This window comes from Nocardia brasiliensis (assembly GCF_042691675.1).
Taxonomy (GTDB): Bacteria; Actinomycetota; Actinomycetes; order Mycobacteriales; family Mycobacteriaceae; genus Nocardia; species Nocardia brasiliensis_D.
Window position 1 is genome coordinate 5,008,764 of record NZ_CP170507.1, and the last position, 56,551, is coordinate 5,065,314.

Annotated in this window: 53 protein-coding genes and 2 pseudogenes (1 of these 55 running past the window's edge); 24 read left to right on the plus strand and 31 right to left on the minus strand. The window is 65.7% G+C overall.

Annotated features, from left to right (window positions below; translation table 11 throughout):
- Positions 1–126 precede the first annotated feature (126 nt).
- The 3 genes from ACFK0J_RS22915 to ACFK0J_RS22925 all read left to right on the plus strand — a co-directional run bounded on the left by ACFK0J_RS22915 (position 127) and on the right by ACFK0J_RS22925 (position 3,291).
- Complete coding sequence (locus tag ACFK0J_RS22915) at positions 127–1,212, plus strand: FAD-dependent oxidoreductase (protein ID WP_378730502.1); 1,086 nt, start codon at positions 127–129, stop codon at positions 1,210–1,212.
- 109 nt (positions 1,213–1,321) lie between these two features.
- Positions 1,322–1,840 (plus strand): GNAT family N-acetyltransferase, encoded by a 519-nt coding sequence (locus ACFK0J_RS22920; protein ID WP_378730505.1) that lies wholly within the window; start codon positions 1,322–1,324, stop codon positions 1,838–1,840.
- Between the two features lie 245 nt (positions 1,841–2,085).
- The gene (locus ACFK0J_RS22925) at positions 2,086–3,291 is read left to right on the plus strand and encodes a glycoside hydrolase family 76 protein (RefSeq protein WP_378730507.1); all 1,206 of its coding nucleotides are present in this window, start codon (positions 2,086–2,088) and stop codon (positions 3,289–3,291) included.
- 70 nt (positions 3,292–3,361) lie between these two features.
- Here ACFK0J_RS22925 and ACFK0J_RS22930 read toward each other — a convergent pair whose 3' ends face one another.
- Positions 3,362–4,111 (minus strand): P-loop NTPase, encoded by a 750-nt coding sequence (locus ACFK0J_RS22930; RefSeq protein ID WP_378730509.1) that lies wholly within the window; start codon positions 4,109–4,111, stop codon positions 3,362–3,364.
- 93 nt (positions 4,112–4,204) lie between these two features.
- Positions 4,205–4,783, minus strand: a complete 579-nt coding sequence (locus tag ACFK0J_RS22935; protein ID WP_378730511.1) for a dihydrofolate reductase family protein — start codon at positions 4,781–4,783, stop codon at positions 4,205–4,207.
- Positions 4,784–5,144: 361 nt separating this feature from the next.
- Here ACFK0J_RS22935 and rph point away from each other — a divergent pair, with 361 nt between their 5' ends.
- On the plus strand, positions 5,145–7,769 hold the full coding sequence (rph, locus tag ACFK0J_RS22940; protein WP_378730514.1) for a rifamycin-inactivating phosphotransferase: 2,625 nt from the start codon (positions 5,145–5,147) through the stop codon (positions 7,767–7,769).
- Positions 7,770–7,776: 7 nt separating this feature from the next.
- Here rph and ACFK0J_RS22945 read toward each other — a convergent pair whose 3' ends face one another.
- The 3 genes and pseudogenes from ACFK0J_RS22945 to ACFK0J_RS22955 form a co-directional block, all read right to left on the minus strand.
- On the minus strand, positions 7,777–8,724 hold the full coding sequence (locus tag ACFK0J_RS22945) for a collagen binding domain-containing protein (RefSeq protein ID WP_378742961.1): 948 nt from the start codon (positions 8,722–8,724) through the stop codon (positions 7,777–7,779).
- A gap of 15 nt (positions 8,725–8,739) precedes the next feature.
- Positions 8,740–11,034 (minus strand): annotated as a pseudogene (locus ACFK0J_RS22950) (MMPL family transporter); the annotation flags it as partial.
- 1,191 nt (positions 11,035–12,225) lie between these two features.
- A pseudogene (locus ACFK0J_RS22955) lies at positions 12,226–12,726 on the minus strand (Clp protease N-terminal domain-containing protein); the annotation flags it as partial.
- Between the two features lie 598 nt (positions 12,727–13,324).
- Here ACFK0J_RS22955 and ACFK0J_RS22960 point away from each other — a divergent pair.
- The gene (locus ACFK0J_RS22960; protein ID WP_378730517.1) at positions 13,325–13,759 is read left to right on the plus strand and encodes a DUF4189 domain-containing protein; all 435 of its coding nucleotides are present in this window, start codon (positions 13,325–13,327) and stop codon (positions 13,757–13,759) included.
- 69 nt (positions 13,760–13,828) lie between these two features.
- On the opposite strand, the gene ACFK0J_RS22965 is transcribed toward ACFK0J_RS22960, so the two are convergent.
- Together ACFK0J_RS22965 and acpM are read right to left on the minus strand one after the other, a co-directional pair.
- Positions 13,829–14,272 (minus strand): SRPBCC domain-containing protein, encoded by a 444-nt coding sequence (locus ACFK0J_RS22965; protein ID WP_378730520.1) that lies wholly within the window; start codon positions 14,270–14,272, stop codon positions 13,829–13,831.
- A gap of 48 nt (positions 14,273–14,320) precedes the next feature.
- Positions 14,321–14,626, minus strand: a complete 306-nt coding sequence (gene acpM, locus ACFK0J_RS22970; RefSeq protein ID WP_378730523.1) for a meromycolate extension acyl carrier protein AcpM — start codon at positions 14,624–14,626, stop codon at positions 14,321–14,323.
- Between the two features lie 134 nt (positions 14,627–14,760).
- On the opposite strand from acpM, the gene ACFK0J_RS22975 reads away from it, so the two are divergent.
- Both ACFK0J_RS22975 and ACFK0J_RS22980 read left to right on the plus strand, forming a co-directional pair.
- Positions 14,761–15,723, plus strand: coding sequence for a MerR family transcriptional regulator (locus ACFK0J_RS22975; RefSeq protein WP_378730526.1), 963 nt, complete (start codon positions 14,761–14,763; stop codon positions 15,721–15,723).
- Positions 15,724–15,848: 125 nt separating this feature from the next.
- Positions 15,849–16,403 (plus strand): EF-hand domain-containing protein, encoded by a 555-nt coding sequence (locus ACFK0J_RS22980; RefSeq protein WP_378730528.1) that lies wholly within the window; start codon positions 15,849–15,851, stop codon positions 16,401–16,403.
- Between the two features lie 13 nt (positions 16,404–16,416).
- Here the strand turns inward: ACFK0J_RS22980 and ACFK0J_RS22985 are convergent, their stop codons facing one another.
- The 3 genes from ACFK0J_RS22985 to ACFK0J_RS22995 form a co-directional block, all read right to left on the minus strand.
- Positions 16,417–17,148 (minus strand): DUF2071 domain-containing protein, encoded by a 732-nt coding sequence (locus ACFK0J_RS22985; RefSeq protein ID WP_378730531.1) that lies wholly within the window; start codon positions 17,146–17,148, stop codon positions 16,417–16,419.
- A 121-nt stretch (positions 17,149–17,269) separates the two neighbouring features.
- On the minus strand, positions 17,270–19,261 hold the full coding sequence (gene ligA / locus ACFK0J_RS22990; protein WP_378730533.1) for an NAD-dependent DNA ligase LigA: 1,992 nt from the start codon (positions 19,259–19,261) through the stop codon (positions 17,270–17,272).
- 43 nt (positions 19,262–19,304) lie between these two features.
- Positions 19,305–19,736: a nitroreductase family deazaflavin-dependent oxidoreductase gene (locus tag ACFK0J_RS22995; protein ID WP_378730535.1), complete on the minus strand. Its 432-nt coding sequence runs from the start codon at positions 19,734–19,736 to the stop codon at positions 19,305–19,307.
- 133 nt (positions 19,737–19,869) lie between these two features.
- Between ACFK0J_RS22995 and ACFK0J_RS23000 the strand changes: the two genes are divergently transcribed.
- A complete protein-coding gene (locus ACFK0J_RS23000; protein ID WP_378730537.1) occupies positions 19,870–20,697 on the plus strand; it encodes a hydrolase in 828 nt (275 codons plus the stop codon).
- Between the two features lie 41 nt (positions 20,698–20,738).
- On the opposite strand, the gene ACFK0J_RS23005 is transcribed toward ACFK0J_RS23000, so the two are convergent.
- Complete coding sequence (locus tag ACFK0J_RS23005; protein WP_378730539.1) at positions 20,739–21,179, minus strand: VOC family protein; 441 nt, start codon at positions 21,177–21,179, stop codon at positions 20,739–20,741.
- 179 nt (positions 21,180–21,358) lie between these two features.
- Between ACFK0J_RS23005 and ACFK0J_RS23010 the strand changes: the two genes are divergently transcribed.
- Positions 21,359–22,105 (plus strand): aminoglycoside phosphotransferase family protein, encoded by a 747-nt coding sequence (locus ACFK0J_RS23010; protein ID WP_378742963.1) that lies wholly within the window; start codon positions 21,359–21,361, stop codon positions 22,103–22,105.
- Positions 22,106–22,205: 100 nt separating this feature from the next.
- Here the strand turns inward: ACFK0J_RS23010 and ACFK0J_RS23015 are convergent, their stop codons facing one another.
- Entirely contained in the window at positions 22,206–22,787 is a 582-nt protein-coding gene (locus ACFK0J_RS23015; RefSeq protein WP_378730541.1) for a hypothetical protein, read from the minus strand.
- Positions 22,788–23,587: 800 nt separating this feature from the next.
- Between ACFK0J_RS23015 and ACFK0J_RS23020 the strand changes: the two genes are divergently transcribed.
- Positions 23,588–24,232: a hypothetical protein gene (locus tag ACFK0J_RS23020; protein ID WP_378730542.1), complete on the plus strand. Its 645-nt coding sequence runs from the start codon at positions 23,588–23,590 to the stop codon at positions 24,230–24,232.
- Positions 24,233–24,259: 27 nt separating this feature from the next.
- On the opposite strand, the gene ACFK0J_RS23025 is transcribed toward ACFK0J_RS23020, so the two are convergent.
- Positions 24,260–24,571 (minus strand): hypothetical protein, encoded by a 312-nt coding sequence (locus tag ACFK0J_RS23025; protein ID WP_378730544.1) that lies wholly within the window; start codon positions 24,569–24,571, stop codon positions 24,260–24,262.
- Positions 24,572–25,071: 500 nt separating this feature from the next.
- On the opposite strand from ACFK0J_RS23025, the gene ACFK0J_RS23030 reads away from it, so the two are divergent.
- Entirely contained in the window at positions 25,072–25,299 is a 228-nt protein-coding gene (locus ACFK0J_RS23030; RefSeq protein ID WP_378730545.1) for a hypothetical protein, read from the plus strand.
- Between the two features lie 8 nt (positions 25,300–25,307).
- Here the strand turns inward: ACFK0J_RS23030 and ACFK0J_RS23035 are convergent, their stop codons facing one another.
- A complete protein-coding gene (locus ACFK0J_RS23035; RefSeq protein ID WP_378730547.1) occupies positions 25,308–26,105 on the minus strand; it encodes an SAM-dependent methyltransferase in 798 nt (265 codons plus the stop codon).
- 401 nt (positions 26,106–26,506) lie between these two features.
- Entirely contained in the window at positions 26,507–26,890 is a 384-nt protein-coding gene (locus ACFK0J_RS23040; protein ID WP_378730549.1) for a PPOX class F420-dependent oxidoreductase, read from the minus strand.
- A 343-nt stretch (positions 26,891–27,233) separates the two neighbouring features.
- On the opposite strand from ACFK0J_RS23040, the gene ACFK0J_RS23045 reads away from it, so the two are divergent.
- Complete coding sequence (locus ACFK0J_RS23045; protein ID WP_378730551.1) at positions 27,234–27,857, plus strand: glycine-rich protein; 624 nt, start codon at positions 27,234–27,236, stop codon at positions 27,855–27,857.
- Between the two features lie 104 nt (positions 27,858–27,961).
- Here ACFK0J_RS23045 and ACFK0J_RS23050 read toward each other — a convergent pair whose 3' ends face one another.
- The gene (locus tag ACFK0J_RS23050; protein ID WP_378730554.1) at positions 27,962–28,816 is read right to left on the minus strand and encodes a GNAT family N-acetyltransferase; all 855 of its coding nucleotides are present in this window, start codon (positions 28,814–28,816) and stop codon (positions 27,962–27,964) included.
- Positions 28,817–28,980: 164 nt separating this feature from the next.
- On the opposite strand from ACFK0J_RS23050, the gene ACFK0J_RS23055 reads away from it, so the two are divergent.
- The 4 genes from ACFK0J_RS23055 to ACFK0J_RS23070 all read left to right on the plus strand — a co-directional run bounded on the left by ACFK0J_RS23055 (position 28,981) and on the right by ACFK0J_RS23070 (position 31,728).
- Entirely contained in the window at positions 28,981–29,487 is a 507-nt protein-coding gene (locus tag ACFK0J_RS23055) for a CUE domain-containing protein (RefSeq protein WP_378730556.1), read from the plus strand.
- Between the two features lie 12 nt (positions 29,488–29,499).
- Positions 29,500–30,672 (plus strand): DUF6545 domain-containing protein, encoded by a 1,173-nt coding sequence (locus tag ACFK0J_RS23060; RefSeq protein ID WP_378730558.1) that lies wholly within the window; start codon positions 29,500–29,502, stop codon positions 30,670–30,672.
- 133 nt (positions 30,673–30,805) lie between these two features.
- Complete coding sequence (locus ACFK0J_RS23065) at positions 30,806–31,183, plus strand: hypothetical protein (RefSeq protein ID WP_378730560.1); 378 nt, start codon at positions 30,806–30,808, stop codon at positions 31,181–31,183.
- Positions 31,180–31,728: a hypothetical protein gene (locus ACFK0J_RS23070; RefSeq protein ID WP_378730562.1), complete on the plus strand. Its 549-nt coding sequence runs from the start codon at positions 31,180–31,182 to the stop codon at positions 31,726–31,728. Before ACFK0J_RS23065 ends, ACFK0J_RS23070 begins: the two co-directional genes overlap by 4 nt.
- Before the next feature lie 74 nt (positions 31,729–31,802).
- Here the strand turns inward: ACFK0J_RS23070 and ACFK0J_RS23075 are convergent, their stop codons facing one another.
- The 7 genes from ACFK0J_RS23075 to ACFK0J_RS23105 form a co-directional block, all read right to left on the minus strand.
- Positions 31,803–33,101: a serine hydrolase domain-containing protein gene (locus ACFK0J_RS23075; protein ID WP_378730564.1), complete on the minus strand. Its 1,299-nt coding sequence runs from the start codon at positions 33,099–33,101 to the stop codon at positions 31,803–31,805.
- Positions 33,102–33,335: 234 nt separating this feature from the next.
- On the minus strand, positions 33,336–33,656 hold the full coding sequence (locus ACFK0J_RS23080) for a MerR family transcriptional regulator (protein WP_378730566.1): 321 nt from the start codon (positions 33,654–33,656) through the stop codon (positions 33,336–33,338).
- Positions 33,657–33,666: 10 nt separating this feature from the next.
- Positions 33,667–34,035: a DUF1048 domain-containing protein gene (locus tag ACFK0J_RS23085; RefSeq protein ID WP_378730568.1), complete on the minus strand. Its 369-nt coding sequence runs from the start codon at positions 34,033–34,035 to the stop codon at positions 33,667–33,669.
- Positions 34,036–34,037: 2 nt separating this feature from the next.
- Positions 34,038–34,367 carry a PadR family transcriptional regulator gene (locus tag ACFK0J_RS23090; protein WP_378730570.1) on the minus strand — a complete coding sequence of 110 codons (330 nt, stop codon included), beginning with the start codon at positions 34,365–34,367 and terminating at the stop codon, positions 34,038–34,040.
- Positions 34,368–34,582: 215 nt separating this feature from the next.
- Positions 34,583–35,488, minus strand: coding sequence for an ADP-ribosylglycohydrolase family protein (locus ACFK0J_RS23095; protein ID WP_378730572.1), 906 nt, complete (start codon positions 35,486–35,488; stop codon positions 34,583–34,585).
- A gap of 211 nt (positions 35,489–35,699) precedes the next feature.
- Positions 35,700–36,137, minus strand: coding sequence for a DUF6010 family protein (locus tag ACFK0J_RS23100; protein WP_378730574.1), 438 nt, complete (start codon positions 36,135–36,137; stop codon positions 35,700–35,702).
- A 350-nt stretch (positions 36,138–36,487) separates the two neighbouring features.
- Positions 36,488–38,431: a helix-turn-helix domain-containing protein gene (locus ACFK0J_RS23105; RefSeq protein ID WP_378730576.1), complete on the minus strand. Its 1,944-nt coding sequence runs from the start codon at positions 38,429–38,431 to the stop codon at positions 36,488–36,490.
- 363 nt (positions 38,432–38,794) lie between these two features.
- On the opposite strand from ACFK0J_RS23105, the gene ACFK0J_RS23110 reads away from it, so the two are divergent.
- From ACFK0J_RS23110 to ACFK0J_RS23125, 4 genes are all read left to right on the plus strand, one after another.
- Positions 38,795–40,099, plus strand: a complete 1,305-nt coding sequence (locus ACFK0J_RS23110) for a tannase/feruloyl esterase family alpha/beta hydrolase (protein WP_378730578.1) — start codon at positions 38,795–38,797, stop codon at positions 40,097–40,099.
- Positions 40,100–40,136: 37 nt separating this feature from the next.
- Entirely contained in the window at positions 40,137–41,429 is a 1,293-nt protein-coding gene (locus tag ACFK0J_RS23115) for a hypothetical protein (protein WP_378730580.1), read from the plus strand.
- A gap of 72 nt (positions 41,430–41,501) precedes the next feature.
- Positions 41,502–42,332, plus strand: coding sequence for an SDR family oxidoreductase (locus ACFK0J_RS23120; protein WP_378730582.1), 831 nt, complete (start codon positions 41,502–41,504; stop codon positions 42,330–42,332).
- Positions 42,333–42,611: 279 nt separating this feature from the next.
- Positions 42,612–44,564 carry a GMC family oxidoreductase gene (locus ACFK0J_RS23125; protein WP_378730584.1) on the plus strand — a complete coding sequence of 651 codons (1,953 nt, stop codon included), beginning with the start codon at positions 42,612–42,614 and terminating at the stop codon, positions 44,562–44,564.
- A 132-nt stretch (positions 44,565–44,696) separates the two neighbouring features.
- Here the strand turns inward: ACFK0J_RS23125 and ACFK0J_RS23130 are convergent, their stop codons facing one another.
- The 4 genes from ACFK0J_RS23130 to ACFK0J_RS23145 form a co-directional block, all read right to left on the minus strand.
- Complete coding sequence (locus ACFK0J_RS23130) at positions 44,697–45,077, minus strand: cupin domain-containing protein (RefSeq protein ID WP_378730586.1); 381 nt, start codon at positions 45,075–45,077, stop codon at positions 44,697–44,699.
- A gap of 69 nt (positions 45,078–45,146) precedes the next feature.
- A complete protein-coding gene (locus tag ACFK0J_RS23135; protein WP_378730588.1) occupies positions 45,147–45,977 on the minus strand; it encodes a phosphoenolpyruvate hydrolase family protein in 831 nt (276 codons plus the stop codon).
- Positions 45,967–47,205 carry a Tm-1-like ATP-binding domain-containing protein gene (locus ACFK0J_RS23140; RefSeq protein ID WP_378730590.1) on the minus strand — a complete coding sequence of 413 codons (1,239 nt, stop codon included), beginning with the start codon at positions 47,203–47,205 and terminating at the stop codon, positions 45,967–45,969. Before ACFK0J_RS23140 ends, ACFK0J_RS23135 begins: the two co-directional genes overlap by 11 nt.
- A gap of 255 nt (positions 47,206–47,460) precedes the next feature.
- Positions 47,461–48,081 carry a hypothetical protein gene (locus ACFK0J_RS23145; RefSeq protein WP_378730592.1) on the minus strand — a complete coding sequence of 207 codons (621 nt, stop codon included), beginning with the start codon at positions 48,079–48,081 and terminating at the stop codon, positions 47,461–47,463.
- A gap of 365 nt (positions 48,082–48,446) precedes the next feature.
- Between ACFK0J_RS23145 and ACFK0J_RS23150 the strand changes: the two genes are divergently transcribed.
- Positions 48,447–49,088: a LysE family translocator gene (locus ACFK0J_RS23150; protein ID WP_378730594.1), complete on the plus strand. Its 642-nt coding sequence runs from the start codon at positions 48,447–48,449 to the stop codon at positions 49,086–49,088.
- A 1,142-nt stretch (positions 49,089–50,230) separates the two neighbouring features.
- Here the strand turns inward: ACFK0J_RS23150 and ACFK0J_RS23155 are convergent.
- Positions 50,231–53,377 carry a hypothetical protein gene (locus ACFK0J_RS23155; protein ID WP_378730596.1) on the minus strand — a complete coding sequence of 1,049 codons (3,147 nt, stop codon included), beginning with the start codon at positions 53,375–53,377 and terminating at the stop codon, positions 50,231–50,233.
- A gap of 38 nt (positions 53,378–53,415) precedes the next feature.
- Positions 53,416–53,553: a hypothetical protein gene (locus ACFK0J_RS23160; protein ID WP_378730598.1), complete on the minus strand. Its 138-nt coding sequence runs from the start codon at positions 53,551–53,553 to the stop codon at positions 53,416–53,418.
- Between the two features lie 250 nt (positions 53,554–53,803).
- Here ACFK0J_RS23160 and ACFK0J_RS23165 point away from each other — a divergent pair, with 250 nt between their 5' ends.
- The 3 genes from ACFK0J_RS23165 to ACFK0J_RS23175 are packed head-to-tail and all read left to right on the plus strand — an operon-like array spanning position 53,804 to position 55,174.
- Complete coding sequence (locus tag ACFK0J_RS23165) at positions 53,804–53,974, plus strand: CopG family transcriptional regulator (RefSeq protein ID WP_378730599.1); 171 nt, start codon at positions 53,804–53,806, stop codon at positions 53,972–53,974.
- A gap of 1 nt (position 53,975) precedes the next feature.
- Complete coding sequence (locus ACFK0J_RS23170; RefSeq protein WP_378730601.1) at positions 53,976–54,314, plus strand: VOC family protein; 339 nt, start codon at positions 53,976–53,978, stop codon at positions 54,312–54,314.
- A gap of 5 nt (positions 54,315–54,319) precedes the next feature.
- Entirely contained in the window at positions 54,320–55,174 is an 855-nt protein-coding gene (locus tag ACFK0J_RS23175) for a class I SAM-dependent methyltransferase (RefSeq protein ID WP_378730603.1), read from the plus strand.
- A gap of 13 nt (positions 55,175–55,187) precedes the next feature.
- Here ACFK0J_RS23175 and ACFK0J_RS23180 read toward each other — a convergent pair whose 3' ends face one another.
- Together ACFK0J_RS23180 and ACFK0J_RS23185 are read right to left on the minus strand one after the other, a co-directional pair.
- Positions 55,188–55,949, minus strand: coding sequence for a phytanoyl-CoA dioxygenase family protein (locus tag ACFK0J_RS23180; protein WP_378730605.1), 762 nt, complete (start codon positions 55,947–55,949; stop codon positions 55,188–55,190).
- A 247-nt stretch (positions 55,950–56,196) separates the two neighbouring features.
- A protein-coding gene (locus tag ACFK0J_RS23185) for a MerR family transcriptional regulator (protein ID WP_378730607.1) crosses the window boundary here: on the minus strand, positions 56,197–56,551 show its 3' portion. 80 nt of this gene lie beyond the right edge of the window; only the last 355 of its 435 coding nucleotides appear in the window; the start codon falls outside the window, past its right edge; its stop codon occupies positions 56,197–56,199.

Genomic DNA, 56,551 nt, shown 5'->3' on the forward strand with positions numbered 1-56,551 from the left:
CGCGAGATAGGCGCATGAGCACGCAAGCCACGCGCAAGGGCGGTGCAATTCCCGCACGGCAACCTCGTCAGCGTGACCGAACACGCAGAGCAGCAAGCCAATCGCACCCCAGCACGAGGAACCACCATGCCCACATCCGTGACGATCATCGGCGCCGGCCTCGGCGGACTCACCCTCGCCCGCGTCCTGCACCTGCACGGCATCGCGGCCACAGTCTATGAGGCAGAGCCGTCCCCCACTGCTCGGGCGCAGGGCGGGCTGCTCGACATCCACGACTACAACGGCCAACTCGCCCTCGAAGCGGCAGATCTGATGAACGAGTTTCGCGGCATCATCCTGGACGGGCACCAGGCGATGCGGGTCCTCGACCCGGACGGCACCGTCCTGGTCGACCAGGCCGACGACGGCACGGGCGGACGCCCCGAGGTGCAGCGCTCCGAGCTGCGCCAGATCCTGCTCGACTCGCTCCCAGCCGGTACCGTCCGGTGGGCACACAAGCTCAGCAGTGTTCGTCCCCTCGAAAAGGGCCGCTACGGGCTGACTTTCGCCGACGGCAGCACCGTCGCCACCAGCCTGCTGGTCGGCGCCGATGGCGCGTGGTCCCGAGTGCGGCCGCTGTTGTCCAGTGCCACCCCGGAATACGCGGGCAAGTCGGCCGTCGAGACCTACCTATTGGACGCCGACACCAACCATCCCGCCGCCGCGAAAGCTGTCGGCGGCGGGTCGATGATCGCGGCAGCCCGGGGCACAGAGCTCTTCGCGCACCGGGAAAAAGACGCGACCCTGCATATCTACGCGATACTGGCCAAACCGCTGGACTGGTTCGCCGCCATCGATTTCACCGATACCGCCGCGGCCACCGCACGGATCGCGCGGGAATTCGACGGCTGGACACCGGAACTCACCGCGCTGATCACCGAGAGCGACACCGCACCGTTCCTGCGCCCCCAGTACACGCTGCCCGTCGGACACCGGTGGGATCGTGTCCCGGGAGTGACCCTGCTCGGCGACGCCGCCCACCTCGCACCGCCGACCGGCGAAGGAGCCAACCTGGCCATGCTCGACGGCGCCGACCTCGGAAAGGCCCTTGCCGCGCACCCCGATGACGTCGAAACCGCGCTCACCGAGTACGAGCAGGCCATGTTCCCCCGAAGTGTCGAGATGCCCTTCGAAGCCGTCGAGTTCTTCGAGAGTTTCCACCAGCCACGGTGAGCAACGCCCGCCGGGCGGAACCACCGCTGGGCTCGCGGTCGAATCCTGCTTGCTGGCTTACCATTTCACCAACCACATCAGTGTGAGACAAGGCGGTGGCTTGGGCCCGATGATTCTGCTTGACGGAACCGGCACCGCCGTAACACATATCGACGCGCTCATCGACCTGTATGCCGAGGTGTTCGCCGAGCCGCCCTATTACGAGGGGCCGGAGCAGGTTTCGTGCTTCCGCGGACTGCTCCTCGATGAAATGGACCGCCCCGGATTCGCGGTAGTCCGAGCGGTGCACCACGGCACACTGGTCGGCATGGCCTACGGGTTCACGATCCCGGCCGAACAGTGGTGGCACGACGCCGCGACACCACCGCCGCCCGCGGCCATCGGTGTCGCGAAGTTCGCGATCATGGAACTGGCTGTGCGGCAAAGCCATCGTGGACAGGGACTCGGCCGTGAACTCCTCGACGAACTGCTGCGCGGTCGCACCGAACCGATCGCCGTTCTCGGCGTCGACCCCAGCACCCCCGCGTACGCGATCTACCGCGGGTGGGCATGGCGCGAGGCCGGACACACGATCCCGAAGTCCGGCCGTTCCTACGCCCTCCTGCTGACCGACCTGCCACCTGGATGAATACGACACCGGCCTGATCGCCGTCTAGTAGAAGATCGGCAGTGCGGCGGGCGAAGGATTCTGCCCGGGCCAGGTCGGTGAGACACTGGGGCGATGGCACCTAGCTCATGGTGCGGCAGTCGGAGGGGCTTCGCACCGCGGCGTGGCGTCACGGGTCGACGCCGCGCCGCGGCGGTCATCGCAAGATAAGATGTAGCTGCATGGTTCCGGCTTTGGTGCTCGTTCAGTAAAGGGAGTCCGCGCGGATGGATCGCCGGAACATGGGGATCAGCCGACGTCGTGTGTTGTTGGCGACTGGAGCGTCGATCGCACTCAGCGTCATGGCGGAGCCGACGCAGGCGGTGACTATCACGCGGAAGGTGTCTGTCGCGCCCGAGGATCCCGGAAAGCGGGCTGAACTGGCGGAACAGGCGCTCGTGCAGCGGCATGTGCGCACGCTCTGGGGTCGGCCGCAGACGCGACTGGGCACGCTGGTCTGGCCTGCGTCCTCATTGGACCAGTCGTTCGTGCGATGGTGCTATTGGTGGCAAGCCCACCTTCTCGACTGTGCGGTGGACGCCGCGTACCGCGCCCGCACCCCCGAACGAATAGACCGGGTCGTTTCCATCGCCCGCGGTATTCGGACCCGCAACCTCACCGGCTGGACCAACCGGTATTACGACGATATGGCGTGGCTGGCGCTGGCGCTCGAACGCGCGGACCGGTTGCTCGGGGTGCGGTTCGGCGACGCTGCAAGCGATTTGAAAGCTGCCTTGATCGACGGCTGGAATCCGGTCGTGGGTGCGGTGCCTTGGCGGTCCGGCGACGAGTACTACAACACCCCCGCAATCGGTCCGACCGGTATCGCTATGGCCCGTTCAGGCGAGCTGTCCCGTGCCGGACAACTGGCCGATTTCCTGCACACCCGATTGCGCGACACCGACCGCAACCTGATCCTCGACGGCGTCCATGAGCCCGGCGGTCGAGTAGACCGCACCGTCCTCACCTACTGCCAGGGCGTGGCCATCGGACTGGAAACCGAGTTGGCAGTGCGCACAGGGGAATTGGAGCATCGCAGGCGCGCGGCGGCCCTCGTTGCCGCGGCTGCGGACGGGCTCACCCACGCAGGGGTGATCGCCGCGGCCGCGGGAGACGACTCCGGGCTGTTCATGGGTATCCTCGCCAGATATCTCGCGGAAGCCGCATTGGCGTTGGGCGACACGACCGCGGCGAATATCGTGCACACTTCCGCGCGGGCCGCTTGGAATCACCGCGCCGAGGTGGATGGGCTACCGCTGTTCGGTGTGGACTGGAGCCGCCCGGTCACGGTGCCGGAGCAGCCGGGCACCTTTCCCCAGCTCATGCAGTCGTCCGCCGCTTCGTCCGCGAACCTGAGCCGCGATCTGTCGGTACAGCTGAGCGGATGGATGCTGCTCGAAGCGGATTACCAGCTCACCGCCGCGGGACGCTGAGCCAGGGCGGCCGGATGTAGAGAAGCGTCCCTGCTCCGGCCAATTACCCTCCAGGTCACCCCAGTGAGGATCAGTCGGCGCGGGAGAGGTAGTCACGAACGGCCGTCGTGACCGGGGCGAGATCGGAGATGGTCGGTGTGGCGCCCGGCCGGTAGGGCAGGCTGGCGAGCTTACTGATGACGCGATGCCAGATGGTGCGATCGGCCGGGGTCGGGGGATGCAATTCGATGTGGTGCGCGCAGTCGGGACAACTGAGGTAGGCCATGTTCTCGATGCCGCCGAGTACCGGGATCTTCAGTTGGTTCAGCACGGTGGTGAGTCGATGGCTGTCGAGGTGGGACACTTCGGCTGGTGTGACAACAAGGATGACGGCGAGGCGGTCGGCGATCCGCAGCGCGTTCCCGATGCTGGTGGTTCCGGGTGGCAGGTCGACGATGAGGACCTCGCGGCGATTCCATTGGGTACGCGTGATCAGCCGGGTGAGCAGCATGTCAGCAAAGCCCTCCCCCACGGTGAAGGCCTGGGTGCCCGCCATCAAGAATCCGGCGGATGCGATTTGGATGCCGTCGACCTCGATCGCTTCGAGATCGGTTCGGTGGGGGCCGAAGTCGACGATGCGCAGCGACGCGGTCGGGACATCGCGGCGCAAGCCGACCATACGCGGAATGTCTGGGCCGGCGAGGTCGGCATCGACGAGACCGACGCGGACATCACTGGCGGTGAGTGCCCGAGCCAGTGCCAGTGCAACGCTGGACTTGCCGACACCGCCCTTTCCGCTGGCTACCGCGACGATGGGGGTCGCCGAGATGGGTGGGGTCACGTGTGCACGCTACCGGCTCGGCCGATCGGAAGGGCCCGAAATCATGGGTGCGAGCAGAGCGATGCGGCCAATGTTCAACGGGGAAAGGACAACTCAGACATGCAGGGTGGGCCGGTAGATGAGCTCTTGGGTGCGACCGTCCAGCGTCCGGCTCTCGATCAGCTCGAGGTCGAAGTCGGCCGCGCCCTGAAAGATCGGGTCCGCTCCGGTCTGACCGGTGATCACCGGAAAGACCGTCACCTGGACGCGGTCGACCAGACCGGCGGCCATCAGCGAACGGTTCAACGACAGGCTGCCGTGTGAGCGCAACGGCACTTCGGACTCCTCCTTGAGCCGAGCGACAACGTCGACGGCGTCGCCGCTCACGACCGTCGCATCCGGCCAGTCGAGCGGCCCTCGCAGCGTGCTCGACACCACCGTTGCCGGCAGATTCCGCATCCGGGTTACCCACGGGTCACGCACCTCGGACTCCTCGGTACTCGACGCCAGCATCTGCGCGAACGCTCGATATGTATTGGCCCCGAACACCATTCGCTGGTCCTCGCCGTATACCGCGAGGCGGTGCTCGAGCAGTTCGGGACCTTGCTTACCCCAGTAGCCTCGCCAGTTGCCGCTGGCGGAGCCGAAGCCGTCGAGGCTGGTAAAGACGTCGAAGGTGTAGGTAACGGTCATGCTGTTCTCCTCCGGTGCGGTCGGTCACGTTCGTAGATGTAGACCGGACACCTCGGCGAAACTCATCGCCGTTGGACCCTGGAGTCGCGCTCCGAACCCGAGACGACAACGCTTGTACGGCACCGGACGCGGGACAATTGCTCCGCTCGGGCGGGTCGCGATGCGTCTGTGCCGTTGTCCGACTACTCGATTCACGACTGACCGTCACTCGTCGACAGACCCACGCGCTACCTTGATGTAGGCGGTTCGTCGTTCCCTTCCCCCTTCTACTTTATACACGATTCCGTGGCCTCATGAGCCTCCGATTTGTGGTCCATAATCGCTCGCGAACTGCCGAAAACACCAGGTGAGGAGTAGCGGGATGGCCTATGTGCTCGGCTTAGGGGAGATCGACCGCACGCAAGTCGCGATCGTCGGCGGCAAGGGTGCGAATCTCGGGGAGCTGTCGCGGATCGACGGTGTCGAGGTGCCGGACGGTTTCTGTGTGACGACGGAAGCCTTCGCGCGGACCGTGGCGGCCGCGCCATCGATCGAGGATCGGCTCGACGAGTTGTCGCGCCTCGAACCGGACGATCGGGACGCGATCCGCGAGCTGAGCGCGCAAATCCGTTGCGCGGTCGAGGATTTCGTCATTCCTGAGGAGGTTGCGGCCGAGATCACAGGTGCGCACACCCGACTGGGTGCGAATGGCGCCTACGCTGTCCGATCGAGTGCGACCGCCGAGGATCTGACTACCGCGTCCTTCGCGGGCCAGCAGGACACGTATCTGAACATCGTGGGATCCACGGCGATCCTCGAACACGTGAGTCGGTGCTGGGGCTCACTGTTCACCGAGCGGGCAGTCACTTACCGCCTGCGAAATGGTTTCGGCCACAAGGCGGTTCGGATGGCAGTGGTCGTACAGCGGATGGTGTTCCCGCGCGCGGCGGGCATCCTGGTCACCGCCGACCCCGTCACCTCCGACCGGACGATCGTTTCCATCGACGCCGGCTTCGGCCTCGGTGAGGCCCTCGTTTCCGGCCTCGTGAACGCCGACGTCTACCAGGTTCGCCACGGCAATATCACCGGCAGGACGATCGCCACCAAAAAGCTCTCCGTCGAGCCCGCACCGACTGGCGGAACACAGGTGCGGGAGATCGACCGGAAGCGCCGTGACGAGCCGGTGCTCTCCGATGCCGAGGTGCTCCGGCTCGCCCGGCTGGGCCGCCGCATCGAAGCACAATTCGGCAGCCCGCAGGACATCGAATGGTGCCTCGACGGCGATGACATCCGCATCGTGCAGAGCAGGCCGATCACCACGCTGTTCCCGATTCCTGCGGCCGCCGACGAGCAATACCACGTCTACGTTTCGGTCGGCCATCAGCAGATGATGACCGACGCGATGAAGCCCCTGGGGATCTCGTTGTGGCAGCTCACGAGTCGGGCGCCCATGCGTGACGCGGGCGGTCGGTTGTTCGTGGATGTCACCGAGGCGCTGTCGTCACCGACGACCCGCACCGGGCTGGTCGAGGGGCTCGGCAAGTCCGATCCGCTGATCGGGGACGCGCTGCGGACCGTCATCGAGCGCGGTGACTTCGTTCGTCAAGTGCCGGAAGAAGATTCCGTCGGCGCACCGCCCGCGCCCGGTGCCGCACCCGCGCCGATCGAGGCCGATCCCGACGTCGTCACCGAGCTGATCGCGGAGAGCGAGGCCTCCCTCACCGCCTTGATACGCGACATCGAAACCAAGTCCGGACCAACGCTGCTCGACTTCATCCAGACCGATATTCAAGAACTGCAGCGTGTCCTGTTCACACCGCGGAGTTTGCAGGTGATCACGGCCGCGATGGACGCCGCGGGGTGGCTCAACGATCGGCTGCAGGAATGGCTGGGCGAGAAGAACGCTGCCGATGCGCTCACCCAATCGGTTCCCGGGAACGTGACGTCCGAGATGGGCCTGGCACTGCTGGACGTCGCCGATGTGATCCGCCCGTATCCGGAGGTAGTGGCCTACCTGCCGCGGGTCGAGCAGACGGCGCCGACGCGGGACGATTTCCTGGACGAGCTGACCGAATACCCAGGCGGCCACGAGGCGCGCGCCGCGATCGAGGGCTTCCTAGACAAGTACGGCATGCGCTGTGTCGGCGAAATCGACATCACCAGACCACGCTGGAGCGAACGCCCCACCACGCTCGTGCCGACGATCCTCGGCAATATCAAGAACTTCGGGCCCGGCGCGGGCAGGCAGCGCTTCGAAGACGGCCTTCGCGATGCCGAGCAGAAGAAGAAACAACTCCTGGAACGCTTGCGCACGCTGCCCGGCGGGGAGCAGAAGGCCGCAGAGACCGAACGGATGATCGATCGCGTCCGCACTTTCTCCGGGTATCGGGAGTATCCGAAATACGGCATGGTGAGCCGATACTTCGTCTACAAGCGGGCCCTACTGCGCGAGGCCGAACGTCTGGTACAGGCCAGAGTTCTTCGCGAGCCCGAAGATATCTTCTACCTGAGCTTCGGCGAGCTCAGCGAGGTGGTCCGCACGCACCGTCTGAGCGCGGAGCTCATCGATGAGCGCAAGGAGGCATTCCGCGCATATCAGGCACTCACTCCGCCGCGCGTGCTCACCTCCGACGGTGCGGCCCTCACCGGCGCGTATCGACGCGAGGATGTGCCCACGGGTGCACTGCCCGGCATGCCGGTGTCCGCCGGGACGATCGAAGGTCGCGCCCGCGTCGTCTCCGACATCGCCCAAGCCGATCTCGAACCCGGCGACATCCTGGTAACCGCCTACACCGACCCCAGCTGGACCCCACTGTTCGTCGCGATCGCAGGCCTGGTAACCGAAGTCGGCGGCCTCATGACCCACGGCGCCGTAATCGCCCGCGAATACGGCCTCCCCGCCATCGTAGGCGTAGAGCACGCCACCCACCTGATCCGCGACGGCCAGCAAATCCGACTGAACGGCACAGACGGCTACGTCGAGATCCTCTCGCCGCAGCCCGAGTGAACCCCACTCACAACAGCTCCGCGTGTTCGTCGATGTCGAAGCCCAGGCGGATGTCGTGGTCGACTTGGTTGCCGGTGATGGTTACCTGGTCGGTCACCAGCGGGTAGCCGCGAGCTACGACGGTGTATTCGCCCTCGGGCAGGTTGGCCACTGTGTAGCGGCCGTGCTCGTCGGTGTGGGCGGTGCCGACGGCCGCACCGGACCAGTCGAGCACGGTGACTTGGGCGTCATGCACCGCCCGGCCGTCGGCGCGCACCGTTCCCGACAGAGTCGCCATGGGGGCCAGTTCGACGTCGAAACGTAATCGGCCGCTGTCCGGCACGGTCAATGTTGTTGCGGTGGGCCGCATCCGGGCGGCAACGGCCACGAACGTGTAGGTTCCCGCCAGCAAACCCTTGCAGGTGTACGCGCCGTCGGCCGCCGTCACGGCAGCGCCGACCACTTCACCGTGCAGGTCGGTCACGGTGACCGTGGCACCTGCCACCGGCTCCCGCGCGGCCGTGCGCACTACACCCGACAACTCGCCGGACCCCTGCAGCGTGACGTCGACATGCTGCGGGCCGTCCGCGGCGGTGACGTTCACCGCGGCGGGTTGATGCCCGTTCGCCGAGACGATCAGGACATAGCTTCCGGGCGCGGGGAATTCGATGGTGTAGGTGCCGCCACCGTCGCCGGTCGCCCGCGAAACCTGATGTCCACGTTGGTCGATCAGTGTCAGCGCCGCGTCCGGCACCGGGTGCCCGTCATCACGGCGAATGCCGCCACGGATCGTCCGGCCACCCGCCGGGGCGAGGACCTGTCCGTTCGCTACACCCGACAACCGTTGCGCCCCACTGCTGTTCGTGACCGAATGTGGGTCGCCAGCTGCGGCGAGCTCCGGCTCGGAGATGACCGGCGCGGCAGGCTCCCAGATCTGCTCCGCGGCCTGCACCGGGACCTCCGACTCCGCCGACACGTAGTGCGCAGCGACCGGCTCGGACTGCGCCCGCTGCAACTCTCGCAGCTTCGCCCCCTCGACGTCGATGTCCGGCAGCATGCGATCGAGCCACCTCGGAATCCACCAGGACCCCCTACCCATGACCACCAGCAGCGCCGGGACCAGCACCATCCGCACCGCGAAGGCGTCGATGGCAACACCGGCGGCAAGTGCGAAGCCCATCGACTTGGCGGTGACGTCGGATTCCAGCAGGAACGAACCGAACACTGAGATCATGATGATCGCCGCCGAGGTGACCACACGAGCACCGTGGTGGTATCCGGAGATCATGGCTTCCTTCGGCGACTTGCCGCGCACGTATTCCTCGCGCATGCGGGTCACCAGGAACACCTGATAGTCCATGGCGAGACCGAACACCAAGCCGATCAACATGATCGGCAAGAAACTGATGATCGGCCGCGGATCGGAGATCAGGCCGAAGGCGCCTTCCTGAAAGATCAGTACGGTGGCACCGAAGGTGGCCGCCATGGAAAGCAGGAAACCCAGGGCCGCGGTGAGCGGGACCAAAATGGACCGGAACACCAGGATCAACAGTACGAACGCCGCACCGGCCACGATCGCCAGGTAAGGGACGAGCTTGCCGAGCAAAACGTGATCCATATCGGCGTAGATGGCGGTAGTGCCGGTGATGCCGTACTCGATGCCGTACTGCTCGGTCAATGCGCCCTCGGCGGCGCGCGCGTCGCGCACCAGGTCCTTGGTGGCCTGATCGTTCGGCCCCGATTTCGGGACGCCGTTGAGCATTACGCCCAGCCCGTTCTCGCTGACCTGCGGCGTGGTGACGTAATCCATCTCGGGGAACTCGGCGAGCCGGTCGCGCAGCGCCGTGACCGCGGTTTTGCGCTCACCCTCCGGCACCTTCTCCAGGTCGGCGGCCACGGTCAGGATGCCGTTGCTGCCTTCGCCGAAGCCCGCCGTCCGGATGTCGTAGGCCTGCCGGACCGTGGAGTCGGGCGGGAAGCTGTCCTCCCCCGGCAGACCCAACTGCAGGTCGAGGGCCGGAGTGGCCAGCGCGGCCAGTGCGGCGACAGCGATGAGCAGCGCGACCCACGGTCTCTTACCGATCACCCGGGCCACCCGCATGCCGTTGGTGACGGAGGTGTCGTCTTCCGGGTCGTGCCGGGCGACCAGCGGCATCTTCGGCTTGAACAGGAAGCGGCCGAAAACGCCGAGCAGGGCGGGCATCAGTGTGATGGCGGTGAGTACGGCGAAGAAGGCCGCCATGGCGCCTCCGAGACCCATGAAGGTCAGGAAGTTCACCCCGACGACGCTCAGCGCACCCAGGGCGACGATGACGGTGAGACCGGCGAACACCACCGCGGATCCGGCGGTGCCGACGGAGACGCCCGCGGCTTCTTCGGGACTTTCCGCGACATGCAGTTCGTGCTTGTAGCGGGAGACGATGAACAGTGCGTAGTCGATGGACAGCGCGATACCGATCATCGACGCCAGGAACGTCGTGAAGCTCGGTACCTCGACGATCGAGGTGCTCAGCGAAATCACCAACATGGCCGCACCCAGGCCGACGATGGCGGTGATGATCGGCACGAAGGCTGCCACGACGGCGCCGAACGCGATCACCATGACGATCAGCGCCACGCCCATACCGATCATCTCGGCCTGGCCGCTTGGCTGCTCCTGCTCCTGCTCGATGGCCCCGCCGACCTCGACGGTCAAGCCCTGTTCGCGGGCGGGGTCGGCCACGGCGTAGGCGGCGTGCCGCTCTTCGTCGCTGATGTCCATCGACGAGGCGATGTCGAACGGCACCGCGAGCACGGCGACGGTGGCCGGGGCATCCTTGCTCAGCACATTGAGCGGCGCGCCGGAGCATACGGCCGGGTCGGCGGCGGTCAGGCAGCCCATCGCCTTGGTCGCGTCGACCGGATTCTTCAGCGCCGCGGCGTCTTCTTCGGTGACGAGCTTATGTTTGCCGCCTTCGACCGACAGCGCCTTCAGGTCGGCGATCAGCTTGTCGATGGCGGCGCTGTTCTTCGCGTCGGTCAGCTTCGTACCTTCGGGCGCCTTGATGACGTAGGCACCGCTGACGGCGTCGATACTGAACCGATCGGACATGCCGGGAAACTGCTTGTCCAAGATCTCGGTGGCGCGTTCCGACGGCAGCGACGGCATGCTGAATTCGTCGCTCATCGATGTGCTCAACAAGCCGCTGGCGAGGCCGAGCACTCCGAGGAGTACGAGCCACACCGGCAGAACTATCCACTTGCGGCGGAAGGCGAATTTGCCCCAGCGATAGAGGTATACGGACACGAATGAGTTCTCCTGGAGGTAACCGGGTTGTGCTGAGTTCAGGGCCCGTATACAGCACCTTCGCGGCCCGCTTTGCATGCGAACAGCTCCCCCGACAGCCGCTATCTACCTACCGCACGGTAGGAGTGATGATCGATAGGAAGCCGTAAACGGAGGAGTAACCTCTAGTCGCGAGAGCCTACCGCACGCTCTGACACCTCCACCCTCGGCTCCAGCAAGCTCACCGCTCGAGACTGGAGCTACACCACTCCGGTGGCGGACCACTCGCCCAACCACGTTGAGCGACTGATCCGTTCCCAGCGCGCCAGGCAGCCCGCAACCCTTCTTATCGGCATTGAGCTTGCCCGGTTCGCGTCGGCGCGACCGCACGCCGGTAACGCTTACCAAAGATTTGAAAGCTTCAAGATCGTTGGCCGCCGAAATGCCCACTGACAGCGGGGTTCCCGCGCGATCTCATCGGTCACGAAGCGAACATCCCGCGGCCCAACCGATTAGTTCGCCTGGCGGTCAACAGTTTCGACGGGCTCAGGCAACTTCAGCTCAGGACGCAAGGTCAGGCAGGTAGCGATAGGGGTCGCCGGGGTCGAGGATCGACACCCGCGGATCCCGCTGGATGTTGCGGTATTCTTGCCGGTCGGTGCCGGTCGAGACCAGGACTGCCCGGGGGCGACCTCGCGGCGTAGGCCGTCTCTCATGTCGTCGATTTCGCGTCTTCTGTTGCGGGCCGATGCGGAATGTTCATTGCCGCTCGTCGCGACGGGCGTCCCTCAACTGCTGGATTTCGCGTTGTAGCGCCTGCCGGGACTCTGCGGTCAATCTTCGCATTCCCATTTCGAGAACTGCTCGCGCTTGCGCCTCGGTGAACCCGAACTGCGCGCTCAAGCCCTCCACGGCGTCTTGTTCAGATGATGCGTCAGCGACGATCTCGACCAAATCGCCACGCCGGTCGATAGCGTTGATCATGGCCTCGAGCACCGAGATGCGCTCGTCGGCGCGGTCCCTCAGCTCCTGCTCTTCACGTTGTAGCGCCTGCCGGGACTCTGTGGTGAATCTTCGCATTCCCATTTCGAGGACTGCTCGCGCTTGCGTTTCGGTGAAGCCGAACTGCGTGCTCAAGCTTCCGACGGCGTCCCGTTCGGACGATGCGTCGGCGACGAGATCGACCAAATCACCACGCCGATCGATAGCGTTGATCATGGCCGTCAACGTCGAGATCCGTTCCGTCACTGCGACGCCCGTTGACGGCCCCGCAGCCGCGGAGCCTGCCAACTGCTGGATAACCTGCTGGCGCACCCGGTCGAGGTCGGCGCCCAACTTCACGAGCACCTGCGCGGCGACGCCCGCACCCTCGCGGATGGTGCCGAGCAGAATGTGCTCGGTGCCGATGTAATTGTGGCCGAGTTGCAACGCTTCGCGCAGACTCAGCTCCAAGACTTTTTTGGCCCGCGGGGTGAACGGGATGTGACCGGACGGAGCCTGCTGGCCCTGACCGATGATCTCCTCCACCTGGCTGCGCACGCCCTCCAGCGAAATGCCGAGCGATTCCAGCGACTTGGCCGCGACACCCTCACCCTCATGGATCAGCCCCAGCAGGATGTGCTCGGTGCCGATGTAGTTGTGGTTGAGCATCCGGGCCTCTTCCTGGGCCAGGACAACGACACGCCTCGCGCGGTCGGAAAATTTCTCGAACATCGCTCTCCCATCGGCCACGCGAAGACCTCCCGCTTGGCGGCCCGAGGCCCTTCATAACGATCCCACAGGCGTTCGCCATCCCCCGACGAATCGCGGTGATATCTCTGGGTAGTTCCATGTCCGACTTCGACTTTCGACCTACCGGACTGCCCTGCCCGAACCCTGGACGCGCAGACACTCTGGCCCGCCGAAGCGGCAAACAATCCGGCGATGGTTGCTGTGCTCTGCTCAGTCCGAGCCGGGACCGTGTCGGTACGTAACGTGTTGGTCGCCAGCACGATTCAGCTTATGCGGGCGAAGGCGGGACTGTGGGATGGACGAACTTCGACCAGGGCAGCTGTGGTGCTCATGGCGGCGGAGGCAACTGCGGTGGCTGGCGCTGCGAGGCAGGCGCAGACTGGTGCCGCCAGTGCTCGCCGCGGCCACGGCATTGGCAATGACCGTCGGCACGATAATGGTGTTCGGACACATCGGGTTTCCTGCCACTGGATTCGGCCCAGGATCGGCGTTCGGAAATGAATTGGGCGAATCGGACAGTGATCCGCCATGATTCCTTGGGTCAACGTCCACAGCACGTGTTCACAAAGGAAAGTGCTAGATGAAGTTCATGAGTAAGGCCGTCGTCGCGGTGGCGGCAGTGGGTCTCGCGGCCGGGTCGGTGATCGGTGCCGGTACGGCGAATGCGGCCGGTCTCCACGGCGCGATCGCGTTCAGTGTCGAGAACTTGATCTATGGCACAAGTATCGATGCGGCGAGCCGCGAAGCAGCCATAGACGAGGCGCTCGCCTGGTGCGGTGTGGACGGCGCCTCCGACTGCACCGTTTTGGTGGACTGGTCCGACGGCTGCGGCGCACTCGTCTACAGCGACAACGCGGTCGCCACCGGCGCCGGCTTCAACCGCTCGGCCGCGCTGTTCGCCGCCTACGCCAGCCTTGCCCGCTACCACCCGCCGGCACTGCTGGCCAACGTCGGTTCCGCGGACAAGTCGGGTACAGAGATCAGCGAGGTGCTCTGCACCGCCAACGCGAACTGACCAGAGTCGGCGCGGAAGGTCCGGAACCGATTGGATTCCGGGCCTTCGACATAGTTAGCTAGCCGCAGATCAGTGGTGGATCACCTCCCCCAGCCGCGGCAGGACGAGACGCTTCCGATGTCGCTCCACGGCGTTGCGGACCATCTTCTGTCGCCGGTCCTCGACATCGAAACCGGTCTGCGTCAACAGAAGTCGTGTTCCACGGCCCTGCGTCAGCATCGTCCAGTCGACAATCCACCGGGCCGGATACTCGAGCTGCGGGTAAATCGCGCTGTAGGTCAATTGCTTACACCGCTCCGCCGTGAGCACTTCGCAGGCGATCTCGCTCGCCGGTGCGGCCGGGATTGTGAATCGGAAGCGAGTACCGACCGAGGCGGCAAACCCGTCCGGTCGAAACAGCCACCGCTCCAGTAGATCCGGTCCGGTCAACGCGCGCCACACGGCATCCGGTGGCTGGGGAAAGAAGCTGCCCAGCTCGATCGCAGCAGGATTCAGCTGTGGATCAGCAATCACCGACGCTCCACCTCGCCAAGGCGCTGAGGACTGCCCGGGCCGGTGGACTCAATTCGCTTGCCCTTCCTTGAATTTCGCCTCCATCTCGGCGGCGAGCTGCGGCTGCTCGGCCTCCATCTTCTGGACGTAGGCGACCGCGTCGCCGACGGTTCTCAGGCTCGCCAGGTCCTCGTCCGGGATCTTCGCACCGTACTTGTCCTCCAACTGCACGGCGATCTCCACCAGGGACAGCGAGTCGATGTCCAGATCTTCGATGAAGAACTTCTCGGCCGTCACCTCGGAAGCTTCGATTCCGGTTACTTCCTCGACGATCTCCGCAATGCCGGCGACGATTTCTTCCTGCGTGGTAGCCACGAACCATCCTCCTCGGTGTAATCACATCTCCCAGTACGCCACTCGCTTCCACCACGGCACTGGTTCCTCCGTGTGGGTTCGAACGGCAGTGCCAGTACGCTAAGAGCTCCACCGGGGTGGAGGTTCAACAGGTTGTGACAGACGACACACAAACCGGCATGCTGGTGAGCATCGGGGAATTGGCTCGCACCACCGGTCTTGCGGTGCGAACGATCCGGTTCTACTGCGACGAGGGCATTCTGGAATCTCGCCGCAGCGCGGGCGGGCATCGAATGTTCGATGCCGCCAGCGCCACCGAACGACTGCTGCTGGTCCGGCGGTTGCGCGCGCTCGGTTTGGGGCTGAGCTCGATCACCGAGGTGTTGCATGGTGAGCAGTCGATCACTGAGGCCGTCGCTGCCGAAAGTGCGCGACTCGATATCGAATTCAGGTCGCTGGCGTGGCGGCGGGCGTCCCTGCGGGCGGTCGAGTCCGCTGCTCCGACGCAGCGGGCCGAGCGACTCGCATTGCTGGCCGCCGCGCAAGACGGTGGTGCGGCACACGATTGCCTACTACGGTTCTGGCGGCGAATCCTCGCACCGATACCTCGGCACGACGTCGACATCTACGTGGGCTGGAATGTACCGGAGCCACCCGCTGATCCGTCCGTCGACGAGGTCGTCGCCTATGCCGAGTTGACTGCTCTCGTCGCCGACCCAGCAATGAACGGCGCTGTGCGACAGCAACTCTGGCGGACTCAGCCGGAGCTGATTCGCGACCCCCGCGGACTGTACGTGGACGTGGGCGACGTGATGACGGACGTGGTGCCCTACATATCCGCGGGCGTGCGCCCGCACAGCGGCAACGAACTCGATCGATTCGTCAACGCCCATGCCAGCGCGCGAGGGGAACGCGATTCTCCGCGCTTTCGCGAGCAATTGCTCGTCGACGCCACCGACGGCGACCACCGGATTCATCGTTACTGGGCGCTGACAAGGCAATTCCTCGGAACTCGTGTCACCGTCGGGCAAGCCCACAACTGGGTGTACGACGCGCTGGCCCACTCCACCGGTGCACCAGCAGCGTTACGCCCTTACGGTTCACCACGTTACGGTTGAGCGCCGGACATCCGGGTTCTTGGCGTGGCGCGGGCGGGATCAGTGAAGAATTCCGCTGGTGGCCGACCGGCTACGGTGGCGGCGATGTCACGATCGGGTTCGAGTGAATGGGGCAGGCCATGGAGATGAGCGAGTTCTTGACGCGCAAGCTGGAGCGACGCTTCGAGACATTCGATTTCGACGGAGACGGCCGAATCGCGCGTAGCGATTTCGAGGACTCGGCGCGGGCGCTGGCCGCGGAGTTCGGCCACGAACCGGATTCGCCTGCCGCGCAACGGTTACTACACCTGAGCCTGCAGCTGTGGGGGCGTCTGGCATCGGCGGGCGACGTGAACATCGACCGATCGGTCGACCTGGCCGAATACAAGGAGGCTTTCGCGGAAGGCCTGCTGGTGACCGAGGAATCATTCGACCAGGGCTATCGGCCCTTCCTCGAGGCGATCATGGCGATCGCGGACGTCGACGGCGACGGCAAACTGAACGCCGAGGAGTACGTCCGCTGGACGGGGGCACTCATGCACCTGCCCGCCGACGACGCCCGCGAAATCCACCGCAGGCTCGACACCGACGGCGACGGCTTCGTCACCACCGACGATCTGCTCCAAGCCATCCACGACTATTACTTCGACGAGAATCCGGAAGGTGTCGGCAGCTGGCTGCTCGGCAAGCTACCCGGCTGACGCAAATTCAGGATCAGACCATAGCCGGTATCTGCATCGGTGCGGTGACGTTCCAGGTGGCCGGGACGTCACGCATGAGCAACGTGCAGTCGAGAGTTGCACTGCCGCGCGGGAACCGGGTCTGGTCGTCGAAAAAGCTCGACCGGACAGTATGCGTGCGAGCCGGGTGCACCTGCCATTTGTCCGTGTTCAGCTCGAGGCCGTCGAGGCGCCTGCCATCACGGCTGGCGGAGAAACCGGTAGAACCGTGGCGGAAGAAGTCCGAAGCCGCAGCCAGATCGGGGAACACCGTACTGCCCTCGAACTCGTCGACCGCGCGTACATCCATACTGACCCGCGTCGAATTGTCCCTACTCGTGTAGGCGACGTGCAGATCGTGCCCGCTCTCCTCGACGTCGAAGCGAGCGAAGCTGTGCACACCTGGGAACAGGCGCCCGCCGAGCAGCACATTCAATGGGGATCCGCTGTCCCGGCGCGGAATGTAGACGCCGCTCTCGACCCCCTCCGGACCGTCCCACTCGACCGCAATGCGATGCGCGGCATTCTCGCTGCGCACTCCGACCGAACTGGGCAGCCCGACCGGACGGACCTGACCGAGCCGAATGAGACAGATCCCCGCGACTGCCCAGTCGCCGACCAGATGCGGTCGCAGTGGCGCCGGAAGCAGGTCCGCCGCAACGTCGGGTTCGACGCGGTAATTGACCAACAGACGTCTCTCGATGACACTCGAAATTTGAGGCATCATTTAACGGTCCTCTCCTCCGGAGTCGACTTCATCGCTGTTGCGGCGGATAGCGACCCCTCCGGATTCGACGGTACACGGACTCGCCTGGCACATATTCCGGCCCCGACAAGCCCGCCGAGGTCTAGACAACCTTGGCGGCAATCAGCAGATCCCAGATCTCCCCCTGGTCGACGACCTCGACACCGAGTTTCTCCGCTTTGGTCAGCTTGCTCTCACCGACTCCCGCACCGGTGATGAGCAGATCGGTATTCGCCGAGACCGAGGACGCCGCCGTCGCGCCCGCGTGTTCACACAGGCGTTGGAACGTCGGGCGGGCAACCTTCTCACCCGAGCGCGGGTCACTGATAGCGCCGGTGATCACCACCGTCTTGCCCGCCAGGGGCGCGCCGGCGGCAATGACCGGGGGAAGGTCCTCTTCGCGCACGTCCAGACTGACGCCCGCCGCTCGCAGCCGCTCCAGTTCCGGACGCAGACGAGTGAGGTGCGCGACCAGCGAGGCGGCGACCTTGGGTCCGATATCCTCTACCGCCACAAGCTTTTCCTCGCCCGCGTCGGCGATCTCCTCCAGGGAGCCGAATCCCGCCCGGGCCAGGCGAGCGGCGGTGCCGTCGGAGGCCATCGGGATCGCCAGGCCGATCAGCGCGCGGCGCAGGCCGACCTGTCGGCTGGCATCGATCGAGTCGATCATGCGCGCGGCCGAGACCTCGCCGATGCGGTCGAACTCGAGCAGGCGCTCCTTCGTCAGCGTGTAGAAGTCCGACGGGCTCTCCAGGATGCCCGCCTCGGCCAAGCGTTCGATCCACACCTGCCCGATGGCGTCGATGTCGGCGGCGGCCCGCGACGCCCAGTGGATCAGTCTGCGCACCGTCTGTGCGGGGCACGAGACGTTGGTGCAGAACAGTTCTCGGCTATTGCCCTGCTCGGTCACCGGCTGCTCGCACGAGGGGCAGGCGGTGGGCGGCACGATCTCGCGCTCCTCGCCCGTGCGCTTGGCGGCGTCCAGAACGCCTGCCACGAACGGGATCACGTCGCCCGCGCGGCGCACCAGCACCGTGTCACCGACCTTGATGTCACGGGCGCGGATCACCTCTTGGTTGGCCAGCGTGGCCTTCGTGACCGTCGTGCCGCCCACGAACACCGGCTCCAGCCACGCGACCGGGACGATTTTGCCCGTCTTGCCGACGTCCCAGACCACCTCGCGCAGCAGTGTGGTCTTCTCCTCGGCGGCGAACTTGAACGCCAGCGCGCCACGCGGGGAGTTCGAGCGAGTCCCGGCCGCCGCGTAGGCATCTCGGTCGGCCAGCCGCAGCACCGCGCCGTCGAGGTCGTAGTCCAGCTCGTTGCGGCCTTGCTCGATCGCGCTGATCGCCGCCTGCGCCTGCTCGGCGTCGGTGCACAGCCGCATCTGCGCACCCGAAACTCCCAATGCCCGCAACCCCTCCCCCAGATCGACCGCAGCACCGCCGGCGGAGGTATCCAAGTCGAAGCCGAAAAACCGCAGGCGCCGCTCGGCGACCGTGGCCGGGTCCTTGGCCCGCAGCGTGCCCGCCGCGGCATTGCGCGGATTGATCAGCGGCTTGTCCGGATGCGCCGTGTTGTAGGCGAGAAAGGTCGACCGCAGCATCACCGCCTCGCCACGCACCTCCACCCGCCCCGGGACGTCGATCCGCTCAGGAACGCCATCGACCAACGCGCGGACCAGCACGGTCACGTCGTCACCGGTAGTGCCATCACCCCTGGTCACCGCACGCACCAGCCGCCCGTCCTCGAAGACCAAAGCCAGGGACAAGCCGTCGAGCTTCGGCATCACCACCACCGACTGGCCGGGAAAGCGGTTGAAGAAAGCCGCGACCTGCTCAGGCTTGGTCGCCTTCTCCAGCGACAACATCGGTCGCGAGTGCCGGATCGGGGCGTGCAGCACCGCGGGCGCGCCGACCTGCTCCAACGGATTCGGGTCGGGCGTGAGGTCGGGGTGCGCCTCGATCAGGCCACGTAACTCGTCCTCGATCGCGTCGTACTCGGCGTCCGCGACCAGCGGCGAGCCCTGATAGTAGGCATCACGCAGCGCCACGATACGGTCCGCGAGCTGCCGGATATGTTCCCCAGTTTCCACAGCCTCCGACGCTACCGATAGCCACCGACACGCACTTCGCCCGCTACTTCGGTTCGAGCACGAACACCGGGATCTGCCGGTCGGTCTTCTCCTGATACTCGGCGTATGGCGGGTAGGCGGCCACCGCCCGTTCCCACCACTCGGTGCGCTCGGCGCCCTCGACCTCACGCGCGACGTAGTCCTTCGTCACGGTGCCGTCCTGCAGCGGGAACTCCGGGTACGCCTTGATGTTGTAGTACCAGGTGGGGTGCTCGGGAGCGCCGCCCTTGGACGCCACCACCGCATACTTGCCGTCGTGTTCCACACGCATCACCGGGGTGTAGCGCAGTTTTCCGGTCTTCGCGCCGCGCAGGGTCAGCAATACCACTGGCGACCCGAGAACCTCGACGCCTTCCGTGGTCCCGGTCTCGAGGATCTGCTTCGTCTGGTCCTGTACCCACCCGGTGGGGCTGAGTTCTGCGGATTCACTTGCCATGACCACGCCAACAATCCTTGCGTCCGCCTTGTTCCCGCGCCGTCAACCTACCGCTGATCCCCTGTGACAGTGGACAAATACGTCCCATGAATGTGTTGACCTCGAGCGCACTCGAGGTTCAAGACTGTCGGATATGACGACATGGATTTGTGACGGATGTGGACTCGAACACGCGGCGGCCGAGACACCGCCCGCCGCCGACGGCTGCGTCTTCGCCACCGACGAGGTCAGCGTCGAGGAACGCGGCGACCTCGGACCCCACGGGCAATGGACCACCCACGACGAACTGGCCCGGCAACCACACACGACCGAACACCGCGACCACGGACGCGGCGTGCACAGCCTGCGCCGCGAACCGAGATTCGCGATCGGCCACTGGTCGTTTCTCGTACAAACTCCGCGCGGCAACCTGCTGTGGGATCCGCCCGCCTACATCGATGACGACGTCGTCGGCATCGTCGACCGACTCGGCGGCGTCTCCGTGATCGCCACCAGCCATCCGCATATGTTCGCCGCGCAGGTCAGCTGGAGCCATACGTTCGGCAAGGCGCCGGTGCTGGTAAACGCCGCCGACCGGGAATGGGTACCGCGCCCCGATCCGGTGCTCGAGTATTGGACGGATCGCACCCAGCCGTTGCCCGGCGTCGAGCTCATCCAGCTCGGCGGGCACATGCGTGGCAGTTCGGTCGCACTCACCGCCGACGGCACCCTGCTCACCGGGGACACCATCACCGGCAGCCTCGCCCCCGGCTGGGTAACGTTCCAGCGCAACTTCCCCAAGCACATACCGCTCTCGGCCGCCGTGGTGCGCCGCATCGTCGACGGGCTCGAACCGTACGAGTACGACCGGCTCTACACCCTGGGCGGTCACACGATCGATCACGACGCCGCGCAGGCCGTCCGCCGGTCGGCCGAGCGGCATATCCGCTGGGTCAGTGGCGAATTCGATCATCTGACCTGACGGAGCCCACATGTCGGGCGGTCCGCCCTGCTGGGGTCCCGTCAGTTCAGCTGCTCGGCCAGCCCGACGATGATGCCCTCGGGACCGCGGACGTAGCAGAGCCGATAGCTCTGCTCGTATTGCTCGATCTCACCGACGAGTTCGGCACCGTGGACGCGCAGGCGGACAACAACGTCATCGATGTCATCAACGGCGAACATGATACGACGAAGGCCGAGCGTGTTCGCCGGCGCGTTTCTCGGCTCAGCGCTGATCGGCTTCGGGCTATGGAACATCGCCAACTCGACCCGACCGGGTCCGTTCGGAACACGCAGCATAGCGACGTCCTGCCGGACATCGTCGACCCCGATGACCCGTTCCACCCAACGTCCCTCGACCGGCCCCCTACCCTCCAGCTCCATACCGAGTTCGACAAAGAACGCAATAACAGCATCGAGGTCCTCGACAACAATGAGAACGTTGTCCATCCGCTGAATCGCCATAGCCCTATCTCCTCCGCTAGTAGGCCCCAACGTTTGGTGCGCACGACAGTAGTGACCAACTGCGACACGGAAACTCATCGCCGGACGACCCGCCTTTCGCCTGCGGCAGCACCTAGTCGAATTACTTGCGCAGGTGGGGGTGCGATAACCCGATGACGTCGGTGGTCATCCCCGCAATAATGGCCGACGTGGAGGAGGTCGAGGTCGTCGTCGCCCATTACGAGCGCGCGACCCTGCGCGTCGGTGACGTGTTCCTGAAAATCGACGTTGATCAGAGGCACACCGACGTCGAGGTCGCGGCGATGGGTATGGCGCCGATCCCAACCCCGGAGGTCCTGTGGCGCAAGCCGCCCGTGCTCGCGCTCGCCGCCCTGCCAGGCATGGCACTCGGTCGCCTCGGCGAGCCGTCGACCGCGTCATCGGCGGCGTGGGCCGCGGCGGGTGCCGCCGTGCGGATGCTGCACAACGCGCCGCTGCCGCCATGGCCCGGCCGCAGCCTGGACGAGACCGCGATGGAGCTCGACGGCGAATGCGCGTGGCTCGTCACAAATGGCGTCCTTCCCGCCGACCTGGTCACGCGCAACCGCCAGGTTGCCGAGGCTGCGCTGCGGCCGTGGACACCGGTGTTCACCCACGGCGACCTTCAGGTCAGCCACGTATTCGTCGACGGTGACGAGATCACCGGCATCCTCGACTGGTCCGAGGCGGCCCAGGGCGATGCCCTGTACGACCTCGCCACCTTGACACTCGGACACCAAGAGCATCTCGGCGACGTGGTCGCCGGCTACGGCACCGACGTCGATCTCGACGTGATCCGCGCGTGGTGGTCGTTGCGAAGCCTGCGGGGGGTCCGTTGGCTGGTCGAGCACGGCTTCGACCCGACCTTGCCAGGCTGCGAGGTCGACGTGCTGAGATCTCGGATGTGAGCTGCATGAGCCCGACGACTCCGAGTGCGGTTCTACGGCATCTCCGGACATCAGCGTAAGTCGTTCCGCGCGGCAGTGACCGGCCGAGACACGCTGCGCTTCACCACGTCCGCTGATCGCGGAGCCAGCCGTCCACCAAACCGAAGACTCGTTCCGGCGTGGGATCGGACTTGATCATTGCGCTGATTCGCTGGGCTTGTGCGGTGGTGGGCAAGAAGCCGACCAAGAGGGCGGGGAGGAAGAGTCTGCGGGCCAGTAGCTCTTGTGCCGATGTCAGCTGCGGCCTGCGGACTACCGAGACGTTGACACGGATCGCGTGCTCGTTGCCCGGCGGCGCGCCTGGTCGGTCGGACTCGATTGCGGCGTACCGAAATCCATGCGCGAGGTTGCAGGCGGAGCAGTTCATCGGTCCGCGACCGAGTCGGTTGCCGCACTCGTCGCAGACGATCCGATCGAGCGCGGCGTCGACGATTCGCCAGTCGTGCTGTTCGGGTTCGGCAGCTATCAGTCGAGCGACGTCGAGTTCATTTTCGCCCTCCCACTGATCGAAGAAACGATGCCACTCCTCCTCTACGATGCCATCGACGAGGAGCCGACATCGACGGCACTCGGGTGCTCCACCGTATTCGTAACCGCCGCACTCGTCGCATCGCACCAGAGCGGCACCGACCGCGGGTCTCATACTCGCAATCATCGCGCCGCCTCCGCGATCAGCGCCAGCGAATAGATCAAGCCACAGACTCGTCCGTCGGGCAGCACTTCTCGATCGCGCGGATCCCACCGTCATTCTGGCGGGACTTCTGGTTGAACATCCGACCAAGGTAACGGGCCAGGATAGGCTCACGAGACCCAATGGTGGAGAGCTCGTGTAAATCCTGTGATGACGTGTGGATGCATGCCTCGACACGAAAATGCCGCTGCGCGGGCGTTCGCCCAGTCCGCGCTCGTTCCAGATGGGTTGGTCGACACAGGCTCCGGTGCCCACGAGCTCGACTGCCGTGTAGAACCGATCCATGCCAGCAACAGAGGACGAGTCGGATTACCTTCGTCGGATCGAGCTGCTTGCCCACGCAGTATGCGATAGTGCGTTCGACGAGGGATGGCTCAGTTATCCACCTGATCCGGACGCTGCGACGCCACTACAGCGCGCAGTGAACGAGCTTGCTCGCAACCTGCGGCAGGTCCACTTTGAAGGAGACGGCTGTTTGGACGACTAACAGGATGTCTCGTGTCGCCCTTGTCGTCGCTGGTGCTATCGGCAGAGACGACCACGGGTCAGCTTCCGACCGAATTGCTTGACACAGAACGCCTTACGCTGCCTTTCGAACGTCGGCTCCGCTCAGGCGGCCGAGTGAGCCCGTCACCGCGGGGTTGCTCATGCGAAAATGGCGCATGACCATAGATGGGCTTGCGGTAGCGCATCGGTTGGTAGCGCAACGCTTTCCCGACGCCCGGGCCGCGTGGCTGGGAGGAAGTGTTGCCATGGGAATGGCAACCGCCGCATCGGATCTCGATATCACCGTGCTGCTCGCGGGACCGCCCGCCCCGTACCGCGAATCCTTGCATTACCAGGACTGGCCAGTTGAGCTGTTTGTACAGACCGACCAATCCCTGCACCACTTCTTCGCTGCAGAACGCAAACGAGGACGACCGAACACGCTGCGTTTGATCGGCGCGGCGACCGTCCTGGTGGATAACGACGGCAGTGGTATTCGGCTGCACGACTGGTGCGCACGCCAGCTCGCCGCCGGACCGGAAGCACTGACCGACGAGAAAATTCGCACAGCCCGGTACGGGATCACCGATCTGCTCGGAGATCTGACCGCCACCGACGAACCCGACGAGCGTCTGATGATCGCTTCGATGTTGTGGCACAGCACAATCGAACTACTCCTCAGCGGACATCGTCACTGGACCGGCAGGGGTAAATGGTTGCATCGCGAACTCGCCGCATTCGACCACGAAACCGGCACGAACTACACCCAGACCCTTGCCGAGTCGATGCGCTCCGTCGCAGCAGGATCCACCGAACCGATGGTCGCCGCGGTCACCCACATCCTGGATCTGTTCGGAGGCCCGCTATTCGACGGGTTCCGTCTGCGCGGGCCCGACGCTGATTCGCACTGACAGTCAGCCGGTGTCCTCGCCGAAAAGCTATGCCCGCAGGTGGCCTACGTTGCGGGTATCGGTGTCGAGAGCCGAAGCGAACAGGGCATACTCGCGCGGCGGGACGCACACAGTGCGGTGCGGAAAATGACCGAGCGCCATCGACCATCGCTCCGCCGATGTCACCACCACGCACCCGCCAGCGGCGTGGGCGTCCAACCATGACCGCATACCGCGGGCGTCGACACTTGGCAGATATCGAACTGCCTTCGCCCACGCGAATCCGGCCACATTGCTCGCATCGTTGAGCACGGCAACAACCACCGCGCATCCCGGTACGGAGTCGAGATCGATCAACACGACATACCCCTGCCGTCAGCCGTCTGGCACCGCGACCGGCAAATGGGTACGCGGTGCACCCATCGCGCCGACCATGCCCAGCCCACCCTGGAACACAGTCGATGCTTGCCTCCACCCTACGACCAAACCCACTGCGGCATAGCCCAATTCCGATGACGCACCGTCGCAGGGGTCGACGTGCTGGAACAGTGCATGCGAGTGCTGGCATAGCCGCAGCGCGCCCGGGATCACCCCGCCGGAACGAAGCGGCCTTGGCCTGCATGACTGGACCGGTTGCAGGACAGTAGAACTCGGCTACCGTACGGTTGCCGCGCACACCGGGAACGGTGTGGTCATCCGCGCCGCGAGCCTGCTGCCTCCGGCCAAACGACGTGTTGGCTCAGGCCGCGTTCAGCGCGGTCGTAGCCGAGCCGCTCACCTGGCCCCGAGCCAAGGGGCGGTGAAAATCAGGGCGTTTCAGAACAGGTCGGTCACTTTTAGCATGAGGGCTCGACCTGAACATGAAAGGCAATGCTTTGTCCATCAAAGGTTTTACATTGACAGTGCTCGGCGCGAGCGCAATCATCGCCGCTGCCGGAACCGGCCCGGCGGTCGCCGAGATCAAGCTGGAGCCGGCTGCTCCACACGTCGAAGTACAGCCCGTCGGCGATACCCCCACCACCGGCTCCGCAACCGGCTCAGCCTGTTTCCTGCCGCTCATCATCGCCGGAAAAGTGGTCGGCTGCTGAGCAGGTCGTCATGGTTTTCTGGCGACGGCGCAGTACGCGCCGATCTCGCGGGGGGTGCCGACTTCGACTTCGTTGGGCCGCCACTGGGTGATCGAGACGAAACCCGGCGCCACCATCTCGAGGCCGTCGAAGTATCCGGCGACCTGCTCGCGGGTGCGCGGGTGATAGGGCACGCCACCGCTTTTGGTGTATTCCTCGCACAGCTTGACGTAGCCCTCGTCGTCGGTGGTGCCGTCGTAGAGGATGAGGTAGCTGCCGGCGGGGACAGCGTCCATCACCGTGCCCACGACTGGGCGTGCGTGGTCGTAGGTGGGGACGTGACCGAGCACGCCCATGAACATCACCGCGACCGGCTGGTCGAAGTTCAGAATGTTGGCGGCGTCGGCGATTATCCGTTCGGGTTCGGTGAAGTCGGCGTTGATGTAGGTGGTGACACCTTCGGGGGTGGTGTTGGTGAGCAGGGCGTGGGCGTGAGTCAGCACCAGCGGGTCGTTGTCGACGTAAACGACCTTCGACTCCGGCGCAACGGCCTGGGCGACCTCGTGGGTGTTCTGCATGGTCGGCAGGCCGGTGCCGATGTCGAGGAACTGGCGGATGCCAGCTTCCCCGGCGACGTACTGCACCGCTCGGATCAGGAACTGGCGCGACTGCTTGGCCATGGTGGTGATGTCGGGGTAGATCGCGACGCTGGCATCGCCGACGGCCCGATCGATCGCGTAGTTGTCCTTGCCGCCCATCCAGTAGTTCCAGATGCGCGCCGAGTGCGGAACGTCGGTGCGAATCACCGGCGCGTGATCGTCGGACATGGGATTGGACTCCTCCAGAAAAGTCGAAACAACGGTTCTTGAGCAGAGGGCGTGGCGCGTGCCGGTCTAGCTTGCGACAGTACAAGATTCGCCCGCCTGAGGTAGTCCGGATCTGTCGCACGGCGAAGAATGCTCTGCCGTCTACCGGCCGAGCGAGCGTACCGCGGACTGATAGGGGTTCGAATCCCATCCTGCGCTATGGCAAACACCGCTGATCACCTCCAACTGGCTGAGCAGTGGCGTTACGTCACGCCCGCTCTCGGTGGCAATCGATCAACACCGTTGATCAAACGGCCCCGAGCGCGGGACGGACCTCGACGGCGACTGACCGACCGCTTTGCCGGACCTACCGCTGACGGAGGTAAATCTTGCTCAGCCGGAATCAGCCGCACGAGAGTTGTTCAGACGGGCGTGATCTCGATGCCCACAGTGCCGGATTTGCCGCGACGCAGAATGCTGCCCATCACGATGACCGGACCGAGCAACCAGTACTTGCGCTTGAGAAGTTTCCGGACCCGTTCGGTGCCGTCGGCGTCGAGAACGTGGCCGATTCCCTCGACGATGTCGCCGCGAGTCCGCTTCCCGCTGGGATCACAGGTCTGCACGGTCAGCGCCGGATTATTGCGCAGGCGCTTGACTTTCCAGCTGTCGGTGGCCGTCCAGACATAGAGCTTGCTGTCGTCGAAAACGGCCCACATGGGCGCGCTGACCGGAGTGCCGTCCTTCCGGAAGGTGGTCAACAGGACGTAACCGCCCTTGCCGACGGTGCCGAGAGTGTTCGTCATACGGGCAGCCTATCCGGCTGTGCTGCGCGGGCTCGTCGCGCTTCCTTCCGGCACAAACCGAAACAGCGTATTGCGGATCGTCGATGCGGTTATGCTGCGGAGGTTCGACAAACGTGCAGTGGGGGTTACTATGCTCGTTCGTGTTGGCTTGCCCGGTAGGGGCGGAATGCGGTGGCGGGCCAGCAGATTCGCCGCCGGAATCATAGTGACGGCGGGATGCGTTGTCGCCGCGCCGGGTACGGCCGCTGCGGAGCTACCGCCCGGCTGTAGCCGATCCGGCGACACGGTGACGTGCATCTACCAATTTACCGGCGGGGAACAGACTTTCGAGGTGCCGACCGCGGTGACCTCCGTGCGAGTGACCGCTATCGGCGGCCGAGCCGCATTCAACAACGACTATCCCGGCGACATGGTCGTCGCGCCGCTGGACGTGGTGCCGGAAACCACCATGTACGTCATGGTCGGCGGTTCGGGCGGAGACGGTCCGAACCGCGGCGGTTTCAACGGCGGCGGCCCGGGCGGCGGGGGCAACTTCCCCGGCGTGGGTGGCGGTGGCGCCTCTGATGTTCGCCTCCTGCCATCCGATGCTCCGGGCAGTCTGCAGTCACGGCTGGTCGTCGCCGCGGGTGCCCCTGGCCCGAGCGGAATCCACAGTCCCGGCCGGGGCCGCACGGGCGGCGATGCGACCACCGAGGCGGGCGGTAGGGGCGCGACTCCCGATTCGGGTGGTGCGGCAGGCTCGGACGGCGTGTTCGCCGCAGGCGGCGCGGGCGGAGACGGCTACTGCGGTGGTGGCGGGGGTGCGGGCGGCTACTACGGTGGTGGCGGTGGCGCTTCCGCGCCGAACCTGCTCACCTGCGGTGACGGCGGCAAGGGCTCATCCTATGGTCCGGCCGACGCCGTGATCAGCCGCCCGCGTCCGGTCGAAGTCGCTGTGGTCAAAATCCACTATGCCGCGCCGAGCTGACGCAGGGCCGAAGACGAAGCTGTCGACGGCACGCTTGGCTCAGGCACGATTCGGCGATCTACCCGGCTGGCCGGGGCGACGAGTTACGTTGCGGGGCTGTGATTTCAGAGGAACTGTCCGCTGGCCAGATATGGTGCCGGGGTCGGCATGTCGCGGACGGCGAGGTAACCCTCCTGGCCGATGCGGAGCCCCGCCGCCAGCCCGACGTCGACTGCCCACTCGTTGGCAGTGGTGATGCAGTTGACGAGCGTTTCTGCCTGCGCGGCGGCGAGCGCTTCCCAGAGCAGGTTCGCCGCGGTGCGGTGATCAGCCGCGGCCAGCAGAATCGGACGTCCTCGGTCGTCTAGGTAGACGTATCCCGGCTGGTCGCCGGCGCGGGACACGACCAAGCGATGTCCGGTCAACAGATATTGGTGATCGGCGCCATGACCGGCCCCGCGCAGCTGCTGGTCCAGCCGGTTCATCCAGTCGAAATCGTCGGCCGATCCGTCGGACAGTCCGGTCACCGCCGGAAGCGTGGAGCGGTCGACGGTGCCGATCATGCGCATCTGGGGGTGCAGCGAAAATCCGGCCAATCGGTAACGCCGGGTGGCTGCGGGATGCACGCTCGAGGAGAACATCCCCTGGCGACCGTCGGCGTGGGTCAGGACGGCGTCGAGCAGCCGTCTCCCGATACCATGTCCCTGCTGACCGGTCAGGACGCCGTAGGTTGCCAAGTACCACAGACGATCTCGGTTCTGCGAGATCGCGAATCCCACGATTTGCTCGCCGTCGACCGCAACCCAGCAGCCGCGCGGGTCGATCTCGAGGAAGTAGCGCATGCGATCGATCCACCGCTTGGTGGCCTGGTCCGATCGAGGTTCGGGCTCGGGCTCGCTGACTCGTCGATCACGCCGATCGCTATCGAGGAATACTGCGTCGGAGGCGCGTTCAGCGCTGGGTAGGTCGTCCACATGCATCGGCCTGACCTCTACGCAACCCATTCATTCACAGTACGAATGACTCAGTCCCGGGGAAACTGATTTTCCGGATCAGCGATCATGCAGCGACCGGCGACCACGGACTGCCAGATGCCTGACCACTCCCCTGGACAATCCGGACCATCGGCGGCGAAGATGGCTCCATGTTCCGACGCGCCGGTGTCGACCCCGCGGTCGAACAAGTCCGAAAGCTGGCAGATTCGCTCGAGGTGCCGCGGCCGTGGAATCTGGAAACGTTCATCACGCACGTTGCGGAGCGGGTGGGCAAGCCGATTCTGATTGTTCCTCAACAAGATCTGACCACGGGTGGATTCCCGTGCGGACTGGTCGTCGAACGCGCCGACGATATCGTCATCGTCTACGATGCGGCCAGCTCCGGCTACCACACCGACCACATCGTGATGCACGAGATCGCCCATCTGTTGCTCGATCATGCCGGATTCGTTTCGCCGGGAGCCCAGCGCCGGACGCTCGCGGCACTGTTCCCCGACCTGGATATCGATAGCGTGCTGCGCGTGCTGGCCCGCAGCGATTACGACGATATCGACGAGAACCAGGCCGAACTGTTCGCGTCGATGCTCATGTCCAATGTCGACGTCGACGTCAAGCGGCCGCGTTCGGTGCTCGGCCGCTTGGTCTTTCAGCGCTGAGTCCCGCGAGCAATGATGACGTCGACGCTGCCGACAGCGGTAACGCTGCCCATAGTTGTCGCCGCCATCCTGTTGCTCACCGGCCGCCTCGTCGGCTTGCTCAGTACCGAGCTCGATCGGCACGTCACCATCGCCTTCGGCTGTGTCGTCGCCACGGCGGCAACCCGGGAACCGACAGTGTGCCGTCTCATCACCGCCCTATCCGGCGGATGGCTCTCGGAACAGCTGATTCTCGAACTCGGGGCGGTCGGTTTCAATGTCGGCTATGCGGCCGGGCTGCTGATCGGGGCGGCGCTGCTGCATCGCTCGCGCTCGCCGCGCGTCTGCTACGGGCTTGCCGCCGTATTCAGTGTGGCGGCGCTGTGCTGCAGCACATTCGGCGATGGCGACGGCACGATCTTCGAACGCGGCGGATGGGCACAGTTCGGATACTGGTTGTGCACAGCGCCGATCGGTACGGCGATGGCGGTCATCGTCATCCGGGCGGCCAGTGCCGAACTACGCAACCGGGTCGGTCGCCGGGAAGCGGCCATGTACGTGGCGATACTCCTCGCGGGCGTCGCGGTGCTCGGTCGCATCGGCGCCACCATCACGGCGGCCGCCATCCGAATCAGCGCGCCGCACAACTCGTTCACCGGCTTCCAGGCCGAAATCGACCGCAACGGGGTGTTTTTCGATCTCCTGCTGTGCATGGGATTGACGATGATCGCCATACTCGCCGCAGCACGCAGCCGGATGGGCGTAGACGAGCTGACGCGTCACCGCAAAGCGCTTCGCCCCCTCTGGGTCGAATTGACCACCGCCTGCCCGGAGATCGTGCACCACAGCCCCGTACCGCTCGGCGCCCAGCCCAACCGATATCTCTTACACCGCACCGTCATCGAGATCCGGGACAGCATCCTGGCCCTGGCCCGCTACGCGACTCCGCACCCACCCGATATCGAGGCGGCGATTTCGAGCGCCGCCCCGACCGGCCAGGCACACGACGCACTGGACCGCGCCGTCCTGCTCGTTCGCGCCCGAGACGCCAAGGCGCACGGCCACCCACCGAGCGGAAGCCGCTACTTCGCGCTCTCGGCCGCCGACAGTCTCCTCGACGAGGTCACCGAATTGACAGCCATCAGTGCGCAATGGCCGGTCGCCGAGGCCATCGCAGCCCGGGCCAGGCAGCGCGCCACGCTGTAACTCGACGTTCGCGGCTACGTCGCATACCCATGGTTGGCTACATGAACGGCTACTACCACGGGGCCGTTGAGCTCGGCGCGAATCGCAGCGGTTCGGATCTAGGGGTGGGCACTGTGCATGGCACAGTTTCACTGTGCCGTTGGATGATCTGCCGGACTGGATGTCGGCGTGGTGCGTGGACCTGTTGGGGGCCGAGCCGGTCGGCGTGCTGTTCGAGTGGCAATCGATTTCGACGGTGGTCGGGTTGCGGTTGGCCGGCGGGCAGGACGTCGTGGTGAAGATGCGGGAGGATGACGGTCGGGTCGCGTCGTGTGTCACCGCGCAGGATCGGTTGGCGCAGCGCGGGTTTCCGTGCGCCCGGCCGCTCACGCCTGCGGTCGGCGTCGGTGCCCTGGCCGTGCACGCCGAGCAGTACCGGCCTGGCGGTGAACTGTTGCGCGGCGACTCGCCGGACGTCGCCGTGCGGTACGCGGAAGTGTTCGCCCGGTTGATGGCCGAACTGGCGAGGTGACCGTCGCGCCGCCGCTGCCGAATCCGCGCTGGGTGCGTTGGGACCACACCGATTCCGGGTTGTGGCCGAAGATCGGGTTTCTCGATCAACGGGACCAGAGCGTTGTGCCCGCGTACGTTGTCGACACGGCCGAGCGGGCCCGCAAGCGGATGCGGGCCGCCGACTTGCCGTGCGTGCTCGGCCATGCCGACTTCGAAGCGCAGAACCTCCGTTGGCACGGCAGGGAGGTGTGGGCTGTGCACGACTGGGACAGCCTGGCGTGGCAGCCGGAGGCGGCACTGGTGGGTGCGGCGTGTGGGGCGTTCACCAGAGACGCCGGGCCGCCGACCCTGGCCCCGATCGAGAGCTCCGCCGCATTCCTGACGGCTTATCAGGCTCGGCGGAGACGCCGGTTCACCGCCGAGGAGCAAGAGATCGCGTGGGCGGCCAGCCTGTGGCCCGCGGCGCACAACGCCCGCTGGGAAGCCCTGCACGGCGACCCCCCGGTGTCCTGCGACGCCGTCCGCGCGCAAGCAACCGAACGCCTCCGCAGAGCCAACGCCTAGCCACGAGCGCCGATTGCCAACGCCCAATTGGCAATCGGGAAGCTGCGAGAACCGGTGAGTGGAGCGCCCCGGAGTCAGCCGAGGCAGGATCGGACAGCTTCGGACAGGCTCGACGCCCGCGGGTCGTCGGGGCGGAAATTCCAGAGGTTGGTGACGTAGCCGAAGCCCACCCGGGCGTCGGGGTCCGCGAACCCGATCGATCCGCCGGAGCCCGGGTGGCCGAACGACCCCGGCCCGGTCATCGGCAGCATCGGGCAGGCTCGCCAGAACCCGAGCGACATGTTGAAGGAGCGGTCGGCCGGAATGTTCAGATGCGGCGGCAGCCCGTGCATCCGCGTCTTATCGGACTGGACAGCTGTCGCCCGTTCGACGGTGGTCGAATCGAGCAGTCGCACGCCGTCGACATCGCTGACCGTGGCGGCGTACATCCGTGCCAGCGAACTAGCGTCGGCGACCATGTTCGCGGCCGGGAACTCTGCCGCACGCCAGGCACGCGTGGTGTAGTACGCGGTCTCGGGGTCGGCCATGTTGTCCAAGGCACCGCCCAGCGAACCGGCGCGCATTTGCACCGAGTCCGGACCCCACACGGCGTTGAACCATGCGGTGACCGTGTCCGCGTCGAGCCCGGTAGCTTTGGTCGTCCCGGCGATAAGCTCTTCCAGGCTGAACGGAGCGGCGTACTCGATGCGGGCCAACCGCTGCTCCTGTTCCGCTGGCAGTCCGATCCAGGCGCTCAGTCCGAGCGGGGCGGCCACCTCGTCGGCGAAGAACCTGCCGAGCGACTTCCCGGAGATCCGGCGCACCACCTCGCCGACCAGAAACCCGTAGGTGACGCCGTGATAGACATGCTCCGTGCCCGGCTGCCACAGCGGCGGCTGTGCCTCGAGTGCGCGGATGACCGGGTCCCAGGCGCATGCCTGCTCGAACGTCAACGGCCCGTCGACGATCGGCAGACCAGCCTGATGGGATAGCAACCAGCGCACCGGAATTCGGTCCTTGCCGTTGGCGCCGAACTCCGGCCAGTAGTCGACCACCGGGGCGTCCAGATCCAGCTCGCCGCGCTGTGCCAGCATGTGGGCACAGATCGCGGTAGCGCCTTTGGTCGTGGAGGCGACCCGGACGACGGTGTCGTCGGCCCACGGTCGGTTCGCCTCGCGATCGGCGACACCGTCCGCCTCGGCTCCGGCGATGCCGTCCCACAAGTCGACGACCCGGCGGCCGTCCACGTAGACGCAGCACGCCGCGCCCAATTCGCCGGGGTTTCTGTCGAAGTTGGCGCGGAACGCGTCGGCGACCTTGCCCCAGCCGTCCTCGACGCCGCTCTCACGGCCATCGTGGCCATGGCCTGTTGTCCTGCTTGTCGTACCTACCATCGCTGTAGTCCTCTTCTCGATTCCCGCACCGATCCCTTCGACCGGAAGCGGTTATACGTATATGTATACACATAGCCGTGCCGATGCGCGACTGACTGGGAATTCCGCGTAGCGGTCGTCAAGCAGTACAGCACGACTTGGCGGATCCCGTAGCGGCTTCAGCCTCGTATCATGTTGGGGTGCAACACTGTTCGTGGGCTCAGCGGCACAACTGGGCCCACTCCGCACAAAGACTTACCGAGAGCCGAGGATGTCCTCGACGTGCGCGAGATAGTCGAGCAGATCCCCGATTTCGGCCAACGCCACGCCCGCCCCGGCCAACGCCCGAACCCGCACCAGCCGCAGCAACTCGGCCGACCGGTACCGCCGACAACCGCGGCTGTCACATTCCGGTTCGTCGACCAGTCCGAGCTGGTGGTAGTGCCGGACCATCGCCACCGTGATGCCGGCGAACGCTGCCGCCCGGCCGATCGCGAATCCGTCTCTCGCGGCATCCGTTGTCTGGCAAAACTTTTCCGGATCTTGCACGCGGATCACCGGAGCGCGGTTTGTCATCGGGGGAGCCCTAACTCCCTTTCCCGGCGTCTTCTCCGGCGGCACGCTCGATGGCGTCGGTCAGCCGTTTGCGTTCGCGGCTTTTCCACGAGTCCTCTTGGTAGTTCCGCGCGAACGTCTCGATGAACTCCATCGGGTCGTCCCCGACGACCTCACCGACCGGGGTTCCATCCGCCGCGCTCTGCTCGAACAGATCGATGAGGTCCTCGAACATAGCGGTGCTACCCCCAGGTCCGAGGATCATCAGGTACCGCTCGAGCGCATCGACCGCTATGCGATAGCTTTGGGGCAGTTTTTCTTTGCGCGCTTTGTACTTCCACCACCGCCGCTTGTCCCCCATATCGCCGATCACCTTCGCGGTGAGCTTCGAGATGTCCATGGTCAGCTGCCTCCTTCATGGAGCTGTTCGAGCCGTTCGGAAAGGAAGCTCCACGTCCTCCAGAACTCGTCGAGATATTCCTGCCCCTGCGCGTTGAGGGAATACACCTTGCGCGGCGGCCCCTTCTCCGACTGGATCTTCGCCACGTCGACCAGGCCACGTTTCTCGATCCTGACCAACAGGGCATAGACGGTGCCCTCGGCAATATCGGAAAAACCCTGCTCCCGCAGCCACGCCGTGATCTCGTAGCCGTACGCGGGCCGCGCGGACAAGATCGCGAGGACGATGCCCTCGAGCGTGCCCTTGAGCATCTCCGTAATCTGCTTGCCCACCGATCACCTCCTCGCGCTACTCACTGTTGCTTAGTACCAGTAGATAGTATCACTGAGTAGTGTCGGCACAAGTCCCCCGTTTGGCAGCATGAGGTATTGGCTCCAGCGCCCAATGACCTCGTCTACCCTGCGCGGTCGTGGCGAATCTTGTTGCGCTCGGCGAGATCACGTGTCTGTCGGGCGAGCTCGTGGTGGTCGATTCGCTGATGACTGGGTCAATCTGTCGCCCAGGAGGGCAAGGGCTCGCGTGCGGCCAACCACTGGTGCGGGATCCCGCGTATCTCGCCCGCACCTCCGACCCCGGTGTGAGCGGCCACAATTCCACCGACGATCGCAGCCGTGGTATCCACATCCCCACCGGCCTCGACGCATGCGGTGACCGCGGCCGGGTAGTCATCAAGAAAGGTAGCGGCCGCCCAGAGGGTAAAAGGCACCGTATCTTGAGCGCTGACCTGTGCGCCATTGCCGAGCTCGTAAGCCGCTTGGGCTACCGATCGACCCAGCAGGTTCCTGGCTCGACGAACACCCTCCGCGGTCCGTCCATCGACCAGATACGGCTCCACCGAATCCAACAATTCGATTGGCGCACAGCCTTTTCCGCGAGTCGCCGCAGCGTGCCCGGCGGCGACGGCGACCGCCATAGCCCCCACGATCGCTTCCGGATGCCGATGGGTGACCTCAGCCGATAACGCGGCCTGCGCCGCCGCGCGATCAAGGTCCGCGGCGAAGTACGCCCCGAGCGGAGCGACCCGCATCGCCGCTCCGTTTCCCCACGAACCGCTACCACCGAATGCGGCGGTCGCCGCTTCGATCCAGGGCCACCCGTCGCGAATCTGGTGCAGCACAACAACAGTGCCGCCACCGTAGCCGCGGTAGGGCTCGCAGCGATCCGCGAACGCGGCGGCGAGTGCGTCCTGGTCGACGCCCCCGCGACGGCGAACTTCTGAGTACACCGAACAGGCCATCTCGGTGTCATCGGTCCATTGCCACGGTGGCGCCGGTGGTCGCCGGGCGAGAAGCTCAGGTACGGAACTGCCGGGCACGAAGAACTGGGCACCCAGCGCATCGCCAACAGCCAAACCCTCGAGGCTGTCATAGGCGATATCGGAATCCAGCGGCATACCGATGCAATAGTGCCAACGGCAACCAGCCGAGCGCAACACCCGGACTCACCGGGAGCACCAGCACCCATGACGTCGTCCGCACGCAGTGACCGACGACAAGGGGTGGGCACTGATGCCGACCTGAATCGTTCAGGCACAGCGGGTTCAAGTCTCGATCTACCTGATGCCCGTGTATCCGTGGGCGTCGCGAGGCACCGGGCGTGGACGGCTAGTTGGCGAGCTCGATCTGCTGGTCGGATTTGCGGCCGCGGCGGCGGACGAAAGCCAGTAGGTCGGGGCCGCCGCGTAGGCACCACAGCGCGATCACGGGGTCGCAGATCGCGCAGCCGAGCGAGGAATCGTGCGCGAAGGGGACGATCGGTTGGCCTTTGAGGTGATGCAACAGGTCGGAAACGGTGTGCAGCAGCCAAGCGATTCCGATGAACGTCCATGAATTCAGGCCGCGGAATGCGCAGTAGGTGATGGCGGCGGCGAACAGGTACTCCCAGGCGCCGAGGCCGCCGCCGCTGAGATACGCGGCTCCGGCTCCGGCGACCATGATCGCGTTGAAAGAGCGCCGATGCGGTTCCCGGATCAGCGACATCAACAGGGCGTACAGAACGCCGATCAGCAGCGGCGCGACAATAGTGACGACGACGGAATTCATGACCGGGCGACTCCTCGGGACGGCTCAGGGGTGGATCGGTCACGAAGGTATCTCCCCGCCGGGGCACATCCCAGTGGCATTTCTGCCAGTTACCCACGGAAAATCGCCAATGCGGATCACCCGGTCCAGCCGTCGCTTTCGCTGCTTCCACCGCCATTACCGGCATATTCACCCTCATGGCGCGGATCCGCCGAGGGGGTAGTTTCACGCCACGCACACCGCCGCAGTTCTGGCTCTGGACGGGGTGCTACCGTTCGATTTCAGCATCGGCGACATCACGAGCGAAGCGGGCATCAGCACGCGGCCCTGTTGCGGCAGTTCCGCACTCAGTCCGTCCTGGTGGCAGCACCTCATCGGATATCGACATCGCCTGCGCCAGTACCGCTCTCGATGAAAACGGCGGATTCGCGGAGGCGGTGCAGGCGCAGGGCCAATTGGATTTCCAAAGCGCGGTCGGGGTCTTGCCAGTCGTCGCCCAGCAGGCTGGTGATTCGCTCCAGCCGCTGAGTGACGGTATTGACATGGATGTGCAACCGTTTGGCGCTATTGCTCGGACTGCACCCACTGCCGAAAAACGCTTCCAGGGTGCGGATCAGCGAGGCGCCGCGACGCCGGTCGTAGTCGATGACCGGCCCCAGGGTTGTCGTCAAGAAGGCGAGCACGTCACCTTTCGTGCTGATCAGCAGGCCCACGAAGCCCAGATCGTCGGTGCTCGCCGCCGCACCGGAGCGGCCGAGCGCGTGCAGGGCGTGGATGCACCGTTGCGCCTCGCGGTGCGCGTCGGCGACCCCCGCCGGGAGATCGACCGGTCCGGTTGCGGCGATGGTCGCGGAAGCTCCGGTGGCGGTGCTGAGTTCGGTGGCGAACTTTCTGGCAATGGCCCCGGGATCGGTCCCGGGCAGCATCAGCACGGTGTGCTCGCCCCGGTTGGCCGCCAGTCCCTGGTGCATCGTGATGTGACCGGTCGTCCAGGTAGCGGCGCGCGGGCGGCCGCCATGGTCGACCACCAACAGGACGTAGGGCTGTTCGAGGTCGATGCCCAACAGGGCGGCACGGCTGCGCAGGGCGGCATCACCGGCGACTCGGCCGCCGAGCAGATCGTCGAGCAGCTCACCGCGCACCCGGCTCTCCGCCTCGGCGATGCTGCGCCGGAACAGCAGTAGCAGCGCGGTGACCAATGCCGCCCGTTCGAGGATGCGCTGGTCGGCCAGGGAGAGCTCGCCGGAATGCTGCAGCACCAGCGTGCACAGCGGTTCGGCGCCCGCCCCCGCGGGAGCGGCCCACAGGTCCCGCAGGCGCGCGGTTCTGCCGAGTCTGCCTGCGGTTTGGACGATTTCGCCGAGCAGGGTGGGGTCGTCGAGTTGGTCGCGGCCGCTGGCCTCGGGATCGATATCGGCGATGCGGCCGCCTTCGGCGTCGAAGACGAGTAGTGCCCCGCCCAGAATGTCCCGGGCGACCGTCGCGATATCGGTGACCCCGCCACCGCGGACAACCAGATCGGTCATTCGATCATGGGCCTGAGCGGCGCGCTCGACAGTGGTGTAGTGGGCGTGCATCGCCGCGTTGGCGGCACTGAGTTCGGCCAGGGCGGTGCGGGTTTTGGTCAGCAGGCGCGCCGAATCGAGGGCGACGGTGGCGTGCGCTGCCAGCGAGCCCAGCAGTGCGATCTCTTCGGGAGCATAGGGCCGAGCGCTGCGGTGCGAGGCGAACAGTACGCCGATCACCTGGTCGCCGAGCTTCATCGGGACACCCAGGATGGCGACGATGCCTTCCTCGGCGACGGCGGCGTCGATCTCGGTGGTGTGGCGGAAGCGTTGGTCGGCGAAGTAATCGGCGGAGCAGTACGGCATTCCGGTCTGGGCGACGAGCCCGCCGAGGCCCGCACCCATCGGCAGCCGACACTCGCGGAAGGCCCGTGCGGCCGACCCGTCCGTGACGCGCATATAGGTGTCGCCGCGCTCGGGGTCGGGCAGCGTCATGTAGGCGATGTCGGCGTGCAGCAGTCGCCGTGCGCGGTGCACGATCGCGCACAGCACCGCGTCCACCTCGCGCAATCCGGCCAGATCGCTTGCCGTGTCGAAGAGGGCGGCCAGCTCCGCCTCGCGCCGGGCGCGCCGCTCGAGCAGCGCTCGCACGCGTAGCGCGGCGAGTTTCGCGGCCTCCAACTCGGCCAGCGTTGCCGCGCAGGCTCCGGCCGCGCGTGCTTCCAGCAATGGCGCTTCGAACTCGACGGCGGGTGCCTCCCGCTCGAGCAGCGCGAGAAATATCTGCCAGGACATGGTCGAGCTGGTCATCGGCGATCGGTCGCCTGCTGCGCCATACCGCCTCCATGAATCGAGCTGTGCCGAAACTCCAGGCCGATCCGTAGGCGGCCGTGCCGGATTCGGGACACCGAGACCGGTCGTGTGTCTCCGAGACGTAGACCGCTGTCCGGATCAAGCTGTGCTGGGACAGTAGATCGATTCGATCGCGGTTGCGACGTGTTCGGGCCACATACTTCCGGCCGCATGTATCCGACGCGTCAACATATTTGACGAGGCTGCTGGAACAGTGGTGCCCCACACCACAAAACCGAGTCCGAAAGTGGCTGCGGCGTATCTGGTTACCTGCCGATGCCAGCGCACAGAATTCAGGCATTCCGCTCGAGGAGGAGCCTTATGCCGCTGGTTTCACGTCTGGTCACACACGTCGCCACCGTGACGGTCGCGGTCGTCATGGTGGGAGCCGCCGCCGATGTCATGGTCGCGGAAATCCAACCGGCGAGTTGCGCCGCGCCCCTGGTTGCCGCCGCGGAGCAGCAGATTTCGGCCTGTCTGGCCGACCTGACCACCACGGGCACGGTGGCGTCCGGGCATACCGTGCCCGCGGATTGGGTTGGCCTACAGTCCGCAAGCGCGACGAATCCGGCCGGGGTGCCCGGCATCCAGATCGACGGCTACTTTCCCGACAGTTCCACCATCAACACCCACCATGGCTGGAACCACGACAGCCAGTTCGTGATTCGGTTGCCCGAGCACTGGAACGGCGGGCTGGTGGTGGCCGGAACGCCCGGCAACCGGCGCCAGTACGCAAACGATTTCACCATCTCCGATTGGGTGCTGTCCCAGGGCTACGCGTACGCCGCGACGGATAAAGGCAATAGCGGCAGTGATTTCCATCAGGACGGGGTCGCGCCCGGTGACGCCATCGTCGAATGGCATCACCGGCTGACACAATTGACGATCGCGACGCAGGCCACGGTGCTGCGGCGATACGGACGACCGGCCGAGCGCACCATCGCGGCGGGCCTGTCCAACGGCGGCTATCTGGTGCGCTGGCAGCTGGAGCAGGTGCCTTGGCTCTACGACGGTGGTGTCGAGTGGGCGGGCACGCTGTGGAGCGATGAGGCGAATCTACTCAGGTTCTTGCCACCGGTACTCGGCAAATATCCGAATGCACCGGAAGACATTGTGGCGGCGGGATTTCCGGCTGAGTCAGCGCCACTGTGGGACTATCACGACAAAACCTACTGGGGTTCGACGCAGCGGATCTACCGTGCGGAGTTCGATCCGGATTACTCGGGCGCGGAGTCCGACTACGACTACGCCGGTCGTCCCGAGTCGGTTCGGGCGGCGGTGCGGCGGGTGGCGTTGACCGGGCGTCTGCGAAGACCGTTGCTCACCGTGCACGGCACCTTGGACGCCTTGCTGCCGATCGGCAAGGACTCCGATGTCTATGCCGCGATGGTCCGGGCGCACGGGAGCGATCCGCTGCACCGGTACTACCGGGTCGAGGGCGGCAACCATGTGGACGGGTTGTACGACTCGTTTCCCGATCTGCTCCGGCCACTGCTGCCTTGTTTTCGCAGTGCCTTCACTGCGCTCGAAACCTGGACCACGACAAAACGATTGCCGCCGCTGAGCGCGACGCTGTCGCGGCCTGCCCCGGGACAACCGGTCGGCACGTGCGAGCTGGGCGACTGAGTCCGCCGAATCCACCCCCGACGATGAGGAGCCGACGATGAAGATCCGAACCACCCTGGGCGCTCTGGCCTTCGCGACCGTCACGGCGGCCAGCACGGCGGTGGTGACCGCCGCCGTGCCCAGCCCGACACCACAGGACTTGCCCGGCTATGACATCAGCGCCGCCTACGTCGTCGGGATCTCTTCCGGCGGGTACATGGCGACCCAGTTGCACGTCGCCTACTCCGCTGTCTTCGCGGGCGCCGGTGTCTTCGCCGCCGGTCCGTACCGGTGCGCACAGGATTTCGACTATGCCGTGACCGCCCAGAACAGTTGTATGCAGAACGGAAGGCGCAAGTCCCCTACCGAGTTGGCGGACGAGACACGTCGACTGGCGAACACGGGCAAGGTCGACGCCGTGGCGAACCTGGCCGGTGACCCCGTGTACCTACACCACGGCACCAATGACAACACCGTCGTGCAGGCCGTGAACGATGACCTCGCAACCTATTACGGGCTGTTCGGCGCGGACGTCAGCTATGACAAGGACGGTCCGGCCGGGCACGCGTGGGTGAGCCCGATCGGGCCGGTGGAGTGCGCCGCGACCCGGTCGCCGTTCGTCAACAAATGCGCAGGCGATCCAGTCGGGCAGATGCTGGGCAAGCTGTTCGGCCGCGTGAGCGGCCCCGCCGCGACCCTCAGCGGCAAACTCGTCCAGTTCGATCAGAACGCTTACGCGCCGGGCGGCAACGCCGGTGCGATCAGCATGGACGGCAAGGGTTTTGCTTACGTACCCAAGCCCTGCTCCGACGGGGCGTCCTGTCGGCTGACGGTCGCGTTGCACGGTTGCAAGCAGGGCTACAGCTATCAATCGTTCGGCGACACCTTCATGAAGTACGCCTACCTCAACGAATACGCCGACACCAACAACACCATCGTGCTCTACCCGCAAGCGATTCCGCTCAGCAACGCCGGCACCACAAACCCGAACGGCTGCTGGAACTGGTGGGGCTACGGCGGCGACGCCAACTATGCCTGGCAGGGCGGAAAACAGCTCCAGACCATCATGGCGATGGTCGAGCGGCTGGACAGCGGCACGACCACGCCGCCGACCTCCACCACGACCGTCCCACCGACGAGCACATCGCCGACGACCACCCCGCCGACAAGCACGAGTCCGGCACCAGCATGCGTTACCGATACGAATCACGCGCACACGGCAGCCGGACGCGCCCACGTCACCAACGGCTACACCTACGCCAACGGTTCCAACCAGAACCTGGGTCTGTGGAACACCTTCGTCAAGTCGTCGATCAAGCAGACCTCCCCGGGTCATTGGGAGAAGTGCTGACGGGGAGACGCCCGGCCGTGAGAGCCGCGCGAGGTTGACATGAACAATAGTTCAGGTAGCAGGATCGGATCCATGTTTCTGGTTACCGGAGCAACAGGCAAGGTCGGCCGCCAAGCCGTCAACCAACTACACGAGGCGGGCGTCGAGGTTCGAGCGTTGGTCCGTCGCCCAGAGTCGGCGGATCTGCCGCCCGGTGTCGAAGTGGTCCGTGGAGATCTATCGGATCCGGGCAGCCTGGATGCCGCGCTCGACGGCGTGCACGCGGTGTTCCTGGTGTGGCCGACGCTGGATGCGGACGCTGCCGCGCCCGCCGTGGTGCGGAAGCTGGCCGAGCGGGTGCGGCATATCGTGTACCTGTCCGCCATGGGCGCCGACGAGCGGGCCGGCGCGGTGGCCGGTTCGCACGGCTACCTCGAGCGGCTCATCGACGAAACGGGGGTCGGCCGGACCTTCGTGCGCGCGGGCGGATTCGCCGGGAACGACCTGGGTTGGGCGGAGTCCATTCGCGCGGAAGGTGTTGTGCGCGAATACTACGACGATTGGCGCAGGTCGGTGATCCACGAGCGGGACATCGCAGCGGTGGGTGTGCGGGCCCTGCTCGAGGCGCACATCGGCGCCGTCTATGAGGTGACCGGCCCCGAGTTGCTGACCGCGCCGCAGCGGGCGCGGATCATCGCCGATGCGCTCGGGGTGCCGGTGCGGTTCGAGAAGATGTCCCGGGAGGAGATGGTGGCGGGCATGTCCGCCTGGATGCCGGTGGACGAGGTGGACAACGTGCTGGTGGAGATGGACGAGATGACCGCACAGCCGGAGCCGGTGCTGTCCACCGTCACCGAGGTCACCGGTGCGCCCGCACACACCTATCGAGAGTGGGTCGTCGACCACCTGGCCGATTTCCGTTGAGCACCAGTCGATTCCGCTGATCTCGCCCGACCTGCGAGGTGAGCTGGCTGCCGAATCGGCGTCAGCGAGCGGTGCAACTACTCGCGCGGTCGTGCGGCGCTCTGAGCGCATCCGCAAGCATCTCCGGCCCGCGCCGCGGCCATCGTCGAGATATCCGATCGGACGCCGCAAGCAAGTGAATGAATATTCCGCCCCGGCAGGGCTCCTACCTGGAACTTGTGCGCGAAGTCCACCCGACATGATTAACTCGACCGGCATTGGGAAAAAGGGGAGTTTCATATGGAGCCTACGGCCGAGCAGCGGGCAGCGCTGAGCATGATCTGCGATACATTCGTTCCCGGCGACGGATCGACCTTGCCGCCGGCGAGCGAACTCGGCGCGGTCGACACCGTCTTCCGGCTGCTGGGCCGCAGTCCGCGCGAGGCCGATCGCAAGCAGCTGGCAATGCTGTTGGGGTGGTGGGACTCTCGCCTGACCGGAATGCTCCTCGGCGCAGGCCCGCGTCGGTTTTCCACCCTGTCGCAGCAGGAGCGAGAGCGGGCGCTGCTGCGGCTCGGCGATTCGCGATCGGCGCCCGTGCGGGCGATCTTCCAAGCGCTCAAACAGGCGGCGTTGCTGTCCTACAACGTGACTCCGGGCCCCACGGGCACCAACCCGTTGTGGAAGGAGATCGGCTACCCCGCGCCGACCGGGCCGCTCAGTACCGCCCCACAGCCGTCGCTGACGCCGATACGGTGCACCGAGAACACCACGCTCACTTGCGATGTCGTGATCGTCGGATCGGGCGCGGGCGGTGGCACCGCGGCGGCCGTACTGGCCGAGGCCGGCCTGGACGTCATCGTGCTCGAGCGCGGAAACTATTACGACGACCGGGATTTCGGTGCGGGCGAACTTGCTGCCCTGGAACAGCTGTACGCACCCGGTGCCAGTTCATCCGAAGGGCAGATCACCCTGGTCGCCGGCACCTGTCTAGGCGGCGGCACCGTCGTCAACTGGAGCACCGCACTGCCCACCCCCGATTCCGTCCGCGCGGAATGGGCGGAACTGGGTGCGGCCCAGTTCGCCGAGGCCGAGTTCGGCGACGCCCTCGAGATAGTGCGACGCCGACTCGCCGTCACCGACAGCCGCTCCCCCCTCTCGGCCCGCGACGGTGTCCTGGAACGCGGCGCGCAGGCACTCGGCTGGGAAGTGGGTGCATTGCCGCGCAACGTAACCGACGCCTGCGACGCCGGAATCGAATGCGGCACCTGCGGTTACGGCTGCCGCCTCGGCGCAAAGCAGTCCGTCGCCAAGACGTGGCTTGCCGACGCTGCCGACGCCGGTGCCCGACTGGTAGTCGACGCGAACGTCCGCCGGATCCATGTGAAAAATGGCCGCGCCGAAGGTATTTCAGCGGTTACCGAGTCCGGAGTGCAGATCGAGGTGCGTGCCCGCGCCGTCGTCGTCGCGGCGGGCGCGGTGCAGACACCCGCGCTGCTGCGCCGATCCGGTTTGCGCAACAAGAACATCGGACGCCACCTGCGCCTGCACCCGGCCGCCGCGGTGTTCGGCGTCTTCGACGAGGAACTGCGGGGCTGGGAAGGCGCACTACAGGGGCGTATCTGCCGTCAGCACGCGAATCTCGACGGTAACGGCTACGGCGTCATCTACGAAACGGGTCCGGTCCATCCCGGCCTGGCCATCGGCTTCATGGGCTGGCGCGGTGCGGACGCACATCGCCGCACCCTGCTCGACTTCGCCCACACCACCCCGATCGGTGTCATCACCCGCGACCGCGACTCGGGCACCGTCGCCATCGACAAATCCGGCGAACCGATCGTCAACTACCGCCTGTCGCCCTACGACGCCGCCCACCTGCACACCGGAATCGAAGGCGCCGCAAGCCTTCTCGAGGCAGCGGGCGCACGCCGCATATTCTCCGGCCATCAAGCCGGCGTGGCCTACGAACCCGGCCGCCGCGGCTCGCACGCCGATTTCGCCGCCGCCTGCCGCGACGCGGGCTACGGACCGGGGCGCTGCGCGATGGGCGCCCTGCACATCATGGGCTCGGCCCGCATGGGCGGCTCCCCGCAACTTTCAGCCACCAACCCCGACGGCGCCACTTGGGAAGTCGCCAATATCGTCGTCGCCGACGGCTCCTGCTTCCCCACCGCCTCCGGCGTCAACCCGATGGTCTCCATCGAGGCGATCGCCTACATGAACGCGAAAAGGCTGGCAGCCCAACTGACTTAGGGGACGCGGCGCACCATCCGGCGTGGGCCACGTCCAACTCTCGGCGCCGCTGCCAGCGCCGCCCCTGCAGCGGAGCACAGTCGGCCGAACGCGTGGCAAAGCGGATTGAATCGATCCTGACCGACTTCGCCGTTACGAATCTTGTGCCCACGTCGGGAACTCCCCCGGTGCCAGCTCGACGAAATCCGGCAGACCACGAAGGGCGGCCTCGGCGCCACCGGGCGTGTAGGTTGCCACCAGTCGCAGCGGGCGCCACCCGGTGTTGTATGTGGAGTGCAAGGTGCCGCGAGGGATCCATACCGCGTCACCGGCCTTGATGGTGAATTCTTCGCTGTCACCGACTGTTTGGCGTCCCTCGCCGTCCACGACATAGAGGATTTCATCGGAGTCGGGATGGTCGTGGCGGTCATGACCTTTGTTCGGGTTGATCACCACCTCGCCGAGCGTCGACGACGCACCATCGATGATGTCAGGCGTGACATGCCATTTGATCGAGCCCCAGTCGAAAACCATTGTCGCGACAGTGTTCGGATCGCAGTGCATAAGACTCTCCTTCGTCGAGCGTCGCGGGATACTCGCGACTCAGCGGTGGTTGGTGGGGATTTCCTTGAAGGCGCGAAGCTGGTCGGAGATGGCGCGTTCGGTGGGCAGCCGCTCCATCGATGACGCACCGAAGAATCCCGCGACACCGTGGGTGTGCTCGAGGATGTAGCGCACGTCGCCGGGTTCCGCGATCGGGCCGCCATGGCACAACACGTGGATGTCGGGGTCGACCGCCGCGGCCGCATCACGCATCTCCTGCACCCGCACCACCGCCTCGTCCAGAGTGATCGCCGTTGTCGCGCCGATACTGCCCTTCGTCGTCAGGCCCATGTGCGGCACGATGATGTCCGCGCCAGCCTGCGCCATCGCAGTAGCTTGCTCCACGTCGAATACGTAAGGCGCAGTGAGTAACTCGCTCTCGGCTGCCAACTGTATCAGCTCGATTTCGAGATCGAACCCCATACCGGTCTCCTCGAGATTCGCGCGGAAGACACCGTCGATCAAACCGACGGTGGGAAAGTTCTGTACACCGGTGAACCCGATGGCGCGGATCTCGTCGAGGAACCGCGGCATCTGCCGGAACGGATCGGTGCCGCAGACACCGGCGAGGACGGCGGTCTTCTTGACGACGGGGAGCACCTCGGCGGCCATCTCCAGCACGATCGCATTGGCGTCGCCATAGGGCATCAGGCCGGCGAGCGAGCCACGACCGGCCATCCTGAACCGACCCGAGTTGTAGATGATGATGAGGTCGGCCCCACCCATCTCCGCGGACTTGGCCGACAGTCCGGTGCCCGCGCCCGCACCGATCACCGGCTGACCGGCATCGAGTTGGCTGCGAAATCTCGCGAGAGCTTGTTCACGATTCACGTTGTGCGCTCCTGATGAGTCGGTGCAAATGCTCGGCGGCCGCCGTCGCGAACGCCGTGCTGTTGATTTCCTGATCGCTGTCGATCACCTCGACGTGGGTTCCCGCCACCGCTTCGAGTACCGAGTCGATGCACGCCGCGTCCGCCGCGGGGTCCCAGAATGGTCCGCCGTCCACGTCGACCGCGGACAGTCCGCCGCGGGGAACGAACAACGCGGTGGGCCCTGTTGCCGCTGCCAGCTTCCGGCCGAGCAGGTCACCGATCCGGCCCGCTTCGAGGGCACTCGTGCGCATCAACGTGACTGTCTCGTTGTGGACGAGCAAGTGTCGCTCGCGGAACCGCTCCGGCACGGTGTCCTTCGGCCCGAAGTTCACCATGTCCAAGGCACCGAGGCTGACGACCTGCGGAATACCCGCCTTTGCCGCCGCGGTGAGCCGATCAGGCCCGGCGGACAACACCCCGCCGACCACCTCGTCGGCGATCTCCGTGGTGGTGAGGTCGAGGACTCCGACGAAGTGCCCGTCAGCGGCCAGATGCTCCATGGTGCGGCCGCCGGAGCCGGTGGCGTGGAATACCAGAACCTCGTACCCCAGTTCCGCCAACCGGCGTCGAGCCGTATCCACGGCGGGGGTCGTGACGCCGAACATGCTGGCGGCGACAAGCGGCTTGTCCTGGGCCCCATCATGTTTCGATCGCCTTTTCTGATACGCGTCGGCCATTCCCGCTATCGCAGCCGCGGCGTTGCCCAGAACCTGACGGGAAATCGAATTGATCCCTGCCACGTCGACGACGCTGTACATCAGCGTCAGGTCGGTCGTCCCGACGTACGGCGAGACATCCCCACCAGCCATTGTCGAGACCAGCAGCTTCGGCAGGCCAACAGGCAACGCTTGCATGACCGTCGCGGCGATCGAGGAACCTCCGCTACCCCCGAGCGCGAGCACACCACTGAGCCGACCCTGCGCATACCACTGCTTGGCGACGGTAGCGCCGCCGGACGCCATCACGTCGAGCGCGACACCACGGTCACGCCCGCGCCTGAGCCCCGCCAGATCGGCGCCCGCCGCGGCAGCGACCGCTGACGAGTCCACGTCAGCGACGAGGGACGAGGTTCCCAAGACACCGGCGTCGACCAGAACGACGTCCTTGCCACACTCGACTATCAAGTCACGGACATACGCATACTCCTCCCCCTTGGTGTCGAAGGTTCCCAACAGCATGATGGCCATTCGCCGCCCTCCTATCTGTCCACTCATGATGCGGAAGACTCTCGACTCATGATGTTCCTTCACCGTCGTCTAGCGTCAGCCACAGCTTCTTCAGCGAACTCTGATGCGCGAGGAGGCGGCCCCGCGCACGCAGATCAGAACAGCCGAAGGAGTCCTCCGCCTGGCTGATCGGCGGCACAGGCATCCCGACAACCCGGTTACGAACGTCCTGATCTGCCGAGGAGCAGGCGGGAATTCGCGCAGGATCCGATCTGCTCAGTCGACTTTGATCCGCTCACATGTTATGCCGCGAGCCAGGTCGATCATTGCCGTGTCGTATGCCTCGCGGATGTCGCGTCGCATACGGCGTAGCGCCTCCGGATCAAGCTCTCGCCCACCGGAATACGGCCGTAGGTCCAGCCCGGAGTGGTAATTTCCGCCGTGACCGATTGAGGTTTCGGCGAGGACAATGCCGGGGAAGAACTCCTCGAGGTTGTAGTAGTACAGAGCCAAGAGGTCGTGGGCTTGATGCAATCGCAGGAAGGGAGCCAGGTTTTCGGCTGTGCTGCTGGGTGGGACTGCGCGGACGACGCCGAATCGCGCACCCAATACCGTCTGCAGTTCCGCCGCCTCGATAGAGAAGGTCAAGAATTTCTCGTCGAGCGCGGCCAGGATCCTCGACCGCTCCTGAGTTTCGGTAGCCTGTATGAGCTGGCGACGAGTGTGCTGGAGAAACACATACATCCCCTGGCACACGCGGGCCACATCATGTAGCAGCTTGGTGCGTACCTCGAAGCTCTCGCGCCGCCGCTCGTGTCGACGTGACCAACTGGTCGCCGCGATGCTTCCCAATCCCGCGACCAGCAGTGCGGTGGACGACGTTTGGATCAGAGTCACCCAAACTTGCTGGGAGAAGGTCACCGAAAGGCCCCCCGACTCGGTCGTACTGTGCGCAGATCCAGCGTCGCCGACGGCCCAGATCTAGTCAATAGCATGCTTATTCGCCAACAGGGCATGCAAGTTCGACCTGCGACGAACGTCCCGTCATCACTATCGCTACAGGCAGGCAGCCGATTTGGGAACTTCTCACCGGGCACCTGGGACTCGATTCCGGCCGAGACCAAGCCCTACTACCAGTCTCTGAGTAGCCGATTCCAGGAAGTTCAAGTCGGTTCGTCGTCGGTAGCAAACGCGACGGCTAGCAGTCCAGTGCGGCGGAACTGGCTGTCGACAGCGGTGATGGGTGTCCCCGAGGATGAGGCGTGATCGAAACCACGGCGGTGCTGGGAGTGGCCGCGATCGAGCTGGGGATGGTGCTTACGCCGGGGCCGAACATGGTGTACCTGGTATCGCGGACCGTATCGCAGGGGCGGCGCGCGGGTCTGGTTTCGTTGTCGGGCGTGGCGATCGGGTTCATGGTGTATCTCGTGGCCGCCACCGTCGGGATTACCGCGATCTTCGCGGTAGTACCGGGGTTGTATCTAGCCCTGAAGCTGGCCGGCGCAGCGTATCTGGCGTACTTGGCGTGGAAGACGTTGCGCGGCGGGCTCTCGGTATTCGAGCCGTCCGGTCTGCCCGCCGACTCCACGGGCAAACTCTTCACCATGGGGCTGGTCACCAACCTGCTCAATCCCAAGATCGCGATCATCTACATGGCGCTGATCCCGCAGTTCGTGACTGTTGAACACGGGCGAATTTGGTTGCAGAGTCTGCTGCTCGGCTCAGTGCAGATCGGTATCGCGCTGACCGTCAACGGTCTGATCGTGCTGGGTGCCGCCAGTCTCGCCGCGTTCCTGTCCGGCCGACCTTTGTGGCTGCGGGCACAGCGCTGGGTCACCGGCACACTGCTGGGCGCCGTCGCCGTCCTGCTGGCCACCGACCGCACCCGCCCGGTTCCGGCCTAGGTAGTCCGGCGCCGACTGTTCGAAAGCACTTGTTGGGCACGGAAACTGGTGGCTGACGAGATCACCGACGCCACACTGCTGGCGCAGCTCACCGTAAATGCCAAACGTGATGGGGTGCAACAGCTCGTTGGCGGTGCCGTCGTCCAGCACGGTGCCCGAGGCCTACCTAGCCTTATCCACACCCGTGGCGGCGATGACGACGGACGGTGCCTAAGCCTCCACCAGTGTTGGTGCCACCCAAGGGGGTTCGGGCAACCGCTCGGTTCAATCGGATGCCATTGAAGCCGGATGATCGGGGACAACCCCGAGGACTGCTGTGAACAGCCCGAATGTTTATCGCCGTGGGCGGGATCGGCTACCAGCCGGTAGGCATCAAGTCCATCGAGCAACCAGGTGGCAGCCTTGTCTTCCGCGTATTTCGCGATGTAGAGTACGAGTCGCTTTTCTCCGGGTCCGGCAGCGCGGCTCGTCTCCGTGTGGATACCCGACTCAGGAGCAAGGCATGGCATTTCTTGATCGTTGTGAAGCGGGACGTCGGCTCACCGAACGCTTGCGAGCGTTGTCTGGGCACGAGATGGTGGTCCTGGGCCTACCGCGCGGCGGAGTGCCGGTCGGCTCCGGTCGATCCATCCGCGCGCTCGCCGCGGTCGCCGACCACGTCGTCTGCTTGGAGACGCCGCGACTGTTCGGAGCGATCGACCGGTGGTATCAGGCCTCCCCGAAGTCACCGAGCTCGAGGTCGGTGCTCTGCTCGACGGGGCCGCGGACCATCTCCGCAGCCGCTCCCGCGCCGTGTGCCACCCGATCCGATGACCGGGACCGGTGTCCTGTCCGCTCACCGTGGCAGCTGTGTTCTCACTGCAATCGCGCGACCGGGTGTGAGCCCGCCGCGGGCGAAAACCCCAGCTAGCTCCCAATCAGGTGGAAGGAGGTGCGAGATGAGTCCGATGCACGGACGAGGGCCCGACGGTGCGGCCGATAACGAAGGTGTCCAGCAAGACAACCCGTAAGAACAAAGAGCGAGAAGCAGACACGATGTGGCACAACTGAATACAGCCGTACTCGGTGGCCGGCCACGGGAAAGCGGACCGCGACGTGATCCCGACACCCACCCGTGGCCGGAACAAGCTCTGTATGTATTCCTATTGCAGGTCTTCCCATCTCCATTGCTCGGCGCGAGCGCCGTCTGGTTCTCGGCCGAAGCGGAACTGCTCTGCTCGACCTGATAGCGAGAGGAAGAGAGCGAACAAACCGCTCGCAGGCAGCCGGTCGGAGAGCACGTTCGCCTGGTCGTCGGCGCCGAGCTCTCGCAGTTCCCGCAGCAGATCGGCCACTGCCCGCGGCTTGTCGAGGGGGACATGGGCGGCCGGATCACGGGCAAGCAGGGCCTGGATCTGGTCGCCCGCACCACTTTTCCGCAGCTGCCGCAGCAACCAGGCCACCACGACCGGGTCGTCGCGGGGGGCGTGGGCGGCTGCCTGTGCGGCCAGTGCTCGAAGCTGATGGTCTGCAGCTCGCAGCTCCCACAGTTGCCGGGCCATCGCGACCGGGTTGTCGTGGGCGGTGTGGGCGGCTGCCCGCACAGCCAGTGTCTGGACCTGGTCGTCCGCGCCGAGCTCTCGCAGCTCTGCCAGCAGATCGGCCACTGCCTGCGGGTTGTCGAGGGGGACATGGGCGGCCGGATCACGGGCAAGCAATGCCTGGACCTGTTCGCCCGCACCACTATTCCGCAGCTCCCGCAGCAACCAGCCCAGCACGACCGGGTCGTGCTCGGCGGCTGCCCGGGCGGCCAGTGTTCGGACCTGGTCGTCCATGCCGAGTGCTCGTAACTCCCCCGCCAGAGCGGCCACCGCGATCGGGTCATCGAGGGCGACGTGGGCGGCGGGATCACGGGCAAGCAGGGCCCGACTCTGATCGCCCGCGCACAGCGCTCGTAGCTCCCGCAGCAGATCGGCCACTGCCCGCGGCTTGTCGAGGGTGACGTGGACGGCGGGATCACGGGCAAGCAGGGTCTGGACCTGGTCGTCCGCGCCGAGCTCTCGCAGCGCCCGCAGTAGGCTCGCTACCGCGCCCGGGTCGTCATGGACGGCGTGGGCGGCAGCCCATGTGGCCAGTGCGTGAACCTGGTCGCCCACGCCCGAGCGCCGGAGTTCCCATAGCACCCTGGCCACTGCGTCTGTCTTCTCGCGGGCGGCGTGGGCGGTAGCTCGTGCCGCCAGTGCATGAACCTGGTCGTCCGCGCCAGACCTCCGCAGCTCCCGCAGCAGCCTGGCCACCGCCCACGGGTCGTCGTGGGCAACGTGGGCGGCTGCCCGCACAGCCAGTGCCTGGACCTGGTCGTCCGCGCCGAGCTCTCGCAGCTCTGCCAGCAGAACGGCCACTGCCTGCGGCTTGTCGAGGGCGGCTTGCGCGCCGGGATCACGGGCAACCAGTGCCTGGACTTGGTCGTCCGCGCCGAGCTTTCGTAACGACCGCAGCAGATCGGCCACCGCGCCCGGGTTGTCGAGCGGGACATGGGCGGCTGCCCGCGCGGCCAGTGTCCGGGCCTGGTCGTCCGCGCCGAGCTTTCGCAGCTGCCACATCAGCTTGGCCACCGCGACCGTCTCGTTCAGAGCAGCGTGACCGGCAGCCCAAGCGGCGGGCCGCCGGTCGTCGGGGAACACTGTGTGGAGCCGGGTGACGAGCTCGGTCGCAGCAGTGGTGTGGCCGTGGTCGGCAGCGTTTTTCCATAGTTGGGCGGCGTCACGGTACAGCCCGCGCGCCCAAGCGGCCTGCGCGAGCGCGTGTTGGTCGCCGGGGCGGGCGTGCGCGGCAGCAGCTTCCCAGAACCCGATCGGCGGGATTGTGTTCGCACGTTCGCGGCGGCCGTATTGATCGAGGAAGTCGGCGAGCTGATATACCGGTGTGCCCGGTCCGGGTCGGCCGCGCCGATCGGCGGTATGTCCGGTGCGGCGGTCGGTGCGCGAGGGTAGCGGGCGGTCCCTGATCGGGGTGATCGGTCCGCGTGCGCCCTTGCATGGTTCGCCGACTTCGGCCAGCACGAGCGGGAACCAGTTCTCTGCCAACCCATCCCAGGAGCTGTCGCTCATGCGGGCTGCTGCCGCATCATGTAACAGCGAGTGCGGCAGGATATTGCGGTGGCCCAGGCGCACGGCGTCCATCGCAACCTCGATCACCGCTCGCGTCGCCGGTGGCGCGGACTCATAGCGGGCGATCAGCTCCGGTCCACCGGCCAGGTACTGGGTGATCTGCCCGCCCTCGGCGCGTTCGCACGCCTCGCTCAACCGCGGATCGGTAGCGGCCGCGCGCATCGCGGCCAGGTCTTTGCCGACAAAGTTCTCGGGCACCCGGATCAGGGTGCCCTCGAGCAGTTTCGCCACCTGCGAGGTGTGATCGCGACACAGCGTGTTGCAGTGGTCGCGCCAGAGGGTGCCCAACACCAATACCGGGGCCCGCAGCGGGTCTGCCAGCAACTCCCGCAGCCGCCGCGCTAGTCGCTGCGGATCGCCGGAGACGTTATGGCCGAGATAGTTCTGAGTTTCGTTCAACCACACCACGGTATGCGGGCCCACACTCTCGACGGCCTGAACCGCATCGGGGTCCGCGGATTCATCCGGATGCCACCACCGCCATCCGCCGTCTTTCCGCAATGCCGCCAACGCCTCCCACAATGCTCGGGTCTTACCCGTCGAGGATCCGGCCACCAACACCGCCATGCCACTGCGACCACGTCGCGCGGCCTCGATGCGCTCCCCCAACTCGTCGTCATGGTCGCGCCGGACGTACGGCGGCAACGGGTCACGCTCACGGGCCGGGTCCACCGTGATCGACCGATGCACATCGACCCCGACCCCGAACGGGTCGTCGACATCGTCCAGATCCTGCCCGCGAGGCGGCATTTGCACAGTCCGACCGGTTTCGGCTCCCCGCCGCGCGGTGGGCGTGTGGTCGGTGACCCACTCCGCGAACGCGGGCGCCTTCTCCCCGTCTTGCCACAACCGCCGCCAATACCCCGCGTCGAACCGGTTCGAGTCGATGCGCTTGTGCTTCGCCTCGGCAATGCGCCGACAGGCCCGCACGTATTTCGACACCGACACTTCGAAGACGTTCTTGCCGTCTTCGATATTGCGGACGGTGTTCTCGGAGAGGCGTTCATCTGGGCTGCCGCCATCCGATACCTTGGCCAGCTCACTGATCCCGGCGTCCACGCTGCGACGCAGCGCGGTGAGTTCGCGGGCGAGCCGCGAGTTCCCCCGGCCGATGTCACCGATGCGGGTGCTGCTGGTCATCGAAACCATCATCTCCGAACAACGCGCCGAGCGGGCGGCTATGGTGCTGCCGCAACGATGATCGCGACCGCCGCCGCGGTGAGCACGACCACGCACACCACGAACCGCCACATCGCCGCTGAATCGTCCATGGCCTTGCGAACCGTCTGCCCGAGTTGGGACCACATCCCCGTCATCGCCTGCCCTCCGTTCCCTGTGCTGCCGGTATCGAGACCCACTGCAACACACACCGATCCCCAGGTCACGGCGCTTCCCGAACACTGCGGCACATTGCGGAGAACTGAGCCAGGTTGGGAATCCTCGCGGTCGGCACTATCGCAGGGCGACGGGGCTCGTGCGGACGCTGCTTCCGGCGTTCCGTCCGCCGGACTCGCACAGTCGATCTCAGCGCACGGGACTAGCTTGCTAGTATGCTAGCATCGGCTGGTGGGCGACGAGGATGTGAAGCAGTTCAACGTTTACCTGCCGATCGGGCTGATCAAGCAGGTCAAGTTCCGGGCGATCGAGTCGGGAATGTCGCTGTCGGCGCTGGTGGCCGACGCACTGCGCGCCTACCTCGACGACACCCGCCCGGAGTCACCGTCAGGGAAGGATTGATATGAAGACCGAGGGCATCGAGGCCGTGTTCTTGGAGACCCACAACTGGGGCAAGCAGGCCAGGTTTCTACAGGAATTGGGTTTCGAGGTGGAGTTCGAGACCGACCACAATTCCGGCCAGTTTCGTAACGGTGACGGTCCGTACGTCTTCGTGGCCGAGGTCCCACCGACCCAGGACCCGCGGACGCTGCTCGTGGTGAAGGTCGCCGACACGCACGATCGCCCCGGCGATGTCGACATCGTCACCGACTTCGAGGCGACCCACTACGGAACCCAGGAGATGACCGTCCGCGATCCCGACGGGCGGCTGTGGAATCTGCAGGCGCCGGGCAAGGAGTGAGTGCGATGCCGAGCGAGCAGTTGATCGCCCCGGATCACACCGCGGTCCGGGTTGCGCTGTGGCGGGCATTGCATATCCAAATCGACGCGCCCCCTTATGTTTTCGACGACGAGATAGGAATGCGGCTGGCGGCGCCGGAGGACGGCTGGCGAGATCGCCCGGATATGGATCCGCAGATCACCGGCCCGATGCGTGCGGGCGTCGTGTCCCGTGCCCGCTTCATCGAGGATCTGCTCGCCGAACAGGTCGGCCGCGGCGTAGATCAGTACGTTCTCCTCGGTGCCGGACTCGACACCTTCGCGCAGCGCCGACCCGAGTTGGCCGCGCGGCTGACGGTGTTCGAGATCGATCAGCCCGGCGCGCAGGCATGGAAGCGGCAACGCCTCACCGAACTCGGATTCGGCGTTCCGGACCAATTGCGGCTGATACCCGTCGAATTCGAGGTGGACTCGTGGTGGGAGCAATTGACGGCCGCCGGTTTCGACCCCGGCCGCCCGGCGGTCGTGGCATCCGCCGGCGTCTCCATGTATCTCACCCGGGAGGCGAATCTCACTACCCTGCGCCAGCTTTCGACGCTGGCACCCGGTTCCACGCTGGCTATGACGTTCATGCTGCCGCTCGAACTCGTCGATTCCGACGAACAGCGGCTGCGCCGGTTCGCCGAACAGGGCGCCCGCGCATCGGGCACTCCGTTCGTTAGTTTCTTCCGACCCGACGAGATCGTGTCGCTGGCCAAGGACGCGGGTTTCGCTGCAGCCCAGCATATTCCGTCCAGCAAACTGGCCCGCCACTACTTCGCTGGCCGCGCCGACGGGCTGCGGCCCGCGGAATCGGAACAGATCCTGGTAGCGACCACCTGATACGCACTGGCGATTACTGGGTGGTCTGTGCCCGGGGATAGCGCTCGGGGTCGATCGGCTGGCCCGCTTCCATCGGTAGCGGGTCGTGGCCGGGCATGGGTCGGTAGGTGGCTGCGGCATCTGTGAAGGTCACGACGAACGCCAGCCGAATCTGATCGGTGGTGTTGGGGCCGGCCTCGTGCGCGGTGCGGTTGTGGTGGAAGGTGACGCCCCCGGCGCGCAGCGGCACGGTGACCCGTGGACTCCATTGCAGCTGCGGCCAGTGATCGAACAGGTAGGTCCGGAAAGCGTCGCCATCCAGCTCGGACAACTCGACTCGCTGTGGTCCCGGACGGCGGTGTGAGCCGGGCAGGAAGGTCATCGCGCCGCGCTCGACGGGCACGTCCACCAGCGCGATCCAGGCGTTGAAGGTGATCGGCGAGTCCAGGAGGCTGGCGACCAGGTCGTCGTGCAGATGGCTGGGTGTCGTCTCGTGCGGTTGCTTGGCCAGCACCTCACCGCCCCAAATCCGCAACGGGCGGTCGGCAAGGTGTTCGGCGATCGCGCCGAGGCGAGGGTGCAGCGCGAGCTCGCGCAGCGTCTCGTCGCTCTCCCAGGCATCGGTCGTGGTGATCAAACCGACCTGCGCGTTGCGGTCGCCGGGATCGATGATGCGCAGGGCCGCCCGTCGGTATCTGGCTATTTCGCTGTCGGTGAAGAGTTCGGGCAGGACGGTGAAGCCGTCGGTGCGGAACGCGTCAACGGCTCCTCGCACCACAGGTGTAGAGAGTGTCATGGTGTTTCCTGAATGCATTGGGCAGGCAATGAATTGGTGGCGGTGCAGATCGCCGGAGCGATAATGTCGGTGCTCCCCTTGTGCGGTGTTTCCGGCATCCAGCGTGGGGTCTACCCCCGGTGGGAGAGTCAAGGTCGATCACTGTGGGCCGGGCCTTGATCGTGTAGTCCAGGTAGCCGTTCCTCACATCACTACTGCCTGAGTGTGCGCGAATGCCACGGCATGAGTGTGCCGTAGGTGTGAGTAGCTAATCTCGAAGACCGCACCCGCGCGGGTTCCCGGCCCAGCACAGATCGCCGTCGGCCAAGTGGTCGCGATGCTCGGACTCGAACTCATCGATGCGCCCGAGGATCTGCTGGTATTCGTTGATGCGCTGGCGCAGTCGCTGCCGGGAACGCTGGAGCAGTTCGGCGAGCCGGGAGCTGATCGATTGTCCGGCGTCGCTGTCCACGGCGGCAGCTAGGTGGCAGATCTCGGCGATCGTCAAGCCCAGGCCGCGCAGTTCTCCGATGAACCGCACACACCACAACGCGTCGGTGTCGTAGAGCCGGTAACCGACCGGGCTACGGCCGAGGGTGTAGATCAACCCGAGATCGGTGTAT

What these genes read in the sequence shown, in the direction of transcription:
- ACFK0J_RS22915 (WP_378730502.1), top strand. Translation starts at nt 127, where the DNA reads ATGCCCACATCCGTGACGATCATCGGCGCCGGCCTCGGCGGACTCACC.
- ACFK0J_RS22920 (WP_378730505.1), top strand. Translation starts at nt 1,322, where the DNA reads ATGATTCTGCTTGACGGAACCGGCACCGCCGTAACACATATCGACGCG.
- ACFK0J_RS22925 (WP_378730507.1), top strand. Translation starts at nt 2,086, where the DNA reads ATGGATCGCCGGAACATGGGGATCAGCCGACGTCGTGTGTTGTTGGCG.
- ACFK0J_RS22935 (WP_378730511.1), bottom strand. Translation starts at nt 4,783, where the DNA reads ATGACCGTTACCTACACCTTCGACGTCTTTACCAGCCTCGACGGCTTC.
- rph (WP_378730514.1), top strand. Translation starts at nt 5,145, where the DNA reads ATGGCCTATGTGCTCGGCTTAGGGGAGATCGACCGCACGCAAGTCGCG.
- ACFK0J_RS22960 (WP_378730517.1), top strand. Translation starts at nt 13,325, where the DNA reads ATGAAGTTCATGAGTAAGGCCGTCGTCGCGGTGGCGGCAGTGGGTCTC.
- ACFK0J_RS22980 (WP_378730528.1), top strand. Translation starts at nt 15,849, where the DNA reads ATGAGCGAGTTCTTGACGCGCAAGCTGGAGCGACGCTTCGAGACATTC.
- ACFK0J_RS22985 (WP_378730531.1), bottom strand. Translation starts at nt 17,148, where the DNA reads ATGATGCCTCAAATTTCGAGTGTCATCGAGAGACGTCTGTTGGTCAAT.
- ACFK0J_RS22995 (WP_378730535.1), bottom strand. Translation starts at nt 19,736, where the DNA reads ATGGCAAGTGAATCCGCAGAACTCAGCCCCACCGGGTGGGTACAGGAC.
- ACFK0J_RS23000 (WP_378730537.1), top strand. Translation starts at nt 19,870, where the DNA reads ATGACGACATGGATTTGTGACGGATGTGGACTCGAACACGCGGCGGCC.
- ACFK0J_RS23005 (WP_378730539.1), bottom strand. Translation starts at nt 21,179, where the DNA reads ATGGCGATTCAGCGGATGGACAACGTTCTCATTGTTGTCGAGGACCTC.
- ACFK0J_RS23010 (WP_378742963.1), top strand. Translation starts at nt 21,359, where the DNA reads ATGGCCGACGTGGAGGAGGTCGAGGTCGTCGTCGCCCATTACGAGCGC.
- ACFK0J_RS23015 (WP_378730541.1), bottom strand. Translation starts at nt 22,787, where the DNA reads ATGAGACCCGCGGTCGGTGCCGCTCTGGTGCGATGCGACGAGTGCGGC.
- ACFK0J_RS23020 (WP_378730542.1), top strand. Translation starts at nt 23,588, where the DNA reads ATGGGAATGGCAACCGCCGCATCGGATCTCGATATCACCGTGCTGCTC.
- ACFK0J_RS23030 (WP_378730545.1), top strand. Translation starts at nt 25,072, where the DNA reads ATGAAAGGCAATGCTTTGTCCATCAAAGGTTTTACATTGACAGTGCTC.
- ACFK0J_RS23035 (WP_378730547.1), bottom strand. Translation starts at nt 26,105, where the DNA reads ATGTCCGACGATCACGCGCCGGTGATTCGCACCGACGTTCCGCACTCG.
- ACFK0J_RS23040 (WP_378730549.1), bottom strand. Translation starts at nt 26,890, where the DNA reads ATGACGAACACTCTCGGCACCGTCGGCAAGGGCGGTTACGTCCTGTTG.
- ACFK0J_RS23050 (WP_378730554.1), bottom strand. Translation starts at nt 28,816, where the DNA reads ATGCATGTGGACGACCTACCCAGCGCTGAACGCGCCTCCGACGCAGTA.
- ACFK0J_RS23055 (WP_378730556.1), top strand. Translation starts at nt 28,981, where the DNA reads ATGTTCCGACGCGCCGGTGTCGACCCCGCGGTCGAACAAGTCCGAAAG.
- ACFK0J_RS23060 (WP_378730558.1), top strand. Translation starts at nt 29,500, where the DNA reads ATGATGACGTCGACGCTGCCGACAGCGGTAACGCTGCCCATAGTTGTC.
- ACFK0J_RS23075 (WP_378730564.1), bottom strand. Translation starts at nt 33,101, where the DNA reads ATGGTAGGTACGACAAGCAGGACAACAGGCCATGGCCACGATGGCCGT.
- ACFK0J_RS23080 (WP_378730566.1), bottom strand. Translation starts at nt 33,656, where the DNA reads ATGACAAACCGCGCTCCGGTGATCCGCGTGCAAGATCCGGAAAAGTTT.
- ACFK0J_RS23085 (WP_378730568.1), bottom strand. Translation starts at nt 34,035, where the DNA reads ATGGACATCTCGAAGCTCACCGCGAAGGTGATCGGCGATATGGGGGAC.
- ACFK0J_RS23095 (WP_378730572.1), bottom strand. Translation starts at nt 35,488, where the DNA reads ATGCCGCTGGATTCCGATATCGCCTATGACAGCCTCGAGGGTTTGGCT.
- ACFK0J_RS23100 (WP_378730574.1), bottom strand. Translation starts at nt 36,137, where the DNA reads ATGAATTCCGTCGTCGTCACTATTGTCGCGCCGCTGCTGATCGGCGTT.
- ACFK0J_RS23105 (WP_378730576.1), bottom strand. Translation starts at nt 38,431, where the DNA reads ATGACCAGCTCGACCATGTCCTGGCAGATATTTCTCGCGCTGCTCGAG.
- ACFK0J_RS23110 (WP_378730578.1), top strand. Translation starts at nt 38,795, where the DNA reads ATGCCGCTGGTTTCACGTCTGGTCACACACGTCGCCACCGTGACGGTC.
- ACFK0J_RS23115 (WP_378730580.1), top strand. Translation starts at nt 40,137, where the DNA reads ATGAAGATCCGAACCACCCTGGGCGCTCTGGCCTTCGCGACCGTCACG.
- ACFK0J_RS23120 (WP_378730582.1), top strand. Translation starts at nt 41,502, where the DNA reads ATGTTTCTGGTTACCGGAGCAACAGGCAAGGTCGGCCGCCAAGCCGTC.
- ACFK0J_RS23125 (WP_378730584.1), top strand. Translation starts at nt 42,612, where the DNA reads ATGGAGCCTACGGCCGAGCAGCGGGCAGCGCTGAGCATGATCTGCGAT.
- ACFK0J_RS23130 (WP_378730586.1), bottom strand. Translation starts at nt 45,077, where the DNA reads ATGGTTTTCGACTGGGGCTCGATCAAATGGCATGTCACGCCTGACATC.
- ACFK0J_RS23140 (WP_378730590.1), bottom strand. Translation starts at nt 47,205, where the DNA reads ATGGCCATCATGCTGTTGGGAACCTTCGACACCAAGGGGGAGGAGTAT.
- ACFK0J_RS23155 (WP_378730596.1), bottom strand. Translation starts at nt 53,377, where the DNA reads ATGACCAGCAGCACCCGCATCGGTGACATCGGCCGGGGGAACTCGCGG.
- ACFK0J_RS23160 (WP_378730598.1), bottom strand. Translation starts at nt 53,553, where the DNA reads ATGACGGGGATGTGGTCCCAACTCGGGCAGACGGTTCGCAAGGCCATG.
- ACFK0J_RS23170 (WP_378730601.1), top strand. Translation starts at nt 53,976, where the DNA reads ATGAAGACCGAGGGCATCGAGGCCGTGTTCTTGGAGACCCACAACTGG.
- ACFK0J_RS23175 (WP_378730603.1), top strand. Translation starts at nt 54,320, where the DNA reads ATGCCGAGCGAGCAGTTGATCGCCCCGGATCACACCGCGGTCCGGGTT.
- ACFK0J_RS23180 (WP_378730605.1), bottom strand. Translation starts at nt 55,949, where the DNA reads ATGACACTCTCTACACCTGTGGTGCGAGGAGCCGTTGACGCGTTCCGC.